This is a genomic window from Vibrio sp. Isolate30, assembly GCF_022397975.1.
Classification (GTDB): Bacteria; Pseudomonadota; Gammaproteobacteria; order Enterobacterales; family Vibrionaceae; genus Vibrio; species Vibrio fortis.
Map to the genome: position 1 here is coordinate 1,614,387 of NZ_JAKEUS010000001.1, position 57,671 is coordinate 1,672,057.

Below are 57,671 nucleotides of genomic sequence, written 5' to 3' on the forward strand. Positions count from 1 at the left end.
GATAGCTGTATGATCGGCCGGTTCGGGGGGGATGAGTTCATTGTCATTGCTCACACCTGTCGAAATCAAAACATCCCTCTGCTTTGCTCTCGTATCATCAACGCACTCAATAAGAGCTTTCACATTGCTGGAATCGGTTCACTATCGGTTGGATGCAGTATCGGGACTGCACACTTCCCTGACAACGCAATGGATCAAGAATCACTACTAAAACAAGCTGGAATGGCCATGCACATGGCGAAGGCCAATGGCAGGAATCGATATCAAACCTTTACCCCAGATCTTGCTAAAGCCCTGCATCGAAAGGTCAACATTCGACATCGACTTGCCGGAGCAATAGAGAACGACGATTTAAGGTTGCATTACCAACCCATCATTCATAGTGATACCAATAAGATCAAAGGATTTGAGGCGTTACTCCGTTGGAAAGATGATGAGCTTGGTGAAATCGCTCCACGAGAGTTCATCAGCCTAGCTGAAGAGACTGGTCAAATCGTAACGCTTGGGCGCTGGGTATTAAATGCGGCCCTTAAGCAACTGGCTAAATGGCACAAAAAATACGGTCCTGATCTGACGTTGAGTATCAACATCTCAGGCAAACAGATCCATTCAGCGTTTTCAGATCAGCTGTCCGCAATGCTCAAGTTCTATCAACTACCTGCAAACAAAGTAGCACTAGAGATCACTGAATCTTCGATGATATTCAAACATGGGGAGGTAGAACAGGTGCTTTACGACATAGCGGCGCTAGGGGTTGAGTTACATCTTGATGATTTTGGCACTGGTTACTCCTCGTTATCCATGTTGCATGATCTGCCTATCAGCACAGTAAAACTAGACAAGAGCTTCGTACACGGTTCGCATCAGGGCAGTAAAGCGATAGTAAAAGCGACACACGCTATCTGTGAAAAGTTGGAACTCAAAGTCGTGGCCGAAGGTGTCGAGACAGAGAGTCAAAAACAGTTTCTCATTAATTGTGGTTATCAATACTTCCAGGGCTTCCTATTTGGCAAGCCAATTCACCCAGATGAGGTCGAAGAGTATTTTTTAACTCCGACTTATCACTGATTATTTAGTTAATAATATCAATGAGTTAACAAAGCCAGCTGCTTACACAAGCTTACATTGTACAAATCCAGAATCACCTTCATTAAGCTTATGTTTTTATTGAGTTTTATGAAAAATCCGTGACATAAAGGTCTTCGCCTGTTGAATAGACGCCTGTTTTGTCTACGCCGCTTGGTTTAACCTCGGCGTTTAAAGGGCTTTAGTTCACCAAAGCCAGTCCAGTTGTAACCTATAACAGAGATACTATGTACAAAAAATCCGGCTTCACTGTCCTAGAACTTATTGTCTGTTTGGTCATCATCTCCGTCATCGCAACAACGGCTATGGTGAAGTTTATGCAGATTCAAGCGGATGCGCGTGCTAATAAAATTCACGACATCGCTGCTAACCTACGTAACGGCATTGATGTTATCTACGCGAAGTCGGTTATCGCGGGTGTAGAAAAAGAGTGTAACTACACAATCAAAACGGAGATAGAATCCTATTTTGTTTGTCACGGTTACCCTATCGCTTATATGGACTCTCTACGAAGATTAATGAACATCGACGCTAGCGAATTAAAAGTGATAAATAAAGATAACTTCCCGGGAAAACCTACGGAGGAAAGACGAGCTGCCATTACTTTCCATATGTACGAACACACTTATGAACCTCAAGGTAATTACTGCCAAGTGCTCTATCAACCAGAGGAAGAACCTCAAGTCGTTGTTTTAGATAGCGCATGTTAAAAACAGATTGGTGAGCAATTAATTAATGGTGATACGGACTGACAGTACATATGAATTTATTCTCCTATCATCTTCACACCCAAAAATTGCTCACGTCCCGCTCAAAAGTAAGCCTAAGACAAAGCATGGTTATTAATATAAACACATCGTTTTATACTGATAACCTCTACCTGTAATATAATCAAATTGTAGTTAATTTATAACCGATCACCTCTCCCAATAGGCGAATTGATAATATTGTCTCATATCTTCTTTTAGTTAAAATGCATGTGGCTCTTATGATATTTATGGCTACTTAATGAATGATTGCGTTACGTTGTTTTCAACTAATTTATTTATTGTACAGCCCAGTAACCTCGCTGCCCACAATTAGCCTATATAATACACCAAACCAATAAATAGCAAAAATATTAGCAAAGACTAATTTAGGTAAAACTAACTGGGACAAAACTACCCACATTTTGTCAATCTCAAATGGATAAATACCAAAACAAATGGATTTATCCCCTTTCTAACTTGTAAAACTTCTTGATTGATTTATAAATTCCACTTTTGAATGAACATCTCGAGAATCCCTCATTACCGCCCAAATTCTGCGATTAATATCAAAGTATTCAGACAAATAGTGACTTTTACTCGACACTATTGACAGAGAAGGACGGGCTAAATGAGCAGGAATAATTGATTATTAACATAATAATTATAACAACTATCATTTAGGAGTTAAGCTATGCACTGTTCTCTGAATATATATAGCGAAAAGGAAATACTGCAATTAATTTACAATGAAGAAAAAATATATATCAAAAAGAACAACGGCAAGATCTCTGAAGAAACACTGAATAGTAAGGAGAGCTTTGTAATTAAATACTTAATTGATAACTCATCGATATCAAATCCTAAATCCGCTAGAGATGTTGAAGATTCATTTAAATCACACTTCAATGAAGAGTTCAGCCTTTACGCTCTTAAAAACACCATCGCATCGGTTAGGAAGAAATACCGACGTTTATTAAAAAATGCGAATATCGAGTCTAAGAGTGAATTCATTTCTAATCTTTATAAAGTAGGTTATTTCATTGACTTAGAAAGAGCAACAGCCAATCAAGAAAATTCAAGATTGGACATTAACCAATTCAAACCAAATTACACGACTGTATTGGCATTAATGGCACGCACCTATTATAAGGAATGGTTCAAAAGCGCCATCATTGTGCTCTCGGCTTCTTCATTAATCTTGTTCGTTATCTACTTTTTCCAAATCCTTTATACGACCAAGATTGCCGACCAATTCAGTGAAAACACTAAGATTGTCACCGAAGAACTCAAAAGCTTCGGCTGCAACAACGATGATGCTGTCTATGCGTTAAGGCACTCTCTCAACCTAGATTCAGCCGTAATGACAACACCTGAAGGTTCTTGTTATATCTCGACAACGCGCTCTAAGGCTGTTAATCCAGATAACATCAGTGAGTTTTATGACAGCTTAGATTTTACCTACTCAGGGTTTTCTTTCCCAAGTGAAGACATCTTTCTTACGGTGCGTATTCCAAAACGCTCAATTGAAGCTCGATACAAAAACTCATTAATGCCTTTATTTGTAGATTCGGTATCCATTCAAAAACATGGCAACATCATCCTGCATAATAATGAAAACCATCCACCACTTTACGATCACTCACTGGCGACCGGCGCGACCATTAGCTTTTACAGCCACAACATCGCTCCGATCTGGCTAGCGCTGACTCTGCTGCTTACGATTTTACTCTACCATCGATGCCTTTGGGGAGGGATGGTGTACATGATGCGTTGGAGGAGAATCTCATTCGAGGAAGAGCCAATCATTAATACAGAAGACAACAGTGTCCTCTATTACGAATTGCTCTCTAGGGTACGTTCTGTTGGCGTTTTAGATTTCATCAACGCAATGCGACGTTCAAACCTATTGACCTTCCATACAATTTTAATGATTGAGGCCGTGCGAGTGGCTAAGAGCAATAACAGCCATGACAAGTACGGAGTGAACATATGCCCCAGTACGTTAGTAGGCGCTAACTTTGAAAAACTTAAACCTCACTTAGCCGCGATGGAAGCCAATGAGTTTGTTGCCGAAATCACTGAGTATTCGAACATAGGTTACGGTGGTGAAGTTATCGATAACATCAAAGCGATAAAGAAGCTGGGCATCACCATTGCACTAGACGACTTTGGTACCGGGAATAATAATATCGAAATCATTAGCGCGATCTCGCCGACTTATCTCAAGCTGGATCGCTGTTTCGTGAAAGACATTGAGTCTGGTGAATATCACCAAGGCGTGTTACTCAACATCTCAGAGATTGGTCGCCTTTCCAATATGACGATGATCTACGAAGGCGTCGAGACACGCAGGCAACAATACATTCTGTGTCAACTCGGCTATAACTTGCATCAAGGCTACCTGTATAGCCGCCCTCAGCGTGCAACTGAATAGTTGCTAGGCTCACAGCATCATCAGTTAGACACTTAACGACACTCAGACAACGTCGCTATAGTTGGACAACAAAGCTACAGTTAAACAACAAAGCTACGCGTGTTCGTTATCGCCGCGAACACGCTCCTTTGAGTCGGGAAAATACGATGCGATCAAGCCTTCCATCGATAACGGTTTGTCAAAATAGTAACCTTGCAATAAATCGCACTCGTACTGTTGAAGTTTGGTCATCTGCTCGTTGGTTTCAACCCCCTCAGCAACGACCTTCATCTGGCAAGCAGCGCCGATATCGATGATGGCTCGAACTAGTGTTGCACTGTGTTGACTGGTGTTCAATTTGCCAATGAAGGAACGGTCTATTTTAATCTCACTGACCGGTAAAGAGTTAAGGTAGTTCAAAGAAGAAAACCCTGTCCCGAAATCATCCAACGAGATTCCGAAACCCAATTCTCTAAGTTGTTTAAGTACAGGTTCAACAACATGCAGGTCTTTAATCAAGATATTCTCTGTGATTTCAAGAGTCACACGACTGGCGCAAAGCCCCGTAGAAGCCACTACATGCTTAACACGCTCGGCAAAGCCACTATCAAGTACCTGTTTGGGGGAAACGTTAACAGAAACGCCAATCGCCTCACCTCCATTTGGCATAAGCCTCAGTGTGTCCTCGCACGCCTGCTTAAGCACATACTCACCCAGTTCTTGAATCACGCCAAGACGCTCCGCAGCAGGAATGAAATCCAAGGGTGATACAAAACCCAGTTCCTTATTATTCCAGCGGCATAGAGCTTCGATGCCCTTCACTTTTTGCGTCTTAGAATCAACTTGAGGTTGATACACTAAGCTGATCTCTCTGTGGTCTAACGCCAGTTTAAGCTGCTCTTCCACTCGGAAATCATAGATGACCTGTTTATTGATCACCTCATCATAAAATACCGACTCACCTTTTTTACTGTCTTTTGCCTTGTAAAGCACAATATCAGCTTTGGTCAGTAGGTTATTAACTTCAGTGCCGTCATATGGGTACATAGCAACGCCCGCGGAGCACTGAGTCTTAATAGAAACACCATGCAAGTTGAAGGCTTTCTTAAATACACTCTGTATCTGTTTCACTTTGGCTTCAGCTTGCCCTAACTCATCCAATTCAGGAAAGCAAAAAACAAATTCATCGCCACCAAAGCGAGATACAATGTCAGACTCACTCAGACACTGTTCAAAACGCTGACTGATTTGCTTAAGTAGTTCGTCACCATAACTATGCCCATATTGGTCATTAATGCGTTTGAAGTCATCCAAATCGACAAACACCACGGCCACTAACTTACCTTGAAGTTTAGACTTTGCGATTGCTCGACTCACTTGATGTTCGAGTTCAGAACGATTTGGTAATGAAGTCAAAGCATCATGCCTTGCCATATGCTGCAAACGGCGCCTACTGTTTTTCAAGCGATTGAAATCATCTGAAATTCGTTGTTCCATTTGCGTAAAACGCAGTGAGATTTTGCGGCTAACCAATGCACTCAAGAAAATACAAACTAGCGTAGCCAATACACTGAAAACAAGAACCAAGCCAAACTCATTTCTTGATTCACTCAGCAACTCTTCCTTACGTTTCTCTATCGATGTTTGAATTTTATTGAGATAGATACCTGTCCCAATGATCCAGTCCCAGCCATCAACTCGCTTAACAAAGCTGGTTTTTGGTCCGAGTACACCGTCACTATCTTCGGTGATGTAATCGACAAAGCCACCAGATTGAGACTGGTTCAATACTTGAGTTTTAAAGTCCTCTCCAACGTCCAGAAAAGCGTTTTGATCTTGGCCCGTCAATATTTGATTCTGACGAAGCAAAGTGTCTCCATTTTCTTCAAAAACGAATAAATAGCCGTTTTCGCCAACGGTAACGTTAGCCAGAATATTTAAGATACGCTGATAGCTGGTTTCTTTGACCTCATCTAAGTACACCCCAGTACCAAAAAACCACCCGTAAGGCTCAAATCGGCGGATGTGAGTCAATTTGTCAAATTCTTGGTCACCATATCCAGGTCTCTTAAACTTGTAGCGCATGAAAGCGCTTGTCGTCTCTTGCATTAACGCCACTTGTTCGGCAATCACGAAATGCCCTTCACTATTGCTGACATTTATTTGATTGACGCTTTCAAACTCAGGCACTAGAGGGTGAACCAACGTAGTTCCTTGCATATCATAAACGTAGATATAGCTCTGCTTATTCGCAAAGCTCATGCGCCGTATCTCATTGAGAATCATGGCTTTCAGCTCAGGATTAGAAAGGTGTTGATTCGATGAATAGATGTTCTGAGCGACGGTATAGACTCGATCAATACGCTTTTTGAGCACTTTTTTTGATTCGGCCTCTACCACATGCTGCGCTTGCTCTATTTGTTGCGAAACTTGCAATACCTGAGCTTCGATAAGTCGCTTTTGTGCTGCGATATAATCTATCCGTACTAAATCAACCAATGCTCGCACTTTGTGATCAACACCCGTCATCATGATCAGGTTAAGTATGATCGCAGAAGAAATGATGATCACGATTGGCAGATACTTGGTAAACCAAACCAACTTTTTATCATTGATATGCAACATTCAAAAACTTACAGAAATAATTAGTACGAGATACCATATGTTCTCATTATTTTTACTGAACATCCATCCCTAAAAATAAAAATTCAACATCATTTATAAAAAACAGTTGATTATTTTGACAACAGGTTTAGTGTTATACATATGTATATCACCATGCAGAATAGCGTATGTCAGATTGGAAAGATGACCAACCTATCTTTCGGCAACTCGCCGGCAAAATCGTAGAGCAAATAATGCAAGGGGTCTGGAAAGATCAACAAGCATTGCCGTCAGTAAGAACCATTGCGGCTGACCTGAAAATCAATCATCTCACCGTCATGAAAAGTTATCAGCTATTGGTCGACGATGGATTGGTTGAGAAAAAACGCGGACAAGGAATGTTTGTAGCTATAGGTGCAGAAGCGCAATTAAAACAACGTGCTTATAGCGATTTTGTTGCCAACAAAATACCTGATATTGCAAACACATTAAAAAATATAGACATGAGTATTGATGATCTCGTCTCTTTGTTAGAACAACACACAAAGGAAAAGTCATGAAGACATTGCTTTCCGCTAAGAACGTCACCAAACGCTATCCCAATAGTCAGGGCATAGAAGGTATCAGTTTTGAACTCAAATCCGGACAAGTCTTAGGGCTGTTAGGTCATAACGGTGCCGGAAAATCGACTTTGATAAAATCACTACTCGGCGGACACCGTTACCAAGGTGAGATTGAGATCAATGGTTGCCACCCTATCGAACAGCATGCAGAGCTCATGCAGCACCTCTCTTACATCTCCGATGTGAATGTGCTTCCCGAATGGATGAGCGTCAAACAACTGCTTAAATACACGGCCGGTGTTCACCCTAGCTTCGACCGTTCACGCGCTGAGCTTATGTTAAGCAATACTGATATTAAGCTCACGTCAAAGATCAAACAGCTTTCCAAAGGGATGAAAGTACAGCTTCATCTTTCAATCATTATTGCTACCGATACTAAAGTGTTGATCCTTGATGAGCCTACACTCGGGCTTGATCTTATCTATCGAGACACTTTCTATCGTCATCTATTAGAGTGGTTCCACGATGGTGATCGTGCCTTGATTATCGCAAGTCACGAAGTCTCTGAGATCGAGCATCTACTTACGGATGTATTGATCATTAAACAAGGCAAACCGGTTCTATACAAAAGCATGGAGCAGATTGAAAACGACTACTTCATTCTTGATGCGGCGAACGAATACAGCTCCACCATCGCGGCAATGAACCCGCTCAGCTCCCAGCCCAGTCTCGGTAGCACGAAATGGCTTCTGGATAGCCAATACAAAACTCAAACAGAAGAGTTAGGTAAAACATTCAACGTTGGGCTATCAGACCTTTTCCTTGCAACACAGAAGGAGGCTATTTAATGCATCCTAGCGTTTACATGATCGAGAAAGAGCTCATTGAACATAAGCTGATTACTCGACTCCCCCTATTTGTAGCTTTGTGCTGCCTAGTATTGTTTGTCGGTTTAATGTTCAATACACAGTCTCAACATGACATCTTCTTTCAGATGCAAGTTCAAGGCGACATTAGTGACATCCACCAAGCATTTGCTCGCGACCTAAATGCGTTGCTCTTCGCTATCGCTGGTTCGTTGTCACTGCTATTGACGACATTCTATTTCCCGAAAACACTCAGGAAAGAGCGCCAAGAAGGCAGTGCGATGTTTTGGCGCAGTATGCCAGTATCAAACCATTTAACTCACGCGGTAAAACTCAGCGTAGGTTTGATCATTACGCCATTGCTCTTTGCCTTAGTAGTTCTATTTGCTGATGCACTACTATGGCTGATGCAAGCATTCAGCGATAAACAACTGGCGCTTTTAGTTGAGCAACAATCGCTATTGTATGTGATGACGAATTGGTTAGCGTTTTTCTTTAGAATGCTGCTGGTATCTCTGGTTTTACTGCCTTTGGTAATGATGGCTTTAGCAATTTCTCAAGTCGTTAATTCACCAATCTTGGTGATGTTTGTCGGAGGTTACGCTATAAAGTGGTTATCACTGGCACTATTCGGCAGCGATTGGATCAGCCAATTCTTGGCTCTCATTGTCTCTCTACCCGTTTCTGTGTTGTTTGGACCTAACCCGTTTAATGCAATTACGGAGGCTCCAGTACTCTCATTAGCAATCTATGTCGCCATTGGGGTACTCGCCTACTTTACCAGTATTAGATTAAACCGTACCGAAGATGTGACGTGGAGAAATCTCTTCCAGCGTTAAATCATATCTAAGTTAGCCACCTCACTTACAGCCTCTGATATTCAGGGGCTTTTGTTATTCCGCTGTCCGACAGACGATATTACAGGTAAAGATCTTTAGGTTAGTCAGTATGGGATGAAGGTTAGTACAGAAGAAAGTTACTAAGAAAGTGTGTTGCTGAATGAAATAATCGTAAAGGGAAATAATCGAGCTGGCAGTGTTGAATCTGTTACGAGATTTACCAGCTCTGGGTTGGTTATGTGCTTAGGTCACGAGTCACCTATCTGCGCACAAGGGGGGAAATGCCTATATGGCTAATTTAAGCTGTATTTAACAAGCTTATTTTTTTGAAGCTTCTTTCGCTGTGTCTTTCCAGTATTGAATACGAACGCGATGAAGCTGTGCTCTTCTCATTTTTTTCATAAGGGTTATATCCTTTCCGTTTGACTGCTCTTCATGAGCTTTTTTATTTGCCAACTATTCGAATCTAACTGTGTTTTATGGCCAGATCAACGATACACATCACAAAATAAAAAGAGTGTGCAGTACCTGTTGCATCAAAACATGACATTGTTATCAACTATAGCTCACTTCATTCCTTTGAGCTAAGTTTCATATCTAACACTAAATTGGCTGAGTGACAAATATATTTCAAACTCAATACGATTTAATGAAACCAGAATTGACCTTGATCTCTTTTCCACCCCAAATTCGCAAACCAAGTCGCATAACTTGGCTATATCATTGCTCTACAAAGAATTTATGGGCTTAATCAAGTGTTGGAGTCTATTTAAGCCGCCTAAGCAACTTTGCGCTTAGCCTAGGATCTGTCGATGAAAAAACCCTTACTGTTAGCACTCATGGTTGGTTTTATCCTGTTTGTCTTCTTCGGCCAACAAGTTGGTTGGTTCAAATCCGGCAATTCAGAATCCTTTCCTAAATTTCCAGAGACCCCAAGTTACAACGTCACCAACAACTTCGATGGTGACTGGGTTGGTAGACGAATTAACACGACCAACAACAACTTGTGTGAACGGACAACAATCACAGGTCGTATCGAGAATGGTAAAGCAACACTGCGCCTCACCTATAACGGCACGTCACTCAAAGGCTGGGTTGCCGAAGACACTCACATACTCACTTTGTATGCCAACCATAGACAGTGGGACTATCGCTTTTCAGGAACAGTTTCGGCTGATAAGGTAACAGGCGATTGGTACCTCACAAACGGCCCTTGTCGAGGTCATTGGTATTTGGAACGCGTAACAGAGGAAAGCTAAGTTAATAATGTCTAAAATTATTTTAACCGGACACATTGAAGTTCCAACAAGTGACCTTGATGCCGTCCTCGAAGCACTACCAACCCACATGACACTTACTCGCCAAGAACAGGGCTGCCTGCTATTTGAGGTCACGCAAGACCCAAATAATCCATGCAGATTCAGTGTTTATGAAGAGTTTGTCGATCAGCAAGCTTTTGACACGCACCAAAGCCGCGTCAAAAGTTCAGATTGGGGAAAGATCACTCACAGGGTTAAGCGCCACTACCAAATCATAGGCAATAGCTAATCTTAAAAGGATTAAAGTCGGTAACTTAGCGAGACTTAAGCTAACTTAACACGGTAAAGTGGATTGGGCGCTTTATTAACAAAGTACGCCCAAATATGATCATAAACAGCATGCTGGTTAGGGAACGGAGCGAGCTGTTTTGCTTCTTCCAACGTGCACCAACGATATTCCGTATGTTCTTCATTTAGCTGTATATTTTGATTTGGTGGACACACTACAGCGAAGACAGGAATTAACTCGATCACGTTAACGTTGGGCTCATAGAACTGCTCTAGGAACTGAGCGTTATACAAAGCTTGCACGTCAATTTCTGTCTCTTCTTTGAATTCTCGTACAATCGCTTGCCACCCCTTTTCACCGCGCTCAATAGAGCCCGCCACATGACACCAAAAGCCCCCCTTAACGCGCTTCATCAAGAGCATTTTCATCTGGCCATCGATTTCAGATAGAGCCACACCGGAAACAATCGAAGTATTTAGTGGAATCATAAGCTTACCTGTTCATATAAAACGCAGCAGCATATCACGTTGGCTCGAACTTGTTACCACTTAAACAGTCAATGCAGCAAAAAGATCCGTGTTCTCATTGAACAAGTTTGAGGCGCCTATCGATAAGGGGTAGAATCGGCCGCCTAACATCGAACTCCCTGCGATTTCACCCATTAGGTAAAAAGACACGCTATGCACTCATCGACTTCTTCGCAAGCTTCAGAATTTCTACACACTCCTGAAAACTGCTTTACCCGATTCAACCAATCGATTGAGTCATACACTCTGCCAGAACGCTTTACGTTTCCTTTTTACTACGAGCCCCACCCTCTTTGTGAACTCGCCTCTGCGCAGCTTCAAGAACACCTTGAGACTCAAACTGATTGGCAACACGACTTCGGCCTAGAATCGGATGAAGGACGAGGCAAAATGTTTGGCGTGCTTATCGTTCGTAACCCACAAGGCGAGATTGGTTACTTTTCAGCATTCTCTGGCAAGATTGCTGACCAAAACCTGTTGCCACACTTTGTGCCGCCCGTGTTTGATATGTTAAACAGCGACAGCTTCTTTCATCAAGATACTGCTGACATGATGGCAGTAAATGCAAAATACAAAGCATTGAAATCAGATGAAACCTATTTAGCACTGTGTGAACAAATGGCGCAAAATAAGGCACAAGCAGAGCATGAGAACGAGGCACAACGCCAGTTAGTCATCGAAGGTCGCAAGGTTCGTAAACAACAGCGTGAGCAAGGCAAATTAGAGCTCGATGAAACCGCTTTTGAACAACTAAGTGTGGAACTTGGTAAAGCCAGCGTTGCAGACAAAAACCAACAGAAGCACCTTAAGCTTACTTGGGATACTCGTCTGGCTGAATTACAATCTAAAATCGATGTCTATACTGAGCAGCTGGAGCAGCTAAAGGAACAACGCGCATCTATCTCTCATCAGTTACAGCATAAACTTTTCGCTCAGTACGCGTTTCTAAATGCTGAAGGTAAAACGGAAGACTTAAACCATATCTTCGCGCCATTAACTAACCCAGTACCACCAGCAGGCTCAGGAGAATGTGCTGCCCCTAAAATGCTGCAATACGCCTATCTGCATGGCTATACACCATTAGCGATGGCCGAGTTTTGGTGGGGGCGTTCACCAAAATCAGAAGTTCGTAAACACAAGAAATACTACGCATCTTGCCAGAGCAAATGTGTTCCAATCCTTGGTCACATGATGAAAGGGCTTGAAGTCGACCCAAACCCGTTGCTAGAGAATCCGGCTGAGGGCAAAGAGCTCGATATCCTGTTCCAAGATGAACATATTGTTGTGGTGCATAAGCCAGCAGGGTTTCTGTCGGTTCCAGGCAAAACCATTAAAGATTCGGCTTACACACGCGTTGAGGAGCAGTTTCCTGACGTCGAAGGGCCGTTCGTGATTCACCGCTTGGATATGGCCACCTCAGGTATACTGGTTTTCGCACTCACTCGTAGAGCCAATAAAAGCCTACAAAAACAGTTCATTACTCGTGAAGTAGAAAAACGCTACGTCGCCTTAATTGAAGGTAACTTAGAGCAAGTTCAAGGCTATATTCACCTACCTCTTCGCGGTGACCTTTACGACCGTCCACGTCAAATCGTCTGTTACGAACATGGCAAACCTGCAGAAACTAAGTGGGAAGTGATTGAACGCCGAGATGGCAAAACCAAAGTCTATCTCCACCCGAAAACAGGGCGAACTCATCAATTAAGAGTACACTGCTCTCATGAAGAGGGATTGAATATGCCGATCGTTGGCGATGTCCTCTACGGCCACAAAGCTGACCGACTACATCTTCATGCCGAGAAGTTATGCCTAAGCCATCCGATTACTCATGAGTGGATGACATTCCAGTTCGAGGCAGAATTCTAACGAGTTCTTACCAACTGAACCTGAACAATTAGGAGTCACAACGTCTGTGGCTCCACTTTTCGCAGTGCTATCCATCCGCTCTCCTTGTTTCATCTACCTCTTTTGGATATATCTCTGTGCTTGTTGCACTAAATCAAGATTGATCTCTTGATGAGGAGTAGTATGCCCACCTTCTTCTCCCCTTGAGGCCTTTGATATGTCATCAGCTGCTTTGAATTTACAACCCAATACACAAACGTCCCGTTTAGCTACCACCCAAGCACCAGCAAACTTAAAGCCAATCACGACCAAAAAACCGGACCTCAATTCAGCGATGTTGAATCTCATCGAAGAAGTGAAAAACGAACTCCCTCTGTACGAGTCTGAGACGTTTATCTGTGGGCCTAAAGGAAACTGTTCAGGTTGTTCTAAGAAGTTGCTTGAAATGGTCGACACAGAATTGATGTACTGGGAGCACAGCATTTCAATCGGACAAGGGCCAAACTTCGAAGAGCTGCGTCGTTTTGGCAAGCTATGCAGTAGCGTAAGACGTGGCTTGGAAAGAAACGGCTTGGTAGAAAAGCGTCCTAGAAGCAGATAACCAACACCAAGTGGATAAATTTGTACTAAAACACGATTTAGGGCGTCCTCGATCGTGTTTTAGGTCTCGCCATTACTCGCTTTAACGCACATTAACTCCAGTTACATCAATTGGAGTTAAAACAATGAAATGGACACATTTACTGTTCGCCCCCTTTCTTTTCTTTTGCCATTCCGCGATCGCGTCTGGTGTTGGATTCTCTCAAATCACTTTAACAGATGATCCTGCTCGTCCACTGAACACTGCTATTTGGTACCCCACACAAGATGCTTCGGACTCAAGCTTAATTGGTGATAACCCCGCCTTTGTAGGGACACAAGTTATCAAAGGTGGCCAAATTCAATCTGGCCATTTTCCAGTGGTGCTGATATCACACGGCTACCGAGGTAACTGGCGAAACCAAAACTGGTTAGCCACAGAACTTGCTCAGCGTGGCTATATCGTTGCCTCCGCTAACCATCCCGGAACAACCTCATTCGACCAATCTCCACAACAAGCGGCCAAATGGTGGGAACGACCTCGGGACATATCACGTACTCTCGATTATTTGATAACCAATTCGCAATGGAAAGAGTCTGTGAATAACGATAATGTCACCGCAATTGGGCACTCTCTAGGTGGTTGGACTGTGATGCAACTGGCTGGCGCGAGATTGAATAGGCCAACCTTTGAAGCTAGTTGTTTGACATATCCAAATCCACGAACCTGCGGACTTGCTAAAGAATTGGGGCTATCCAGTGTTCAAGGTCATGAACCAAGCAATAAAGACCTCTCTGATCCGCGAATTCATCGAGTGGTCAGCCTCGACTTAGGACTTGCTCGTAGCTTCTCAGCCCGGAGTTTGAGTGACATCGCAGTGCCAACCTTAATACTGGCAGCGGGCGTTGATATTGGGGATCTGCCTCAGGTATTAGAATCTGGCTACATTGCCGAGCATATGCCTATAAATTCAAGACGCTACAAGGTCTATGAAAGCGCGACACATTTTAGCTTTATTCAAGTCTGTAAACCTGGGGCAGAAGTGATGCTTGAGGATGAAGTACCGGGTGATGGCATTATTTGTAAGGACGGTAAAGGCACATCACGCCACACACTGCATCAACAGATAGTGAGTGACATTGTGGACTTTCTAAACCGATAAGCAAAAGCAACCCAGTTCAATCTGACATTTGTGGCGAACTTCGAAATTCACTCGGTGTTTGCCCAGTTATTCTTGAAAACTCGCGATTAAAATTGGACTTGGTTTGAAAGCCTGAACTCAAAAAGATGTCTGTTATCGCTTTATCACTTTGCTGAAGAAGAGTCTTAGCGTGCTCTATTCGATAGGCATTAATCACTTTCGAAATATTCTGGTTGTGAGTTTGATTAACCGCTGACGATATCTTGCGAGCAGGGATACCTAACCTTCGTGCCAGCCGATCGAGTGACAAATCGGGATCCTTGAATATTTGCTGCTCTGTCATTAACGCATCGAACTTAGCAATAATCTGCACGGTTTCTTTAGTTTTGTCCTCATCCGAACCACTCGCTAATCTAGCTTGCGTATCTGCTTCTTCAGACAAGCTGTCAGACATTGAAGGTCGAACATCAAGTGGATTGTGCTCTGTCGCAGATGGTGTACTCATACTGACAACCATCACCGCGGCTACAATTGCAGGAATAAGCACAAGATAGCTAATCGATAGTATCAGGTTAGTATGTTGCGCACTCGACAACAGGATATCGTAAGAGAGTACGCCATCAACCAAAGCGGAAAACAGAAGAAGCCCACCAGCAACTCGTTCCGCAACCGCCACTTTCGATACGTCGGATAATCGGACTTGTTCTGGCACGCTGAACGATGATTTCAGCAACAAGCTTCCGTAGCTGAGATATAACGAGATCAGTAATATATCAACAGTTCCAGCCCAAATATGCTGATATAACAATGAGCACACCAAAACAGCGATAGGGCCCAACCAATGCAAGTATGTATTAGGTTTACTTCGATGAGCCCCCGCAAAGCAGAGCCAAGCCGCCACTGGTATGCTCGCGCCAAAGATTGGCTGCAGAAAACGAAACAGCGCAATATCGACCGTCCATCGTAGTCCCACCATAATCATCATCAACGCACATAGGGTGATAAACCAAAATGGTTTTTTACTGGTTTGTGGATAGCGACATCTAAGCGACACAGCTGTCATGAATAATAGCAGCGCAGCGATAAATGGTAAGGGAATGGCGAGCATCAAAGTTCCATGTTAATAACTAATTACTCAACTTAGGGCGCTGAATACATAGCGTTGACAACTTGCGTTTATGGTAATCCATTCACCACATGTAATAAAGGCTCCATCAAGGAGCCTTCGTTCACAGCGAATTGTTACTTAGCTTAAACTACTACTATTAGCTTCAGAAGCTTGACGAGCTGGGTGCTTGATAAATACAGCAATCACAGCCACGATAGCCAATGCAAAACAGTAGTATGAGTTAGATACGATCTCTAGCGGTGATAGGTTAAACACCGAACCTAATAACAACACCTGAGCGCCGTACGGCAACACACCCTGAATCACACAAGAGAAGATATCTAATAAACTTGCCGATCGGCGCGGTGAAACATCGTTCTCTTCCGCTAACTGGCGAGCAACGCTGCCTGAGACAATAATCGCAACTGTGTTATTTGCCGTGCACATGTTCACCATAGACACCAAACCAGCTATACCTAGCTCACTTGCACGACCGTTCGCTTGTTTAGAGTGCTTAGAGCCAAAAGCACGAATCACACTACTCACGAGATTAGTTAGGTAGGCAAGACCACCCTGGCGACGCATTAGCTCACTCAGACCACCAATCAACATCGACAACAAGAAAATCTCTTGCATGTTGCCAAAGCCCGAATAGATATCCTGTCCGTAGTCCGTCAGGCTATAGCTATCGACCCCCACTAAGCTCACACAGCCAGCTAGAAGAATACCGATGGTCAGTACCACGAACACATTCATACCAGAGACAGCGAACACCAAAATCGCCATGTAAGGCATCACTTTAAGCCACTCGATTTCACCCGTGTCCGGCACCTGTGTTGCGGTACTGTTCATAGCGAAAATAACGATAGCAATTAGTGCAGCAGGAAGAGCAATACGAATGTTTTCCTTGAACTTATCGCGCATCTCACAGCCTTGAGAGCGTGTCGCTGCAATCGTGGTATCTGAAATGATCGACAAGTTGTCACCAAACATTGCTCCACTTAGCACCACGCCGGCCGTCAACGGAAGGCTCATTCCAGAAGAGTCGGCAATACCAAGAGCAACTGGCGCAACCGCCGCAATCGTACCCATTGACGTGCCCATCGCGGTTGCGATGAATGCTGAGATCAAAAAGATCCCCGGTAGAATCATGCTTGTTGGAATGGAAGACAAGCCAAGGTTTACTGTCGCGTCTACTCCACCCGATGCTTTAGCCACAGCTGCAAATGCGCCAGCTAAAAGATAGATCATGCACATCGCCACGATGTCTGGATGCCCGACACCACGCATAAAATGCTCAATGGCTCGGTTGATTTTCTCTTTACTGATCAGCAAGGCAACCATAATCGCTGGTAAGGTCGCGATAGGCGCAGGCAGCTGATAAAACGCAAAATCAACGCCTTGATAAGAGAGATAACTCCCCACTCCGATAAACAGAGCAAGAAAGATAATGAGCGGGATCAGCGCAACCGCACTCGGAGCGATTTGCGCATTTGAGTGTTTAGAATTAGACATGGAACAAACTACTATAGAACAGGAGGGCAGCAGACTAATCCCACCTTTGAGACTTGTCAACGTCTAGACGTCTAAATGTCCAATATTAAGTAGATTTACGCTATAGCTGGGGCTCAACGATAACAAATTGTTTACTACCTGCAATCGGAGCATACCAGTCGCTGCCATTTACATGAAAGGTCGTACCATCAATGGTCACAGTTGTCGTACCGGAAGGTAACTTCTCGACCAAGCTCCCGACATCCAACATTGAGCTTGAAGATTCAGCTGTGGTCGTTGTTGTCGCTATGGACGTCGACGATGAAGTCACCGGTGGGTTTTCGATATAAATATATTGGTCACCACTGCGTTTGTAATAAACATTATCAATCACCGCATAGCTGATGCCAGCCAACACAATATAACTGGTGTGCTTTGGCATTTTGTAGTGATAGTAGCTGCGATATTTCGGCACTTTTTTGACTGGTCGATAAACAGGTTTAACCACCACAATTTTCTTCGAGGGCTTATAGACAGAGTGAGGTTTCGCGCTTGCAGACAGCGGAGAAATAAGACCGGCAACAACCAAGGCGAAGGTTGCACTTCTTACGGCTTGAGCTTTAAACATAATGATCACCAAGAACTAAATAATCTGTTCATTTTATCAATCCGAATATCAGCCTACGTAAATCAAACGTAAAGCTGCGTAAAGAGACGCGCTTAATTGCACTCAATACACAAAAGCCACCGACTGAACACAATCGATGGCTTAAATATTCAATGAGGTTATGCCGCAGCTTTCCAGCCACACTCGACCCTAAGTGTGGTTATAGCTTCCACCACGCTTTGGTTTCAACCGCTCCTGCCAGTTGCAAACGCTCGCCAATGATCGGTGTGGTGATCTCTACGCCGCGCTCTTTACTGATAGTCGATGCCTGCTCAAGAGGGTCTTGCCAATCATGCATTGATAAATCAAAGGTGCTGTTGTGAATCGGCATCATCACCTTACCTTTTAGATCGATGTGAGCCTGAACACTCTGCTCTGGGAACATATGGATATCTGCCCACAGTGAGTTATAAGCACCGGTTTCAATCATAGTAAGATCGAATGGACCAAATCGTTCACCGATCTCTTTAAAGCCGTTAAAGTAACCAGAATCACCACTAAAAAATACTTTCTTATCGCGACCTTCAATCACCCAGCTGCCCCATAAGGTTTGGTCACGATCGAGCAAACCACGGCCAGAGAAGTGTTGAGTAGGAGTGAACGTAAAATTGATACCAGCTGCAGTGACAGACTCCCACCAATTCAGCTCAACGATTTTCTCCTTGTTGACACCCCATTTCTCTAGCATTGCACCGACACGCAGTGGTACTAGGAAGGTTTCCACTTTTTGTGCCAGTGCCGTCACAGCGGCTTTATCTAAATGGTCGTAATGGTCGTGACTGATAACAACAACATCAACCTCAGGCAGTTGCTCGATTGACATTGGAGTTGGGTGGAAACGCTTTGGTCCCATCCACTGCACAGGAGACGCACGATCACTGAAAACAGGATCCATCATCACCAATTTTCCATCCAGCTTCATCGCAATACTGGAGTGACCTAAGCGATACACAACGTCTTCTTGCTCTTCAACCAGTTGCTCTTTGGTCATCGGCATCAAAGGCAACGCAGTTTTAGGAACCGGTTCCTTGCGTTCAACGGTGACATAAGCTTTAAGGATAGAGAAGATATCTGACATACCTGATTTGTATTCAAGCTCGCTGTTTGCAAACTTCTTAGGCAAGTTATCAAGCTTCTCGCTCGAATTTGAATATGCGGTTACAGTCGCTGCCACGGCAAGTACTCCTACAATCGGTAATAGATATTTTTTCATTCAACTCTCAGTTTCTTTTCGTTCTGGATCGCTGACCCAAAAGTAAACTACACCGATGAGTTTACATTCAAAACATCAAAAGTAAACCAGTGAGTGTAATTTTATTGATGCCATTTTCATCTCAATTTGAATACTCTTTTAAAATCAGATAATTATGAGTAGAACTTAGATCACCTGTTTGGTTCACGGCTAAAGTGGAACTGTATAAATATCGCTCAACCCTCACTTCCAAGAACAAATTATTGACCCAAAGGTCAGAATTTAATTAACATTTATTTTACAAACAATTTGCCGAGAGTTTTTGGAAAGGAGTCTAAATTGAATCTCACTATACGAATGAAAGCGATCTTAGCGACGATCATCGCTGCGCTTTTTATAATAAGCCTAATGGGTATTTACTCTTTTCAATCGAGTCGATCGATTTTGATCGACAGAACTTTTGATAGAGAACTTCCTGCATTATTAGGTGAGGTAAGCAACGAAATCAGCCTCAAATTAGAGGCGCCAATTCTTGCGTCCAAAATGATGACCTTATCCCCACTCATCAACTCCTCATCAGTATCGACAAGTGATCTAAGTCGCTACCTTACGACCATCAAAAACGAGTTCAATGCCATCAGCGCTTACTTTGTGTCGCTCGAAACGGGTGAGTACCACACTCACAATGGTGTGTTAAAGACGGTTTCTCAGAGTGACAATAAAGATCAGTGGTTCTATCAATTTATCCAATCAAACCAGCCATTTGAACTTTCTCTCGATATAGACGGTGCAACCAACACCCCTACTCTATTTGTTAATTATGCGGTGATGAAGGAAGGCAAGCGGGTTGGAGTGGCAGGTATTGGGCTAACGCTAGAGAGTATTACTCAATTAATCAGCAACTACAGTGTTGGCAACGGAGGAATTGTTTATCTGGTTGATCAGCAAGGTGTCATAAAGGTTCACCCGACGCCAGCTTTAGTAGGGACATCGCTTGAAGAGTTAGGTGTCAATGCGACGCAATTACTGGCCCAAACCAACACAGTCGTTACTGAAAGCACCATCGATAATAAAGCACAAATATTGGGTTCGAGAACAATGCAGGGAACTGGGTGGACGCTAATTACTCAGCTCCCTAAAGCCGATGTTTTAGAAGAGCTCAATGGGTTCAGCCAAACCATCATTGTCATGGCATTGCTGATTGCGGTTGTCTATACCCCTATCGCAGCTTGGGCAACCAATAAACTCTTGCTTCCTTTCGTCGAGGTTGCAGAGCTTCTTCAGCAAATAGGCAAAGGGGGTGGCGATCTGACACGCCGTTTAGACGACTCACGTCATGATGAAATAGGCCAAATAGCCAATGGCTACAATCAGTTTGTTGAGTATTTAAGTCACCTACTGACAGATGTATCCAATACAGGCAAACAGATATCAGAATCGATTCAAAGCGTTGACCACATGGCTCAATCGATGGAACAAGATCTGAAACAACAGACCAGTCAAATAGAGCAAGTCGCAACCGCTATTCACGAAATGGGGGCAAGCTCGGATGAGATCGCACAAAATGCCAATGTTGCAGCCGACAGTGCCACGAACGCATCTAACGCGATCAACATCGGCCAAGACTCCGTGTCTGTTACTTCCGAAAGCATTGAGCACATGAACCAACAGCTGAGCAATACCACTTCAATCATTAACCAACTCGCTGACGATGCCAACTCCATCGACACTGTTCTAGATGTCATCAATGGTGTATCGGAACAGACTAACCTACTCGCTCTGAATGCTGCGATCGAGGCAGCGCGAGCGGGAGAACAGGGGCGAGGCTTTGCAGTAGTTGCCGATGAAGTCAGAACGCTCGCTTCACGCAGCCAAGCTTCTACCGAAGAGATACGAGGCATTATCGACCAGCTCCAACAGCGTACTCAACAAGCCGTAGAAGCGATTGAATCCAGTACCCATCTTGGTACGCAGTGTCAAAGTGAGGCTTCTAAGTCAGAGCGACAGCTGTCGAGTATTTCTATGAGTGTGGATGAGATGAATGCGATGAATGTCCAGATAGCTTCGGCAACGGGTGAGCAATCGAATGTAATCAACGAAATATCCCCTCATATTTCAGGTATCTCAGAGATTGCTCGCGAGAACGATCTTATGGTGGAAAAGACCGCGCTAGAGTGCACCCGATTACGAGCTAAAGCGACGCACCTTACAAGTTTGGTCTCCCAATTTAAGTGCTAGCTAATCTACCGACCACACATCCTTAAACTCTGGCCATCCCCAATTGGTGATGGCTACATTCTTGAGGATCCCCTGGAACCTTACCGTTTGAAGGTGATGAAATAGCGGGAGCAAGCGGTAGTCACTGACTAGGCTGGTCGCAATCGGCTCTAAGCGCTCAAGATAATCTTCAAGCTCGACCGATGCTTTGTGTTGATCGAGCTGCGACTTAAGCCAGTCACTGCTCTGTTGCCCGAGAGCTGAATGCAACACAGGATCGTTCATCAACCAAGAGAAAAGAGAGGATGGTGCATTGTCGTCTAGATTTAGGTTACACAAGATCAAATCTTCGCTAAGTTGATTGGTCTGTGAACGCTGGGTCAACTCACGAAAGCTGTAAGTATTCACCTCGACCTCAACGCCTTGAAACCTTAGCAGATCAGCAATACTCACCGCACATCGATACAGAGCATAGTAGTCATAAACTGCGATGGTTAGCTTACGCGGTAACGCACAAGGTAAGCTTGGCATGCGATACACTGGGCTCCAGCGAGGCAATATATTCTTGGCGTGTTGTAAGCCAAACATACCTCGGTTCACCTCTAACTGCTCATGTACTAAGTTAGGTTGAAAGCAATCGGCTAGAAACTGCCTCTGCTCAACACTGAGATTTTGTTGTCCTGCATTGCAGTTAAACAGCACAAACAAGCAACCATCTTCAACGCGGCTGTACTGTTCATCTGTCTCATTCGCCATCACATCACGACCTAACTGGTGAAAACAGGATGCGTCTTCCTCTGGAGCTACCTGAATTTCACTTTGATCAAAGTTAGTGACTTTGGCGAGCTCTTCTTCAAACTGCCAAATCGTCACTTCATCCGTGAGCGAGCGAGTACTGAAGAAGTGCTCAAATGCCTTGAGCTTAATTCGCTCGGCATCATGCTCTGCAATCATAAACGGCCCACTGCCAACAATATTTGGGGCAATCAGACCTTGTAGTTGTGCTGCGGGTTGAATCGAATACTTCACCCCCGCTAACAAGCCTGCAAACCCCGTATCTGCTTTAGCGAGTTTGAAGCAAAGACGAAGCGGCTGATCGCTATAAACCTGTTCGACGTGCTCTAGTTCTGATTGATAAAAGGAGTGCGACTTTAGTTGTTCAAACAACAACACCAGCTGTTCACCATCGATAAGCTGGCCGTTATGAAAGGTCAATCCAGGTCGAAGATAGAAGGTCCAAGTTTGCGTCTCACCATTGTAGTCCCAGTGATGGGCAAGCTCAGGCTTAAGCACGCCCTCACTGCTACAACTTACCAAGCAGCTGAAAACTTGTCTTAATAGGAAGCGTTCACTACTGCGGTGAATATGGTGAGGGAACAGTGCTTCAAACCGACGCTTATAAGTCAGTTGAACGTGCAATAACCCTTGTCTCAAGGTTACCCCCGAGGTTTCCTGCAGCAGAGAACCAAACACAGTGCGATCATCATCAAGCACAGCCAAGGCTTTTTCGTATTTACCCTGTGCAATTAACTTACTTGCGATATGTCGGTTTAATCCTTGCACGTCATAACGCAGCGTCAGATTAGAACGCTGATTCCGACCAGCTTTGGGCTCCCACACCACCCATTGGGCTTGATGCATACGTCCAAGCAAAGTTCGAGCATGCCTAACACTGGTAAACATCAAATCCGCTAATTCAGCCAAGGTGACGGCATGCGGGACATTAGCATCAAATGATGTCAGCCTTGCGTAATAACGCATCATATTTACATCAGACAAAATCAGAACCTTTCTTTAATTCGGCTTCCTAATAAGCGCAATTATAGAGCTTCTAAACAAGAAATCTTCCATTTATTACAAAAACAGGAAAGGTAATGAAATAAACCATCTGTTTATCCCTTCCTTATTATCGTCAAAAATACCCCCATAAAAGAAACAATCGTTAAAGAACACTCAACCAACTAAACAGAGACAATGACCAATGAGAAAACACTATCTATCTCAATTTCTACGCACCAAAAGCGAGCTTGAAAAAGAAGCGCTTCGTGCACTTTTAGAGCTATGTTGATCCACTAACCAGTACACTTTTTCTCGCCAAGCTACGCGAGTCGAACACCACTTAAACTGCTCCTACCCCCAATCTGAGTTTGGTTTCGACTCGCATTTATCTCAGAAAAAGCACCCTCACCCCTTATGTACCAATAACTCAAACCCTTCATAAATTTCTGTTGTCGACTCGACAAATTTAATTCGTTTTCTTAGTTGTTCGAAAAGCCTTAAGGTTCGCCCCGAAGCAAACAAGGAGCCTCTGGAAATAGACCGAGGACCTAAAAACAACTTACTAATTTGCACATACCAATCAGGTATTTACTAAGGAAACGCCATGCGTATCGCAATTCTTTCTCGCAACGAAAATCTATACTCTACCGCTCGTCTAAAGCAGGCTGGAGAAGCTCGTGGTCACCAGGTCGATGTTATCGACACGTTGCACTGTGACATAGATATCGCGAGTAACAATCCGAAGATTCGCTACATGGGTGAAGAACTGCCTCAATACGATGCAGTGATCCCACGTATTGGCGCTTCCATTACCTTCTACGGTACTGCGGTTGTACGTCAATTCGAGATGATGGGTACTTTCTGTATCAATGAATCGGTTGCGATCAGCCGCTCTCGCGACAAGCTACGTTCACTGCAGCTTTTGTCTCGTAAAGGTGTTGGTCTACCAAAAACTGGCTTTGCTAGCCGTCCTGACAAGATCCAAGATCTGATCAAGAACGTGGGTGGCGCGCCTTTGGTTATCAAACTACTTGAAGGTACTCAAGGTATCGGTGTGGTATTGGCTGAAACCAACAAAGCAGCAGAAAGCGTAATTGAAGCATTCATGGGCCTAAAAGCGAACATCTTGGTTCAAGAGTTCATTGAAGAAGCAAAAGGTGCAGATATCCGTTGCTTTGTAGTAGGTAACAAAGTGATTGCAGCAATGAAACGCCAAGCTGGCGAAGGTGAGTTCCGCTCTAACCTACACCGTGGCGGTACAGCTCAACTAGTTAAGTTGACTAAAGAAGAACGCGCTACAGCAATCAACGCAGCAAAAATCATGGGCTTGAACCTATGTGGCGTCGATATCCTACAATCTAAGAATGGCCCTGTTGTAATGGAAGTAAACTCTTCTCCAGGCCTTGAAGGTATCGAAAAAGCGACAGGTAAAGATGTGGCTGACATGATTTTCGAATTCATCGAAAAGAATGCAAAACCAAATGCAAACCGTACTCGCGGTAAAGGCTGATATTAGAAAAGATTAAAACGGTTAAAATAACCATGTAAGCCGTTAACTGATGATTGGAACAATTATGAACAACAAAATGATCATAGGGAACACTGAAGCACTTTGCTTACCTGAGTTAGGGATAACAGGATTACATACACGTGTAGACACAGGGGCAAAAACCTCATCTCTACACGTGGATAACCTTCTTTGCTTTAAAGAAGATGGTGAACGTTACGTGGAGTTTGACTTACACCCTGACGTATACCACCTAGAAGAAACGGTACGTTGCACCGCGAAACTAAAAGCGAGCAAGAAAATCAAATCGTCTAATGGTGAAGTAGAAACTCGCTGTGTGATTGAGACGCTGTTGCGTATCGGTGGTGAGCAGTGGCTTATCGATTTAACGCTGAGCAACCGTCAAGATATGACATACATGATGTTGCTTGGTCGCCAAGGCATGAGCAATAAAGTAATTGTCGACCCAAGTGAGTCTTTCTTGCTCAACTAATAGCGTTGCTCCACGACGCTATTTCTAGGGTAAAACTGAATAATACAGTTAACGATACACTCACACGCTATTTTGCCGAATACGCACCGTTGAGTGAATCAAGAGCACCACCCTTTGCAGAGGCCAGTCTTTAAGACTGGCTTTTGTCGTTTTTGCCTTTGCGCTTGTCACTAAAACCGAAACGCCAAATCGATTTCAGTAAACTCCTAAATTTGATTTTGGTGACTCTCCAATGCGTGACAGGTCTACGTGGAGCGCTAACAAGCAGGTGCTCAAACGCAGGTTGATCGAACGCCACCTGACCTCCGTGTGCCACCAGCAAAGTATCCAATTGAAGGTCGTAGATTCGCTCTACAGAGTGACGATATTGGTTGGGGTGAAAAATAGGAAATGGCGGGATCAACTTCTGTTTTACTTCGACCATGAGATCGGCCACATACGCTAAACGTTCAGATGGGCAATAAACAGACAGGTCTCGATCGGTATGGCCGGGAGTTTCCAATACTACCCAATCATCAAAGCCCGGTATGGTTTCACCGTCCGACAACTTATAATCTGGCTTTAACTTACGCGAATACCAAAGATTGGCTTTTGGCCGACCTAATCGGTTAGCCATCCAGCGCGCTAACGCCAAATCAGTCAGGTGCATCAGCATTCCATCCCAACGTGCATACCAATCGAACTCTCTGTCAGCCGACACCAACTTACACCCCGTTAAGTCTCGCAACTTATGTGCAGCCCCTGCATGGTCTGGGTGCATGTGCGTCACTACAACAGTATGTAAGTGATGAAACTTTCGCCCTAAATCTTGTTCAATAAAGGTTTTCAAATGTGGGATATCTGCTCGGCATGCGCCATCAAGCAATAACAAACGGTCAGGGTACTCCACCAAATACATGTCTTGGATATACCCTTTAATTGTGTGCAGTTGCAAAACGACTCCTTGTTCAATGCTAACTGGTCAGACCTATACAATAGCAAAGTCGCTCTCAAATGTGATCATTTTGTTAAATTAGTCAGCAAGAACACCCAGAATCAACAATAAACGAGATCTCAAAACAACTGCATATTAGGTATCTGCAATCAATGTTTGGTATTAACTCGCCGGTTCTGTTAGTGAATCAAGCAACACCTTGATATGAAGTGCTGCCTCGTCAAAATCATAGTTTGAAATAGCATTTTCCAGTTTTTCTAACACGCTCGACAACTCCGAGTGGTTAAAGGCAGCAACTAATGCTTCACATGTTTCGACAGCCGCAAAGTCGTACTCTTCGATTTGAGCCACTAACTGCTCCATCAATGGTTGGATCTGCTCCACATCCATAGCAGTCGCCACAGAGTCTGATTCACCTCGCAATGACAGATAATCACTAATCGTTAGCAAAGCTTGTTGCGCAGCCTGATTAAGGCTTTCAAACAACCCATGGTATTGCTCTTTATCATCGGCACGCAGTACATCTTCAAGTGCCCGACTGGCTTGGTAAACGCCATCACAACCAATATTGCCAGCAACGCCCTTCACAGTATGAGTCGTTAACAAGGCCTGCTTGTGATCACCTTGCTCAAGCGCGTTTTCAATCACGGACAGTGACTCCGGTAAGGTACTCGACACATTCGATAGCGCCTTGTCATAGGACGCTATACGTCCACCAAATCGAGCCACCGCTCCCATAACATCAAAACCTTGAAGCTCAGGAAGTCGAGTGTCATCTGGCATAAGAGATTCTGTTTCAGTGATGCTTAGATTGTGTGATACCCACTCATTCAGCACTTTAAACAGTCGCTCTGGGTCAATCGGTTTTGCCACGTGATCATTCATACCAGCTTCAACACACGCTTCTTTGTCGCTGGCTAATGCGTTAGCCGTCATGGCTATGATAGGTAGCTCTGTAAACCCAAGCTGTTGTCGAATCAACTGAGTCGCTTCAAATCCGTCCATGACTGGCATCTGAATATCCATGAGCACTGCATCGTACTGATGTTTAGACACTAAAGACACGGCTTGCTGGCCATCGGAGGCAACAGTCACTTCACACTGGGCCAGCTCTAATAGCTCAACGGCCACTTGTTGATTAACTTCATTATCTTCAACCAACAGAATATGCGCCCCTTTAATGCCCTGCTCTAACGCGATATCGCTGAGCGGCTGATGAGTCAGCATCGTGTTCGCTGCTATGCTCTCGTTATCGAATGATTGAGAGATAGCATCAAATAGAGAGGAAGAAGAGATAGGTTTCACCAAAAAGCCATCAACACCTTTCTGCATTGCTTGGTCTCGTACTTCATCGCCTCCATACGCCGTTACCATCACCACTTTTGGCGACACTTTAAGTGACAACTTGCGCACAGATTCCAAGGTGTCCAAGCCATTCATGTGTGGCATTTTGTAATCCATAAGAATCAGATCATATGGCTGATTCATAGAATCGGCTTCTGTAAGCTTTAATAAGGCTTGCATCCCCGAGTCGACAGCATCGGATTCTAAGCCCATCGATTGAGTCATGTTAGTTAAAATGTCTCTCGACTCGGCCGAATCATCAACCACTAAGGTTCGTAATCCTTGATAGTCGCTAGAGAGCTTGGGCTGCTTCATTGAAGCGTTGTGGTCGATATCCAGAGTGAGATCGAAAAAGAAAGTACTGCCAACACCGTGCTCGCTATCGCAACCAATCTCACCATCCATCAGCTCGACTAAGTTTTTAGAGATAGTCAGGCCAAGCCCAGTACCTCCAAACTGTCGCGTTGTTGAGCTATCCGCTTGAGTAAACGCCGAAAACAGTCGAGACATTTGTTCAGTAGTCATGCCAATCCCCGAGTCTTGAACGCTAAATCGAAGGTCTACACTGCTTTGCGACTGAGCGATTTTCTCGACCTTAACCACAACCTCACCTTCATGAGTAAACTTCACCGCGTTGTTGGTTAGATTCAGCAGCACCTGACCGATACGCAGTGGATCCCCGAGCAGCATAGTTGGAATGTCAGGATCAATAGCAATCAATAGCTCAAGGTTCTTCTCTTGGGATTTCACACTCACAATATTCGACAGGTTATCCATAACATTGGCGAGCGCAAAAGGAATCACTTCGAGATCCAACTTACCCGCTTCAATTTTGGAAAAGTCGAGAATGTCATTAATAACACCAAGCAGTGAGTTCGATGCAGTCAGGATCTTGTTGAGATAATCACTCTGTTTACGGTCTAGATCCGTTTGTAAAGCTAGGTAGCTCATACCAATGATCGCATTCATCGGAGTGCGGATTTCGTGGCTCATATTGGCAAGGAAATCACTCTTTGATCGCGTCGCTTCTTCGGCGACTGTTTTCGCTAGCTCAAGATCATTTTGAATCGATTTTAGTTCCGTCACGTCAGTCGAAAAGCCGAACATACCAATCATGGTGCCATCTTCTTCTAACAGCGGAATTTTCTTGGTTAAGAAGTGATGTTCGACTCCGTGTCTGTCTATCAAGCTATCTTCATACTCTTGAGATACGCCGCTTAATAACACTTGTTTATCGACTTGCTTAATGGCATCAGCACGTTCCGCATCAAAGATATCACTGTCTCGATTATCCAGAATATCACTCGTATCCAACCCCGTGATCGACTCAAAGTGCTTATTCACCAATTGATAGCGCCCATCCATATCTTTCAAATAGATAGAGGTACCCGTCGCGTTATCGATGATGCTCGTTAGGCGAAGTGTGCGCTCACGTACGCTGCGTTCCAACTGCTCGTTAGACTCAAGTAAAATTGCTTGTGTCCGACGCCCCAACCACAAAGAAAGCCCTGTTAAACCAACGGTCAAAAACACGGTAAAAGCGAGCAGTGAAACGATCAGGTTTCGCGTCGAAATGTAGCCCTTTAATGCCTCTTGCTCATCTATCTCAGTAACAAAACCAAACTGCTCACCCTCTCTCCATACCCAACTTCCGAGCACAGGCACGCCACGATAATCTAGGTAGCCAATACCACTGCTGCCTTTAGTATCACGGAGTGCGCCAAGGAAAGCTTTGGTGTAGTTGTCGTCATCGGCAAAGAGGCGAGGTTTAGTGCCATTTGTCACGATCTTTTGCTCTGGCGTCACCATTTGCAGATTTAGGATCGCATTGGCATTGTTATTAAGAACACCTTGTGCTCGCAATGCTGGTTCAAAACGACTGGTTGTTAGGAAGTAACCCTCTTCATCGAACGCATAAGACTCACCACTCTGCCCTACTCGTCCGGAAGAGAATATCTGACTAAACTCATGCGTAGGATCGTAACGTAGCGTCATAGCTGCAATCACTTCACCCGTTTGATTGGTGATAGGGGCTGCGATAAACATGGTCGCATCGCGATTCTGCGGCTGATCTTGATGCGCTGAACGAATGTCTGAATCAATCGGTGTGATCAGCACGGTCTCGCCTAGAAACACTCTGTCTAGCAGTTCTGGTCGTTGTTGCTGAATCACATTAATCTCACCGAGATTACTGTCTCTCATTGATCCAATGTTGATACGCTCAGGTGAGATGATAAAGAAACCTCGGTCACCATGCAGCGCTTGTTGCGAAGCAAAAAATACACGCAAATCAATCAACACAGTCGAGAACTTAATCGCCTGTTTACTCGGTTCAACCTTCAGAAGTTCTGCCACCATCGGAAGTAATGCGGGATCACGTGAGAGTGAGTCAATGTGGGCGGTTTTACCGTCTAACCAAATGTCGATACTGGTGTTGAGTGCTTCACTAATGCCCGATAGCGAGATTTGAATGTTATGTCGCGTCTGCTGTTCTACTTTGCCAATCACGAGATATGCCGCCAGTGACACCAAACTCAGCACCAAAGCAATCACTCCACTCGCCACCAGCATCATTTTGTTGGTGTACAGATTATGAATTGCTCGATTCGACAGGTATTTGTTCAAAAGAATGGGGATGAGTAATAAAGCAGCGAGGACTAAAACCGCACCAACGCTCACCTTGATGATGAGGTCTGAATTTATCGTGTTCTCCGAGAACATCTCATTCTGTTTTACTCGTCCCTCATTCGGAGTCAATTCACGAGTTTGGTATTGGCTGAGGATTGCGCTTATCTGCTCGACGCTAAGATGACTTTGGGCTTTGTTGAGTGCCGATATCACTCCTTTATCAAGGTGTTGACTGAAGGCCATTAAATAATGAATGGGTGTGCTAGTAACAATCGGTATCTCTAAGTTGAGCCACTGATTAGATGAAAGCAGATGCTCCAGCTGCATACCATCTGCAAGTAAACCCGCAAGATCGCCGTTAGCGACCTGATTGAGCCCATTTTCAGGGTCATTAACCGTGGCAAAAAACAGCTCTGGATAGGTACGATTGAGCGTTTCAATATACTGATTCGAGCCCACTACCCCTATAACACTGTCTTGATTGAGATCGCTGAGGGAGGTGATGCGCTTGTCTTGAGTTTGCGTTGCTAATGCATAGTATGAACTGATTATCGGCTTACGAATCGCATACCCCGATTGCTCAACAAAGAAATCACGTTCACCGATGAGCACATCGACTTGCGAACTTGATGAGGTTCGCGCGTTTTCTTGACGATGAAGAGAGTGATTCTGAAATGTGATGCCGACCTTACTGCCTATCGCATTTAGGAGCGCCTCATTCAAGTCGAAGCTATCTTCACTTGAAAGCTGCCCACCAATGGACTTAACGCTCAACGTCGAATCAGCCAGTACCGACTTAATCTCATCCGGTGTCAAGGCTACACTCTGCTGCGCTTCAGTCGCCAAAATACGTTTTCGCAGCTCGTTCACATCTGCCATGTCAATATGCTGCATCGCCTTAACCAAAATCGAGTGCAACAACTGACGATCTTTAGGTACGCCGATATTCATGTTATCGAGCTCAGGATTACCAATGTTGAGCTCGTTTTTGATCTCAAGGTCGTAAAGTGCATTCTCATTGATCACTTGTCTTGCAATCACAATCCGTGACAGTACAGCGTCAACTTCACCAAATTGAAGCGCCTTGAATGCTTGAGTTGAGTCTTCCCGAGGTGACAGGATTAGCTCTTCATCACGTAGAACCTCTTCGAGAAAGGATCCTTGGACAAAAGAGACTCGCTTTCCTCTCAAGCTTTCAAAAGTAGTCAAATCCGAGGTTTGCTTAGTCACAATCACATTAGGGTTGCGCGCGTAAGGCGGCGTGTACAAGAAATGGTGTTCTACTCGCTCCGGAGTTTTAATCAAGTCTAAGATTAGATCTGCATTACCGCGTAACGCTAAGTCATACACTTGGTTCCAAGGACCTGAAACAAACTCGACCTCAACGCCAATAAGTTGGGCAAGCAACTTAGCGTATTCAACAGAGAAACCTTGCGATGTTTGATTCGCAACGTAACTAAACGGCTTCCAATCTTGGTCATGCGCGACTCGAAGGGTTGGATTCTTCTCAAGCCACTCTCTTTCCTCAACAGTCAGTCCGAGATCATGCTCAGAATCGCTCAAATCCTCATGCAACCATTTAGATTGAATTGACTGCTTCTCTTTGTTGCTCATCGCGTGCAGTGTTTTCTGGATAATGGAATGCAACACCGGCAAGTCACTGTTTACTGCCATGGCGCCATCTTTGGTCGAGGTGCGCCCTGCAATACGTAAACTGCCGATGCCTCTTTGTAGCAGTTCATACGAGGCAACGGGATAGTAGTGAATCATCGCATCAGCGTGCCCAAACAATAAGCGGTCAATTGCCTCACGCGAGCTCTCTGCTACCAGTACCTCTATCTCTGGATAATCTTGTTTTATCTCCCTTTCAGATGACCATTCCGAAACCACAACGACTTTTTTACCGACGAGGTCATCGAGGCTCTTTACGCCTTTGGTATCATTACGAACCAGAATCACACTGGGATAGTCTAAATAGCTCTCTGTAAACAGCATTGGCTGTTCATCTCGCCCGTACGAAGAGATCAACGGCAACAGATCGACTTTCCCCTGTTCCATCAAATCGACCGATTGCTGCCATGAATCAGTCTTTACTCTCTCAAAGACTAAACCTGTTTTCGTCGCAATATGGTCAAGCATATCGGACACAATTCCCACGTACTCGCCTTGCTCATTGATAAACTCAACCGGAGCAAAATCAGGATCGCCAGCAAAGGTTACAACTTGATTTTTAGATAACCAGTCACGCTCTTCAACACTATATAAATGACTCTGCGACGCGGATAAATCATTGTCTAGCTGTGCAGATACTGATGCGGAACACACCATAAAAGAGAAAGGAACAAAAAATAGAGAGAGCAGCACGATCATCCATGATCGAGTGATATTGAACATAAACAGTATCCTTGTTTACCAGGGTTTCAGCGTTTTCTTGTCCTTGAAAACTCTTCCAGATTAACAACTTTGAATACGATACTCTATTAAATAGTTTTTATAAAACAATCAACTAAAAGGAAATGCGATCCCATTAACTTATAGAGAATCTAAATAGTCCAAGTATTCTATATATTATTGTGAAGCGACTGCGTCTTAATCGATCTTTTTATTGCACTCCGTGCGCAACTGGCATAATTTGAGATTAATCGATAAGGAACATCGACCGCTTTAAAGTTTCAACTGGATGCTGAAGACCTCAATTATGAACAATGTATTGCTTAATCCCACCACGGCAGAACCCACGTATGAGTTAAAACGCGTGCTCATCGTCGACGATTTTGACTCCATGACACAAACCATGGCGACGATCTTAGAATCACTCAAATTTCGTAGAATTCATCGCGCCAAAGATGGTCGGGAAGCGCTTGTTAAATTAAAAACCTACAGTATCGACTTGATTCTCTCAGACTGGAACATGCCCAAAATGAATGGGCTTGAGTTGCTAAAGACGATTCGCCGTGACGAAGAGTTTGCACACATCCCGTTTGTGATGATCACTGGCAACATTGATCAGGATGACGTCATGACCTCGATTAAGCACGGGGTCACGGATTACCTTGTTAAGCCCTTTTCACGCAGTATGTTGATTGAGCGTGTCCATAAAGCCTTTAAAGCCCCCACACCTCAACTTATTGTTGATAAAGCGGGCTCTACTGAAATTACCCGTCGTATTGAAAACATCCCTAAACCTATGCCACAAAACATCCTTTTGGTGGATGATGAACCGAATAACTTAATGGTACTGGGTGAACTACTTAAAGGACATTACAAGATTCAGGCGTGTCGAACTGGGCAAAAAGCGATAGAGCTGTGCGACAAAGACACACCACCCGACCTGATACTGCTCGATATCATGATGCCGGAAATGTCTGGGCTAGACGTCTGTAAGGCACTGAAAAGCAATCCACTAACCGAGCACATCCCTATCATTTTTGTCTCTGCACTTTCTCAAACCGATGATGTCGTCAAGGGGTTAGAATTAGGTGCGGTTGACTACATTACCAAGCTCATTACTCCCGAGATTGTGCTTGCGCGTGTAAAGAATCACATGAAGCTAGTGCAGCAACGCATGGAGATGCAGATTCAGATTGAAACCATGGTTGAAAACACACGCCTACGCGATGAAATCGATCGTATGTTTCAGCATGATCTCTGCAACCCGTTGACAGCGATCATCACCAGTTTGCCCGCTCTCGAACAAAAAGCCCAAAATTGCGATGAAGAAATCGATGTGATTCGTGAGTCTTCTATGATGATCCAGAAAATGGTCAACAGCCAAGAAACGCTGATGAAGCTAGAAGAGGACAAATACAAGGTTCAACTTAAACTCATTGATGCCCACTCCTTAATCAAAAAGCTTTGCTACGGCATGCAAGCGAAATGTGAAAAGCGTAATATCTTCATTCATTACAATGTGCCGCCTTCACATAAATACATGGGCGACTCGCTACTGAGCTACACCATGTTTTCAAACCTAATTAACAATGCCGTTGAAGCTTCACCTCCAGGGAATAACGTTAAGGTATCAAGCCACCTTGATTCAGAAGAGAAAACCGTTCGCTTCACTATCCACAATATGGGAGAGATCCCACCTTATATTCATAAGACCTTCTTCGACAAATTTGTCACAGACGGCAAAGTAACCGGAACAGGCATTGGGACTTACTCTGCTCGTCTCGCTGCGGAGGCTCAGGGTGGCACCATTGATTTCACCACGTCTTATGAAGAAGGTACGACTCTTATTCTGACTTTTCCGATTGAGTTTAGTGATTGATAAAACTGATATTCTTTTACCATTAACTCCTGCATACAACGAACATCATCCCGACCTGCAGCTCGGCTTTCTCCCACTCTCGAGCTGCTTAACGATTTTCTATTTCCCGAGTTTTATCGTGACGACAAACAACCCGATTTGTTGCACCAAGTTATTCGGACTATATAAGTGCCCCTTATTTATATGTCCGAGTGCTTTACATGAACCAAATGATCGACGCGTTATCTACCCAAGGCTATTTTGTTTGGGATGACTTCCTCACTTACGATGAAGTTGTGGCGTTGAGGGACTGTATTCCAGACAACTGGAAAAAGGCTAGGATTGGCCGTAACGAAGAAGTAACGCGCGAGTCGAGTATTCGCAGCGACAAAATCCAATGGCTAAGCCGAAATATGGGGCAACCCGCTTCGCAGTTTTTGGACAAAATGGAACAAATCCGTTTAGCGGCAAACCAAGCTTTCTTCCTTGGCTTATTTGAGTATGAAGCGCACTTTGCAAAATATGAACAAGGCGATTTCTATCAAAAGCATCTTGATTGCTTTAAAGGTAATGAAAATAGACGCTTAACGACCGTCTTCTACATGAATGACGAATGGTCTGAGCAAGATGCGGGCGAGCTTGTCGTTTATGACTTAGACGATAACCACGTAGCAACGATCCCTCCAAAAGCAGGGCGCCTTTTTGTGTTTTTCTCGGAGCAATTCCCACACGAAGTGCTGCCAACAAATACTGAGCGTTTTAGTATCGCTGGCTGGTTCCGTATCAACGGTGTAAAAGATAACCAGCTCGATATTGCACGCTAATCATTAGCACTTATCTAAACCAAGCTCCTCAATCGAGGGGCTTTGCTATTTTGTATATCAAGATCCATATCCAATGAAGCTAAACACGCCCTATGCAAACTCAATTTGTGCATCAAGGTAACGACGCTCATTGGATTATCCTTTAGACTTAGTTTAAGCATGAATAACAGTGCGTTGAAATAAGGAAACTCTATGCCTCCTATGATTGTTGGTCATCGCGGTGTTGCAGGAACGCATCCTGAAAACACCAGAGCAAGTATTGAACAAGCAGCCAAACTTGGTCTGAAATGGATTGAAGTCGATATTCAACCGACATTAGATAATCAATTGGTGGTATGTCACGACCATACACTTGAACGCTGCAGTGACGGGGTAGGACGCGTTGACGAGCATACTTTGGCAGAGCTGAAACAATTTGATTTTGGAGCGTGGAAGTCATCCGAGTTCGAAGGTGAGAAAATTCTTACTCTCCCAGAACTCTTGGTATTGGTAGAGCAACTCAATTTAAGCGTTAATCTCGAAGTTAAAGTCGATACCCGCCACCAGCCAGCTCACGTTGTTGAGTTGCTCCACGACGAACTAATTCGCTGTTCGATGGATACCGATCGTATTCTCATTTCGAGCTTTAGCCATCGGGTGGTTGAGGAAGTCAAAAAGCATCTGCCACAATACCGAGTAGGCATGATCACTGAGCAATTAGATCAACAAGATAAAACAACACTAGAAAGCGTCAGCGCCTTCAGCTGTCACTTGAATTACGCCAACCTTACTCAAGCTGACATTGATTACCTCAAACAATCTGGCCGAGAGATCTGGTGCTACACCGTTAACCAAAGCGAAGACTTTAAGTATATCGACCAAGTTAAAGCTATTTTCACCGACTACCCAACTCGGTTCGTTTAACGACCACTAAAATAAAACAAGCGATCATTGAAAATAAAAGCAGGAAAACACTCCAATCATTACCACTCAATGATGATTGGAGTCCCCATTCTGACAAGATCAATAAACTCATCCATCTCTTGGTTGGTGATCGCGATACAACCATCTGTCCAGTCAAAGCTCTGAACATAACGAGCTGAGCGACGCTCACCATTTTTCAAACCGTGTATTTTGATGTCACCGCCAGGCTCAATGTCGTACTTTTCCGCCCATTTTCGATCGGAAGGAGCGGGATAGCTGATATGAACGGAGCGATAAAAATTCGAATCTTCAAGCACATAATCGAGATAATAACGACCTTCAGGGGTTCGATTATCCCCTTCAAAGCGTTTGTGCCCCTTAGGTTGCTTACCTAGCGCTATTCGATATTCTCGCACTAATGTATCCCCACTCATCAGATACATACGCCGTGAAGATTTGTCGACTTTCACCATAGTTACAGCAAGCTGAGAGAGTAGTGGTTTGGTACGCGTTGAAGGCTCAGCTGTTGCAGCGCTTTTCGCCCAGCTCAGCACAGGTAACGAGCAGGCGCAACATAGGAAGAGAGTAACGAAGCGGCTCATACATCCTCAAGCGGCATAGACATAATTCGGGATTGAGTCACCATACCCAGCGACTCATAAAAGCGTTGCGCGTCTTGGTTAAACTCCATCACCTCTAAACGTAATTCTGTCGCGCCTTTAGCTTGTGACCATTGATTGAAAGCACGCATCATCTTTTTACCAAGACCTTGCCCTTGCACATCATCCCCAACCACTATCGTATTCACTCTTGCCACTTTATGGCCTTGGATAAAACTCACACCTATATTCTGTGTGATTTTTCCAACTAAAAAAGCCACGATCTGATCCTTTTCTTCTGCCACCAAAAAATGCCCTTCCGGCTCCAGCATTAAACCTAGCCAATAGGCTTCGGAGCCGTTAGTCGATTTGTCGGGAGAGCTAAAAACGTTGGGGGCACCTTGATGATGCTGACGATTGATCTGATCAGAGAGCTTTAATATGAATTGAATATCAGCCGCTTTGGCTGTGCGTATACGCATAGTCACTACCTTGTTTATGATTAGTTTTACCTTAGCAAAATCCATCGCTCACTGCACAATTTCCAAGAGTCGAACTTAATCTAAATCGCCTAATTAATATTAGGATCTTCTTACAAGAAATTTGTTCCGCAATTAGCCCCCTTTTCATATATCGCGAATGCTACTATCCCTAAATACCAACAAGAAGGACGGGAAAACCGATATGATTACGTTTGCTGTGATTGGGACCAATTGGATCACTCAAAAATTTGTACAGGCTGCACATGAGATGAACGCTATGCAACTAACAGCCGTTTATTCTCGAAATCTAGAGAGTGCAGTTGCATTCGGAGATGAGTTTGGCGTAGAGAAGCACTATACCGATCTACATGAACTGGCTAATGATCAAACCATCGAAGCGGTTTACATCGCCTCACCGAACTCATTTCATTGTCAGCAAGCGATCACGCTAATGAAGCACAAAAAGCATGTGATTTGCGAAAAACCGATCGCCTCAAACATCGACGAGGCAACCAAGATGTTTGAAGTCGCGAAGGAGAACAATGTCGTTCTATTCGAGGCGTACAAATCTCAATACCTGCCTAACTTTCAAGCCATTAAACAGGCACTAAATAAGATAGGTAAAATCCACAAAGCACACATCAGCTATTGTCAGTACTCCTCTCGATACCAAAGATACTTAGATGGCGAAAACCCGAACACCTTCAATCCAACTTTCTCCAATGGATCCTTAATTGATATCGGCTTTTACTCAGTGGCTGCCGCTGTTGCTCTATTTGGTAAGCCTCAAAGCGTGCAAGCATCTGCCCACTTACTTGAGTCAGGCGTCGATGCTCATGGCAGCGCGATCTTCTCCTACCCAGAGTTTGACGTGACCTTAGCCCACTCAAAAGTCAGTGACTCTTACGCATACAGTGAGATTCAAGGAGAGCTAGGTTCTATTTTGATAGACCACATTGCTGAGTGCACAGATGTGAAGATTCAATATCGCAATGGTGAAGTAGAAGACCTAAACCAGCCACAGCATGACAACTCTATGTGTTATGAAGCGAATAGGTTTGCTCAGGTACTTAACGGAGATAAAGAAGCACAATCTGAAGCGCAACAGCGTGCGCTCATCGTTTCAGAGCTCATAACAGAAATGCGTCGTCAGGTTGGTGTGCACTACCCAGCCGATGAAATTTGAGCGCAATTTGCTAACCCTATGATTTGTATAAATGAGCTACTTATAGATAAGCTTTACTTGTCTTGACGACAAATTACCTGATTAGTTGATATCTGGATCATCTGATTAAATCCGCCTTCGAAAAGCAAAGTTAATTTTAATTTATTGAAGGTGTTTAAAATGTTTTCAATCGAAGATCGTGTTGTAGCAACAAAAGGTATTGAACTAGGTGAGATGGTAGTAACAGGCCTAAGCGCTGGCGGTTTCTACGTTCACGTTACAACGATCGAGGGTGGCTTTACGCTAACTTACCCTATGCAAGATCTTAAAAAAGCATAATTAGACGTTTTTAATTCGCGGTCGAGCACTTAAAAACATCAAAGAATTAGGGCCTTGGTTAATACACTCTTCTGCATTGGAGTGAATTATCAGGGCCTTATCTGTTTCTGCGACCCACTCCTCTCTCCCCAAAGCTGCGCGCTCTTTGCGAGTTGCGAAATTTCTATTACATTTCAATACAAGTACTTATGGTCTCATATAAGTTCTGATACATTAGCGTAATCTTATGCTTTGGTAGCTTATACATTTAAGGGGAAGCCATGAAGCTTTATATCTATGATCACTGTCCATTTTGCGCTCGTGTCGCTTTTGTCGCACGTTCTTTAGAGCTTACTGTGGAACTGGTGTCGGTCGACTACCACGACGCGCAGACCTTGATTGATCTCATTGGCAAAAAGATGGTTCCAGTGTTGGAGAAAGACGACGGTTCTATCATGGCAGAAAGCCTAGATATCATCAGTTACTTCATGGATCTCGCGAACAGCGATGAGCCTCGAGAACCAGCAAATCCTGTTACTCAATTCCAAACTAGAGCTTTCCCACTCACGCAACGCATTGGTCGCCCACGTTGGTGGAAACTTGATCTTCCTGAATACCGCACAGAAGAGAGCAAAGCGGCTTGGCGCGAGAGTAAGGAAACCGAAGAGTTCAACTTCGACAAACTGATTGAGCAGACACCTCAGTTTGTACAACTCATCAATCCACTTCTAAAAGATGCAGAGCTACTGCTTAATTTTGAAAAGGGCGAATCTACCCTACCGCTTATCGATCAAGCGGTTTACTTCTCAATGCTGCGCGGTTTCTACGTTGAATCAAGCATTGAATGGCCTCCCACACTCGATCGTTGGATGGAACGAAAAAGCAAAGAGCTCGGCGTTGGGCTTCTAGAATAAACCAAAAACCGAAGCATCAGGCTTCGGTTTTTATTTAGTGCGTTTAGGTTGCCGTCGATGTTCTAATCCTGACCAATCTTCTTCATGATAGACATCAACTCTTGATCCAGTTCTGCATGTGTTAGCTTCCCAGTCACCACGTCAAAATTATCGTAAAAGCTTGGTATCGATAGATGCCCTTGTACATCCGCGTCAAAATACGGCGCTGAAGCGACAGCCGAAGCCAAAACAGAACTTGCTCCACCCGCACCGGGTGAGGTCGCTAACATCACGACAGGCTTGCCCTGATATACCTTCATATTAATGCGAGATACCCAGTCAAAGATGTTCTTAAACGCAGCCGTGTAAGTCCCATTATATTCAGCAAACGAGAGCACGACAGCATCTGACCCCGTGATTTTATTGAAGAACTGATGCGCGAGTTCAGGAATACCTTGGTTCTTCTCACGCTGTTGGCTGTAAATCGGCATTTCAAAGTCGTTTAGGTCTAGAGTCTCTACCTCTGCGCCTGTGACTAGGCCAGCCGCATAAGTTGCCAGTTGTTTGTTGATGGATTCAGTGCTGTTGGTCGCGCCAATTGCTAGTATTTTCATTATTTAAGCCTCTGGTTTATCTAAAAATGGAATAAATGCTTGGTAAGAAACCTGAGGCTCTAGATCAAAATGTTGCTTGAGTGCCCGATAAAAATCCGACTCGCTTTCTAGCTCAAACTCTTGCTCCACAACGCCTTGGCGCACCTTTAACGTTCGGTTAAATAAGGTAGTGATACCATCATCAGTGGGTCTTACTACAACGCAGTTCTGCGTAAACAGAGAGCTCGGGTGTGTAGAGGTAAAATGGTTGCCATACTCAAGATCGTTCCACACCACATGATTCATATCCAAGCTATACAGGTTTTTCCACCTGTTCTCTTCAAACGTCTGCAGCATATTTCCAAACAGTGGATCTTTAATGAAACGAAACGTTTGAAGATCTGTCTTAATCTCTCGATCAAACACAAGTGGTAACGGTGCTCGCGGCGTATTAGTGCCAAAGCCGCCATCTACAATCCACTGTTGATCGCCAATGGTGACCAAGTTGATACGATGACCATGCCCTGTCGGTTGCTCACCAAAATGCACCCGCCCCAGCAGAGGGCGAATAGTAAAACCAAGGTATGAAAGAACATTAAACAACAAGCCGTTAAGTTCCTGGCAGTAACCCCCTCGCTTGTGCACAACTAATTTTTCAAATATTGCCTCTTGGGTAATATCAATCAACTCACCATTTAGAATGGCCAAATTCTCAAACGGTATCGCACGATGCTGATGATGGTGGATTAGTCTTAAAGTCGATTCATTGAGCTCAGGTTGATGAGTTAAACCAATGCGTTGGAAGTACTGTTCAATCATTTGTGGATTCATATCATGCCTTTATATTTGGTTGGAGAGACTCTCTCCTTATCGCTTGGTTGGCATCTTAAATCCTCAAGTTAACTTTAGGTAAAGCACTTTTTTCAATTATTTTTGGGGAGTCATGAAAGAGGAAGGAATAAATCAGCAAACAGATTTTTAAGCGAACTGTTATTGAACGAACAAACTGTAAGCTAGTAACACTCAATCCCCCATTCCATATTGATGTAATGCTCGCCCGCAGGAGCGCTGTAGTCTTGCAAATCGATGCGTGCGCTGACTGTTACTTCTGGATAATCACGCAAAACATCAGCCTGCAGCTCAACGCCTTGTTGCCAGAAATCAACATCTCCCTGATGACGAAAGGCACCATCCACCCGAAAGTGCACCTGAGACCGATCTGCTACTGGCTCAAAGCTACCGATGTCAAAATGAACCAATTTCAGTAGAACACGCCCACCCTTTCTGTTCGAAGTGAGCTTAAAACGCAGTGCTTGCCCTTCATAACGTTGTCCAAAATTCAGCTCACCAGCATTATCAATCACTGCAATGCCGCATTGTTCGTGGACATGCTTAGAGAACCTAAGACTCTGGTGTTGAGTTGATGCAGCCACTTGAAATGCACAGAGCATAGGAAGCAGGAGTAAAGTAACGACGTTTCTCAATTGACTATCACCCTCACAATAAAGTCTCTTACCGCTTCTTTAGTGGACAGCTCAGTGCTTTTAATTTGATCATTTTCTAGTGACATCAAATAGGTTGAGTTAATGGATATCTTTTTTCCATTGTATTTATAGTCGACGATGAGATCACAGGATATATATTCGTCATTGGCATGTTCCATCATTGTATTTGAGTAATCATAGCGGCTACTGATATTCATTAACTTCACTTGAGTCCAATTAATATATTCTGAGCTAGATATAGCATCGAATATACGATTTTCATGATATTCAGCTCCCCTTACACAGCTTTCATTCAAAATATCATTATCTTTATGTGCTTTATTATTTTGACTTAATGCATAAGGGGAAAGAAAAATCACTAGAAATAGAAATAACATTGTTTTCATCATACGACCTAAAAAACCCTCTCATGAGGGTTTTAGTTATTAATCACATTCAATGATCCAGTTGGTCACTAATTCATAGTCATCAGCATCTAGGTTACTCTCATCAACGGATACTCGAGCCGCTAGATTCACTAAATTGTTTGACCTGAGGTCGTCTCGAGTGAATTCTATCCCCTCCTCCCATTCCGGTGCAGTCATATCTGCAGACACGGAACTTTCAGCTCTAAAGTGGACATCATTTATGGTAACTTGATCTCCTAACTCTTCAGTCGTAATAGGCTCGACCTTAAACTCAATCTTGCCATTTTTCTCATTGTTAATGAGTTTGACCTGGGCCGTAGAGTCTAAATAGCTGTCACCAAAAGCAAGGTCAGCCGTGGCTGCCGTTACGTCGATACCACATTGCTTTTCTACCGTCGCAGAAAAGGTCACATCTCCGCTAGTGACTTCATCTTCATCGTTGGGTGGGTTTGCGTATGCTGTCGATACTGACAACACACCACAAGCAGTTAGCAGCAATAACTGTTTTCCTTTCTTCATCTCTTACTCCGAAAAGGTTGTATTCATTTGTTTCATCTTGAGAAGACGATACTTCTCAGCTTCGATTTGCAGCAGTTTAAGCTCGTGTTCTGCTTGAGCTAACTCTTCTTCTCTCTTCCTCTCTCTCAATTCAAATTCGTATAAGCGAGAGCAATCCACTCTCTCTTCACCACCAAATTGGAAGGTGATGGCGGCATAAATACCTGCTTCATCTTGGTTTTGGTGGTAGTAGTTACTTGGATCGCCACCATAGTAGTTATCACTGTCCTCATTGCCGGTAGCTCCGTACGTACCAAATTGAATGGTTTTACCGGTCGAAATCGCTTGCTCACATGACGCGCCTTCCGAGGTTCGAATACGGTCAGTTCCAGATGGATTGGAGACACTCGGAATCGGGTTAGCGTGTAACATAGCGGGAACAAATAGCGCCACAATCGATAATAATATTCGCCTCATCATCAATACCTTTCGAATTTAATATTGGTACACACTTCATAGCTATTTGGAGAGTCCGTTACCATTCGAGTACATATTTTTTTCTTGGTTTTCTGGCCAGCAGGTGTCTTAACATGAATATTTAATTCAATATCTTGGTTTGGGCCTAAACTCAGTTTATTCGGAAATGACTTGTTATCTATTCGGAGGTAATAGTCGGCTTTTTTGTTGTACTTATTTACTAACGTAAACTTAACTTCGGTTTTATCAGAATAAGCTTGAAACTGTTTGTTATCCCACACATGTAAATTCGCCATAGCAGGCAGACTCATCGTTAGTAGAGCAGATAAAATTAATATGGTGGTTTTCATCTAGTTATAATCTCAATCAAATTAGTTACAGCAAGACTATTTGAGATATTTAGCGATTTTTTACCATTTTGCGCCACCTTATCTATTTTGTTCGGTGAATAAGTTGTTATTTACGTAGCAATGACATTGCCTTGAACAACGCCTAACAAATAGCACTAGAACAAAAGAGTAGAAGCTTGGTTTCGCAGATAGGAGTGATTTCGAAAGAAGGCCAGTTTTAAGAGTGGATTAAGATATGAAAGAGGAAAGATCAACCTTGCTGCCTCAACAAGACAGCAAGATCGTCATGAAAACGAAAGATCAAAGAAGTCGGCGTCTCAGACCGGTTCGCTCTAAAATTCGCGTTGAGATCTCTTCGACCGAAAGTGAAGAGGTATTGATGTACGGAATCGCCTCTCGTCGGAAAAGCCCCTCTACCGTTTGCAACTCGTAGAGACACTGCGAGTCACTAGCGTATTCACTTCCAGCTAGACGGTTTTCACGAATCTCAGTCAAACGTTCTGCATCAATCGTTAAACCAAATAACTTATGACGATGGATCTCAAATTCAGGCAGGAGTCTCAGTCGCGCAATATCGTCATGGATAAATGGGTAGTTAGCGACGCGCAACCCGAACTGCATCGCCATGTAGAGACTAGTCGGTGTCTTTCCGCTACGAGATACACCAAGAAGAATAATATCAGCCTCTTCCAGCCCTCTTAACGTAATTCCGTCATCATGCGCGAGCGTGTATTCAATCGCTGCGATACGGTCGAAATACTTATCCGAATCTTTATCTACACTGCGTGAGCGCTGCAGTTTCGGTTTGGGAGCCATCTTGGTGTCATCTTGCACCTTCTGCACGATGCTTTCTAACACGTCATAACAGTGCGCTGGAGCTGCCAACAGCTTTTTCTTGATGTCGGGGATAACAATCGAAAAAAACACCAGAGGTTCGTAACCTGTCGTTTGGTAGGAAATCTCGATCTCTTTGAGCAAGTCACTCAATTTGTCTTCGCTTTCTACAAACGGAAAGGTTTTTTCATTAGCTTTGAAGGGAAATTGACCTAGAACAACGTGCCCTAAAGTCTCACATGTTATGGCCGTTCCATCAGAAACATAGAATACATCACGACTTTGAATATCAATTTGCATTTTTTATTTAATGTTTAAAATTATTTTGAGTAGGATGGACACCATAATATATATAACAAAAGCCTGCTGACTATTACGTTCCCCACAGGTTTGAAAAATTTTTAACATTTTTTTCAATTCTGACGTAATCGTTTGCCTTTAAATCCCTACAAAACTTGCTATGTTTCTGGAGAAATAAATGCAAAATAATACCCTATGGTTCAATGGCCTATCCATGGAAGATGTCGACAAGGTCGGCGGTAAGAACGCCTCACTTGGCGAGATGGTTTCTAACCTATCCAATGCTGGTGTTTCTGTACCAAATGGTTTTGCTACCACTTCTTATGCGTTTAATGAGTTCCTTGATTACAAAGGCCTTGATGAGCGTATTCACCAACTACTTGATGAACTTGATGTTGAAGACGTTGAAGCTCTGCGTAAGACAGGTGCAACGATTCGCCAATGGGTTCTTGAAGCCCCTTTCCCAGAATCCCTAGAGCAAGATATCCGCGACAACTACCGTGAACTGATCGAAGGCAATGACGAATTGTCTGTAGCAGTTCGTTCATCGGCAACGGCGGAAGACCTTCCTGATGCTTCGTTTGCAGGTCAACAAGAGACTTTCCTGAACGTAAAAGGCATCGATGCTGTTCTAGAAGCAACAAAGCACGTATACGCGTCTCTGTTCAACGACCGCGCGATCTCTTACCGTGTACACCAAGGCTTTGACCACCGTGGTATCTCGCTTTCTGCAGGTATCCAACGCATGGTTCGTTCAGACAAAGCATCTTCAGGTGTCATGTTCACGCTCGATACTGAATCTGGCTTCGATCAAGTGGTATTCATCACTTCATCTTGGGGTCTAGGCGAAATGGTCGTTCAAGGTGCAGTGAACCCAGATGAGTTCTACGTTCACAAGCCGATGCTTGAAGCAGGTCAGTACCCTATCGTTAAGAAAACGTTCGGCTCTAAGCTGATCAAGATGATCTACTCAACTAACCAAGAGATCGGTAAGCAAGTTGATATCATCGACACAGACACTCAAGAGCGTAACGAGTTCTCACTGAACGATGAAGAGATCAAAGAGCTAGCAAAACAAGCGATGATCATCGAGAAGCACTACCAACGTCCAATGGACATTGAGTGGGCGAAAGATGGCATCGACGGCAAGCTATACATTGTACAAGCACGCCCAGAGACCGTATGTTCTCAGAGCGAGCAAAACGTGATTGAACGTTACGAGCTAAGCAACAAAGCAGATGTAGCCGTTGAAGGTCGTGCAATCGGCCAACGCATCGGCTCTGGCCCTGTTCGTTTGGTTGATTCACTGGATCAAATGTCTTTGGTTCAAGAAGGTGACGTTCTAGTCACTGACATGACTGACCCAGATTGGGAACCAGTGATGAAGAAAGCGTCTGCGATTGTAACCAACCGTGGTGGTCGTACTTGTCACGCAGCGATCATCGCTCGTGAACTGGGTATCCCAGCAATTGTTGGTTGTGGCGACGCGACGAGCCGCCTAAAAGATGGCTCTACAGTGACAGTATCGTGTGCAGAAGGTGAAACAGGTTACGTTTATCAAGGCGAGCTAGATTTCGAAATCAAGCGTTCTGCCGTTGACGAACTACCACTGCTTCCAACCAAAGTGATGATGAACGTGGGCAACCCAGATCGTGCGTTCGACTTCGCTCAAATCCCTAACGAAGGTGTTGGTCTGGCTCGTCTTGAGTTCATCATCAACAAGATGATCGGTATTCACCCGAAAGCGCTACTTAACTTTGACGCACAGAGCGATGAGCTTAAAGCTGAAATCACTGAGCGCATCCGTGGCTACAAAGATCCTATCGATTTCTACGTAAGCAAGCTAACAGAGGGCATCGCAACTATCGCTTCTGCGTTCTGGCCTAAGCGTGTGATCGTACGTATGTCTGACTTTAAGTCTAACGAATACAGCAACCTAGTCGGTGGTAAAGAGTTTGAACCGCACGAAGAGAACCCAATGCTGGGCTTCCGTGGTGCTTCTCGTTACATCTCACCAGTATTTGAAGACTGCTTTGAGCTAGAAACTCAAGCGATCAAGCGCGTACGCAACGAAATGGCTCTTAAGAACGTTGAAATTATGATTCCTTTCGTTCGTACTCCAAGCGAAGCGGCATCGGTTATCGACCTACTGGCGAAATTCAACCTACGTCGTGGTGATCAAGGTCTGAAAGTGATCATGATGTGTGAGCTGCCATCTAACGCTGTATTGGCGGAAGAGTTCTTGAAGTACTTCGATGGTTTCTCTATTGGTTCTAACGACATGACTCAGCTAACACTTGGTCTTGACCGTGACTCTGGTGATGTTGCTCATCTATTTGACGAGCGTAACCCAGCAGTGAAAGCAATGCTGAAGATGGCGATTGATGCGGCAACTAAAGCAGGCAAGTACGTGGGTATCTGTGGCCAAGGCCCATCGGATCACGATGACCTAGCCGAGTGGCTAATGGAGCAAGGTATCAGCTCTGTATCTCTAAACCCAGATACGGTTATTGATACTTGGTTGAAGTTAGGCAATGTTGCTAACAAATAACCTTCTCTAATCAAGAGACGAATAAAGCCAGTCATTACGACTGGCTTTTTTGGCTTTAATACCCCAGAAGCTACATCAGCATGTTAATCGCAACACTGACTCAGTCATACCGCATATTGGTATCCGCCTGACATTACGCTATCCTTTAGCCAATCTACATTGAACGGTTAATCACCGTCCCCTCAATAATCTTAAGACGAATATGACTTCAACAACTACGACGCCCTCACCCTCTCTGAGCAGGCAACTCTTTACTATGACCTGGCCGATGCTATTCGGCGTACTATCACTAATGAGTTTTCAGCTTGTGGATAGTGCTTTTATCGGTCAGTTAGGCGTTCTACCTCTCGCTGCTCAAGGCTTTACGCTGCCGATTCAGATGATCATCATTGGCATTCAAGTCGGTTTGGGTATCGCAACTACGGCAGTGATCGCGCGAGCAATTGGTGCGAAACAGACTCGTTACGCGAAACAACTGGGTGGATTGGTTGTTGTTATGGGTGGCGTGGGTGTAGCGCTATTCTCGGTGATTATTTACCTAGTGCGCAGCCCTATTTTACAGTTGTTGGGCGCGCCTGAGTCCGTCTTTCCAATCATTGATTCTTACTGGATCTACTGGCTGGTCAGCTCTTGGACAGGCGCAATGCTGTACTTCTTCTACAGCGTCTGCCGTGCCAACGGCAATACCATGCTTCCAGGTACCATGATGATTGCCACCAGTTTGATTAACCTTGTGCTCGATCCAATCTTCATTTTCACTTTGGATTTAGGTATTAATGGTGCAGCGATCGCAACGATCATCGCATTTGGCGTAGGTATTCTGATTGTGGCACCTAAGGTTACCAAGAAACACTGGCTCACGTTCGATTGGCAAGACTTAAACATCAGTAAAAGTGTTCGCTCTATTGGCCATATCATGGGCCCAGCGATGATCAGCCAATTACTGCCACCTGTCTCTTCAATGTTAGCCACCAAACTACTGGCAAGTTACGGCACAGCAGCAGTTGCTGCTTGGGCGCTGGGCTCACGCTTCGAATTTTTCTCAATTGTTTCTGTTTTGGCTCTAACCATGTCGATGCCCCCAATGGTTGGTCGCATGCTCGGTGAAAAGAACCTGACGGACATTCGCAGTCTCATAAAGATTGCAGCCACCTTTATACTTGGTTTTCAGGTCATCATTGCACTCGTTACTTGGCTATTCTCGAGCGGGTTAGCGGGGTTAATGACCAGCGACAGTGATGTGACGACAATCCTCAACTACCACTTAATGATCGTTCCAATCAGCCTTGGTCCTCTTGGTATTTGTATGCTGACGGTGTCGGTATCGAACGCATTAGGTAAGTCGTATACCGCGCTGACGATTTCAGCACTGCGCTTGTTTGCTTTCTTCTTGCCATGTTTATGGATTGGCTCTCAAGTAGCGGGAATTGAAGGTCTGTTCTGGGGAGCAATGGTGGGTAACATACTGGCAGGTACTTGTGCTTGGATGATGTATCAACGCGCACTTAAACAAGTTGAGTTAAAACTCTCCCGTCAATAATGTTCATCGACAAGGATTTTAGGCTCTAACCTCTGAAAGTAAAAAAAGGCAGCCAATCTACATTTGCGCTGCCTAAACTTTAACTGCAATAAAAGGCAACAACTTAACTGGTGCCCCTAATCATGGAGTAGATGCTCTCTCTGATGTTAAAAAACAAAATAGCCCCACCCAAACCTACAAATACAAACAAACTTATATATGTGACTTCTTCCTTTGTCATCTCAGACATTAGTGAAGCCTCTTTCTGAACAACTTCTTCTTTAAACTCAGACCTAACATCACGGTCAATAAGACTAATAAAATCAATATCTAGCTGATCTTTCATGCTAAATCACAACTACAAGTTGTGAACCAACGCTTCTTGAAGTCTTTAATGAGAGCTGCACGACCTACGGACGAACCTGCCACAGGATAACAAAAGGCATCATCAACAATTGCGTTCAGAACATCAATATTGTGACTCGATGCTTCTTCTGTAATTCTGTCTTTGTTGATGTTCATCTGTCTCGCTTTCATCACAGCTTCAGCCGCGAATGAAATGGCCAAGCAATCACTCTTTTTTATCTTTCCAACAGTACTCATCATCAATGAAAACTTTTTAAAACTAATGTTAATCATTCTAAGAAAACACCCAGAAAAAATTATGGAAAACCAAAAGATTATATTATCTATTGTCAAATTAATTTAGAATTAATAAGCCCGAATTTAATCAGGCTTATTAAATTAATGAGGTGCAGTTATAAACTCGATAACTTAGCGTTTTCAGCCTTATAGTTAAATGAACGTTTATTTATTTCCACAACGGTGCCGTCATCATAATGCACTTTATCAAGTACGTTAATTGTTGCATCTACTTCAACAACACCAAATTTATCCGACCACAGATAATCCGCTAAAATTTCAATTTCTCCATTCGGCACTGAAAGAGTGTACTCAAGCTGGTTCTTCGACAGATCACTTGCTTCAAATTCGACTCCGTTAATACGGATGGTGCGTGTTTCTTCAGCAAAAGTAATATTTTCATCAAAGAAGCTAACATCAGTTAACAAGTCAAAGTTATAATCGCAGGCAACGGTATCTTCAAGTTGACATGAAATTTCTCCAAAACCACTTTGACCATTTGGTGTCATGATGCGAATTTCTGAAAAATCATCGATGTATGTATTACCGATAGAAGTAAATAAGCCTTCAATAGACCCGGTGTTGATATCTTGTAATAAGGTTATTGAGTCTGCAATACTGAGACTTATCGTATCGTTTTCCTTGTACTGAACTAACTCTAAATCGCCCATTGGCAAGTTTGAGCTAACGTCGTAATGCGTTGCGAATTGGTTCGCTTGTTCAAACTCTTCCAACTTTTTCCATTTGTCTAACAAGTCCGGTGATGGCTTACCGGTAGAAATGCCTTCGTCTTTGCCACCGATTTTTTCTTTTATCGTTTTTTGAGACTCTTGAATTTCAGGCGCATTCTTACCATCGAATCCACATGCAGACAATGCCAATGAGGTAAACAAAATCACCACTGATTTTTTAAAAATTATCACTTAACTTTCTCTTATTATTTCAACTGATCTCCGTCAGCCTAATCCTTGGTGATAACCCAAGGTTATTCCTTCAATATGAATAAAGAATATGAAATCAATTAAATAAAATTTGTATAAATCCTTTTTACAATGGATTGGCTCATCCAAAGTATAAGGTTTAAGTTTATTCAAATAAATATCCACTTTTTTAGTGTAACTTCTAAGAGAAATATTCGAACAGTTATTAAGTAATTCAATGTAAGCTGTACATGGATTGCTCATTTGTAAGGCCTTGTAAGGGCAGATATCAAATAAAATTGTAGACTAATTATTTAATTAGTTATAAAACCATAACTTAATCGTATGATGCTTACCCTAATAAACCAATAAAATTAAGTTTAAACAATTAATTTAACCAAAATAACCTTTTGTTAAATTCAACGAGTAATCAAAAAGGAATATAAACAAGTCAATAAAACTTACGTTAGACCCACATCAACAAAGCCTCCAGCAAGCTAGTATGTAGCTTCCCCCTGATCAAGTAGGTACCCAGAGACCAGACTAACTCCAATGAACATCAGAAAAGTACTCTAGTTAAGAATCATGTGAGTCCTCAATGGTCATCACACGAGTTCCATAGATCTCACGAATTGCCCACTCATTTTGTCGCGTTTTGAGCCTGAGTCGGATCTAAATTCGTGCAATATTTGATCTAACTTTAAAAGATTACAGTCAGCAAGTGATATATAATCTACTAGAAAATATAAAAATAAAATCAACAGCATCAAACGTCTAAGCTAGGTAAGTTAAGAATTCAATATGAATGCTATTCGTAAAGTTTATCAATACGCAGAGCCCAATCTGACCTTGGTCGGTTGGATGGGTTTTGTTGGCTTCCCAGTTTACTACATTGTCTGGGAACTACTGTTCCCGCAGCCCTATGAAAACCTGCCACTGCGTGTGTTCTGTTCGACATTGTTCTTTGGCATCATATACAGACATCGCTTCCCATTTCGCTGGAGAAAGTATCTCCCGGCTTACTATCAGGTCGTCACAACGTTCTGCTTACCCGGCTTCTTCTTTTACATGCTGTTGATGAACAGTTGGTCTAACGTGTGGGTGATGTCATTTATGGCTGCCATCTTCCTGCATATCTTGCTGGTTCACATCACGAGAGTCATGTTTGCCCAAACTTTCGCTGGGATAGGGTTAGCTAGCGTGTGTGCTTGGGTCGCTCAAGGGTTTCATCTCGATATCACCATGGACTGGACGCATGTTCCCATCTTTCTGTTTATCTACCTGTTCGGTAACTTGTTCTATGTCCGTAACCAAGTAGAACACGAAGCAAGAGTCTCACTGGCTAAATCATTTGGTGCTGGTATCGCCCATGAGATGCGTAACCCACTTAGCGGTTTACTCACCTCTATCGACATTATTCAGTCGGTACTCCCTAACCCTAAGCAAGAACCGAAAACCGAATACACCTTAAACCACGACGATGCAGTTCTATTGAAAAAAGTCAGTGACGATGCAATGAATATCATTCATACCGGTAACGAGACAATTGATCTGCTGTTAACGTCGATCGATGAAAATCGCATATCACGTTCAACATTTAAGAAGCACTCGGCACAAAGTATTGTTTCAGACGCCATCAATAGCTTTAGTTACAAACGCTCAACCGACAAAAACGTCATTTCGTTGGATGTGCAGGATGATTTTGAGTTTCTGGGCAGTGACACTCTGTTTAAATACGTGATGTATAACTTGTTTAAAAATGCGTTTCATCACCGCAGTTCAGAAGATTTTCATATCCATATCACCATGGGGAGTGACGGCACCACGAATAGTGTGACAGTCACAGATAATGGTGCAGGAATCTCAAGCGATGTTAGGCGCAATATCTTCCAAGACTTCTATACAACCGGCAAGTCAGGTAGCTATGGCCTTGGGCTCCCTTTCTGTAAAAAGGTCATGCAAGCTTTTGGTGGCGATGTTCAATGCCAGTCGGAACTTGGGGAGTGGTCTCAGTTCACGCTTTCATTTCCACGATATGGATCGAGCTCAGTAGTTGAGATTCAAAATGAGCTCACCAAGCTTAAGTCGGTGCTTATGATTTGTGAGCAGAGTATTCTCACAACAAAAATGGTCGAAATCAGTCGATTTATGAGCTTTGATTTAACGATCATTAATGTTGCAACAGCTCTGAATCGCAAAGAATATGAGTTTGAATTCGATGCAGTCTTTGTTGACGTTGAAGCTCTCTCTGAAAGCCCTGAACAATTAATGGCGTTGGAGTCATTACTGTCGTTCACAGAAGCGCAGATTGTCTACTTATATGAGCATTCATCCACTAAACAGATCACTTCGATGCTTGTAGGTTCAAAATGGATCGCGACTCAAGCTTGGCTTCTTAACACCAAATCAACCATAGAAGGGATATTCTTCGATAGTGACAGCACAGCTCAACCAGAAGCATTAGAACCACTAAAAACCACCAAGAAAGGGACAATTATGGTGGTTGATGACAATGAGTCTCTACGCCGATTCACCGCAATGCTAATTGCGAAACAAGGTTTTGAAGTCATTGAAAAAGAAGATGGTCAGCAAGCGTTAGATGCATTAGACAAAACCAATGTAGACCTAATCCTGATGGATATTGAAATGCCAGTCATGAATGGCGTTGAAGCTTCTCGCCGTATCCGGGAATCCAACAAAGCTTATTCATCAGTCCCTATCATTGCTCACACGGGCGACAGTTCCCCGGTTACGCTTGAGCAGATTGGTGAATCAGGTATGTCCGACTTTATTGTTAAGCCCGCGGACAAAAACCGTTTGTTCGATAAGATTGCCAACTGGGTTTAAACACTTAAATAAGAGCTCAGTATTTCTCTGAGCTCTGTTAGTGTATTTACGACTCCTCTATCTTCCGCCTACGCAAACTGTAGCTCCTTGTGATTGTATGCTTGCTTGCACACCGTCAACACATGATCAATGTCACTCATGCTCAAATCAGAATTCACAGAAAAACGGATGATGTTATTATTTCTCGCCGTTGCAGGCCGGCAAAATACCGCACCGAACACATCATTACTTTCCAAGAAGTCTCTTACTCGTTCGGTATTTCGCTCCCCCCCGCATTCCAATGCAATAATCTGAGACTCGCTACGAATATTGAACCCTATCTCAGACAGTCCATGTTTCAGTGCTGTAGTGCGCTCAAACAGCCGCTTTCGTTTCTCATCAGCACTTTTAATAACCTGCAGTGTCTTCTCTAAACGACTGACTTCCTCAGGCAATACTGTTGAGCTGAATATCGCAGGAAAGGCGACAAAAGGCAGTGAATCCGCCATCGATTTAGGACCAAGAATCGCACCAGCTCGATAGGCAAAGGCTTTAGCCAAACTTACAGTCATAAAATCAACTTGCTCAGTAAGCCCAAGTGCATGCACTAGACCTGCTCCTTGCTTCCCATGGGTCCCTAGTGAATGGGACTCATCGACAATTAATGCGCAGCCAAACTCTTGAGCCATTTCGTAGATGTCAGCGAGAGGAGCGACAGTACCAATCGTGCTATAAACCGAGTCGACCACAATCACACCGGCGCCATGGCGTTGAAGCTGTTTGCGCAGATGAATCATGTTGTTGTGTCGAAATGGACGAGCAACCGCATTTGCAGCACGTATGCCTTCCCAGAGCGACATGTGGGCATAGTGATCGATATAGACAGGCGTATTTGCAGCACATATCGTTTGCAATAAACCGACGTTCGCCGACCAACCTGATTGAGACAACAAACAACTCTCCATTCCGACTAGCTCGGCTAGTTGTTGCTCGAACTCGGGTTTAGAGTCTTTGTCTTGCAAAAAGATCGAAGACATCACGACGCTTTGACCATCGTTTTTAATTGCGTCTCGATGCGCTTGTTGGATATCTGGGTGGTTCGACAAAGCCAAGTAATCATTGCTTTGCATCACAACAGAATTAGGCCTCGGGCGCTGGCCCTGCACCAAGTGCTTTTGGTTCATGTTTGGTGCAATCAGATCTTGAATAAAGTCGTTAAGGCGTTCCTCAACAAAGGAAGGTAATGGTTTTGTTTTAGAATTATCACTCATAGTAAGTTCTCTTCGTAATACAGAAAAACGCCAGCGCTGACAGCTGTATATTGACGAAAAAAACAGACCTGTTAAGTGGTGAGTTGCATATTTTTGCAGCCACTTGCAAACTCGGAATTTAAGGATTTAGGGAGGTGGAACAATCATTAGGATTCGGGAGTACGCCTTTTGCTCAGATGCACCGAAAATCAAAGATTCACGATGTTTTTCAAACTTGGAAAATGACGATGCTCACGCTGCGGTGTAACAGCGTGAAGCACTAATACGAAATTTATATCTACAATCCAACCAGCTATTTATGCAATATCAATAGTGACTTTACCTGTAAGCTGACCGTTAGCTAAGCGCTCGAATGCTTCCTATATAACAACCACGGGTTCATACATATACATGCTCGGATTTTTTAAGGTGTTGTTGATAATGGACGTAGCCGCGCCCGAAACAGGAACAGGAATAAATATGTAGGGGGAAGAAGTTCTTTGGAGGCTAAGTGAATGCACCAAATACCTCGAAATGAAAAAAGCCCGCTGATTTCTCAGCGGGCTTTTCAATGGTGGTGGAGGGATAGGGATTTGAACCCTAGAACCGCTATTAACGGTTGCCGGTTTTCAAGACCGGTGCTTTCGACCACTCAGCCATCCCTCCAACAAATTCTCATCAACAGATTAGTACACTGTTGAGGTTGTTATTTGCTATGCAAACAACGAAATCGAAGCCTGGCGATGTCCTACTCTCACATGGGGAAGCCCCACACTACCATCGGCGCTATTGCGTTTCACTTCTGAGTTCGGCATGGAATCAGGTGGGTCCACAACGCTATGGTCGCCAAGCAAATTCTTAAAATCTGGAAAGCTGTTATTGCGCTATTGCGTTTCACTTCTGAGTTCGGCATGGAATCAGGTGGGTCCACAACGCTATGGTCGCCAAGCAAATTCTTAAAATCTGGAAAGCTGTTATTCTCTAAACTCATTCAAGTGCTTATATCTTTGAGTCCATCAAAACCCCTTGGGTGTTGTATGGTTAAGCCTCACGGGCAATTAGTACAGGTTAGCTCAACGCCTCACAGCGCTTACACACCCTGCCTATCAACGTTCTAGTCTTGAACAACCCTTTAGGACGCTTAAAGCGYCAGGGAAGACTCATCTCAGGGCTCGCTTCCCGCTTAGATGCTTTCAGCGGTTATCGATTCCGAACTTAGCTACCGGGCAATGCCATTGGCATGACAACCCGAACACCAGAGGTTCGTCCACTCCGGTCCTCTCGTACTARACCCAGCTCGCGTACCACTTTAAATGGCGAACAGCCATACCCTTGGGACCGACTTCAGCCCCAGGATGTGATGAGCCGACATCGAGGTGCCAAACACCGCCGTCGATATGAACTCTTGGGCGGTATCAGCCTGTTATCCCCGGAGTACCTTTTATCCGTTGAGCGATGGCCCTTCCATTCAGAACCACCGGATCACTATGACCTGCTTTCGCACCTGCTCGAATTGTCATTCTCGCAGTCAAGCGGGCTTATGCCATTGCACTAACCTCACGATGTCCAACCGTGATTAGCCCACCTTCGTGCTCCTCCGTTACTCTTTGGGAGGAGACCGCCCCAGTCAAACTACCCACCAGGCACTGTCCGNCTGCTCGAATTGTCATTCTCGCAGTCAAGCGGGCTTATGCCAGCACTAACCTCACGATGTCCAACCGTGATTAGCCCACCTTCGTGCTCCTCCGTTACTCTTTGGGAGGAGACCGCCCCAGTCAAACTACCCACCAGGCACTGTCCGTAATCCCGATTCAGGGACCAACGTTAGAACATCAACACTACAAGGGTGGTATTTCAAGGACGACTCCACCACATCTAGCGACGCGGTTTCAAAGTCTCCCACCTATCCTACACATGTAGGGTCAATGTTCAGTGCCAAGCTGTAGTAAAGGTTCACGGGGTCTTTCCGTCTAGCCGCGGGTACACTGCATCTTCACAGCGATTTCAATTTCACTGAGTCTCGGGTGGAGACAGGCTTCGATCAAGAGCTTCGACCGAAGTCTAACCCCATCAATTAACCTTCCGGCACCGGGCAGGCGTCACACCGTATACGTCATCTTACGATTTTGCACAGTGCTGTGTTTTTAATAAACAGTTGCAGCCACCTGGTATCTGCGACTCTCGTCAGCTCCATCCGCRAGGGACTTCACCGATAAGAGCGTACCTTCTCCCGAAGTTACGGTACCATTTTGCCTAGTTCCTTCACCCGAGTTCTCTCAAGCGCCTTGGTATTCTCTACCCGACCACCTGTGTCGGTTTGGGGTACGATTCCTTACAATCTGAAGCTTAGAGGCTTTTCCTGGAAGCATGGCATCAATGACTTCACCTACGGNTCTCCGTCCCCCCATCGCAATTGTAAGAAGTACGGGAATATTAACCCGTTTCCCATCGACTACGCCTTTCGGCCTCGCCTTAGGGGTCGACTTACCCTGCCCCGATTAACGTTGGACAGGAACCCTTGGTCTTCCGGCGAGGGAGTTTTTCACTCCCTTTATCGTTACTCATGTCAGCATTCGCACTTCTGATACCTCCAGCAGCCCTTACAGACCACCTTCAACGGCTTACAGAACGCTCCCCTACCCCGCAYACTAAAGTRTGCAGCCGCAGCTTCGGTGTATAGCTTAGCCCCGTTACATCTTCCGCGCAGGCCGACTCGACCAGTGAGCTATTACGCTTTCTTTAAATGATGGCTGCTTCTAAGCCAACATCCTGGCTGTCTGAGCCTTCCCACATCGTTTCCCACTTAGCTATACTTTGGGACCTTAGCTGGCGGTCTGGGTTGTTTCCCTCTCCACGACGGACGTTAGCACCCGCCGTGTGTCTCCCGGATAGTACTTACTGGTATTCGGAGTTTGCAAAGGGTTGGTAAGTCGGGATGACCCCCTAGCCTTAACAGTGCTCTACCCAGTAGTATTCGTCCGAGGCGCTACCTAAATAGCTTTCGGGGAGAACCAGCTATCTCCAGGTTTGATTGGCCTTTCACCCCTAGCCACAAGTCATCCGCTAATTTTTCAACATTAGTCGGTTCGGTCCTCCAGTTGATGTTACTCAACCTTCAACCTGCCCATGGCTAGATCACCTGGTTTCGGGTCTATATCCAGAGACTGAACGCCCAGTTAAGACTCGGTTTCCCTACGGCTCCCCTAAACGGTTAACCTTGCCACTGAATATAAGTCGCTGACCCATTATACAAAAGGTACGCAGTCACGGGACAATGCCCGCTCCTACTGCTTGTACGTACACGGTTTCAGGTTCTATTTCACTCCCCTCACAGGGGTTCTTTTCGCCTTTCCCTCACGGTACTGGTTCACTATCGGTCAGTCAGTAGTATTTAGCCTTGGAGGATGGTCCCCCCATATTCAGACAGGATATCACGTGTCCC

General features: G+C 44.1%; 44 protein-coding genes, 1 tRNA gene, 2 rRNA genes, 1 pseudogene and 1 other annotated feature (2 of these 49 cut by a window edge). Of the genes and pseudogenes, 23 read left to right on the forward strand and 25 right to left on the reverse strand.

The features are described 5' to 3' along the window. From L1D60_RS07020 to L1D60_RS07030, 3 genes are all read left to right on the forward strand, one after another. Window positions 1–1,068, forward strand: partial view of an EAL domain-containing protein gene (locus L1D60_RS07020; protein WP_239840371.1) — the 3' portion only. Its footprint begins 879 nt before the window's first position; 1,068 of the gene's 1,947 nt are visible here — the last part of the coding sequence; its start codon lies off the left edge, out of view; its stop codon occupies window positions 1,066–1,068. Window positions 1,069–1,313: 245 nt separating this feature from the next. After that, complete coding sequence (locus L1D60_RS07025; protein WP_239840372.1) at window positions 1,314–1,796, forward strand: type II secretion system protein; 483 nt, start codon at window positions 1,314–1,316, stop codon at window positions 1,794–1,796. Between the two features lie 730 nt (window positions 1,797–2,526). Further along, entirely contained in the window at window positions 2,527–4,269 is a 1,743-nt protein-coding gene (locus L1D60_RS07030) for an EAL domain-containing protein (protein WP_239840373.1), read from the forward strand. Between the two features lie 93 nt (window positions 4,270–4,362). Here L1D60_RS07030 and L1D60_RS07035 read toward each other — a convergent pair whose 3' ends face one another. After that, on the reverse strand, window positions 4,363–6,873 hold the full coding sequence (locus L1D60_RS07035; protein WP_239840374.1) for an EAL domain-containing protein: 2,511 nt from the start codon (window positions 6,871–6,873) through the stop codon (window positions 4,363–4,365). A 167-nt stretch (window positions 6,874–7,040) separates the two neighbouring features. Here L1D60_RS07035 and L1D60_RS07040 point away from each other — a divergent pair, with 167 nt between their 5' ends. From L1D60_RS07040 to L1D60_RS07060, 5 genes are all read left to right on the forward strand, one after another. Continuing rightward, window positions 7,041–7,412, forward strand: a complete 372-nt coding sequence (locus L1D60_RS07040; protein WP_239840375.1) for a GntR family transcriptional regulator — start codon at window positions 7,041–7,043, stop codon at window positions 7,410–7,412. Continuing rightward, window positions 7,409–8,263 carry an ABC transporter ATP-binding protein gene (locus L1D60_RS07045; RefSeq protein ID WP_239840376.1) on the forward strand — a complete coding sequence of 285 codons (855 nt, stop codon included), beginning with the start codon at window positions 7,409–7,411 and terminating at the stop codon, window positions 8,261–8,263. The genes L1D60_RS07040 and L1D60_RS07045 overlap by 4 nt, the downstream gene beginning before the upstream one ends. Then, entirely contained in the window at window positions 8,263–9,120 is an 858-nt protein-coding gene (locus L1D60_RS07050) for a hypothetical protein (RefSeq protein ID WP_239840377.1), read from the forward strand. The genes L1D60_RS07045 and L1D60_RS07050 overlap by 1 nt, the downstream gene beginning before the upstream one ends. Window positions 9,121–9,932: 812 nt before the next feature. Then, window positions 9,933–10,379, forward strand: coding sequence for a hypothetical protein (locus L1D60_RS07055; RefSeq protein ID WP_239840378.1), 447 nt, complete (start codon window positions 9,933–9,935; stop codon window positions 10,377–10,379). 7 nt (window positions 10,380–10,386) lie between these two features. After that, window positions 10,387–10,668 carry a putative quinol monooxygenase gene (locus tag L1D60_RS07060; RefSeq protein ID WP_239840379.1) on the forward strand — a complete coding sequence of 94 codons (282 nt, stop codon included), beginning with the start codon at window positions 10,387–10,389 and terminating at the stop codon, window positions 10,666–10,668. A 35-nt stretch (window positions 10,669–10,703) separates the two neighbouring features. On the opposite strand, the gene L1D60_RS07065 is transcribed toward L1D60_RS07060, so the two are convergent. Continuing rightward, window positions 10,704–11,156 (reverse strand): NUDIX domain-containing protein, encoded by a 453-nt coding sequence (locus L1D60_RS07065; protein ID WP_239840380.1) that lies wholly within the window; start codon window positions 11,154–11,156, stop codon window positions 10,704–10,706. Between the two features lie 192 nt (window positions 11,157–11,348). On the opposite strand from L1D60_RS07065, the gene L1D60_RS07070 reads away from it, so the two are divergent. From L1D60_RS07070 to L1D60_RS07080, 3 genes are all read left to right on the forward strand, one after another. After that, window positions 11,349–13,061, forward strand: a complete 1,713-nt coding sequence (locus tag L1D60_RS07070; protein ID WP_239840381.1) for an RluA family pseudouridine synthase — start codon at window positions 11,349–11,351, stop codon at window positions 13,059–13,061. Between the two features lie 196 nt (window positions 13,062–13,257). Further along, a complete protein-coding gene (locus L1D60_RS07075) occupies window positions 13,258–13,641 on the forward strand; it encodes a hypothetical protein (protein ID WP_239840382.1) in 384 nt (127 codons plus the stop codon). A 124-nt stretch (window positions 13,642–13,765) separates the two neighbouring features. After that, a complete protein-coding gene (locus tag L1D60_RS07080) occupies window positions 13,766–14,782 on the forward strand; it encodes an alpha/beta hydrolase (RefSeq protein WP_239840383.1) in 1,017 nt (338 codons plus the stop codon). A gap of 16 nt (window positions 14,783–14,798) precedes the next feature. On the opposite strand, the gene L1D60_RS07085 is transcribed toward L1D60_RS07080, so the two are convergent. The 4 genes from L1D60_RS07085 to L1D60_RS07100 form a co-directional block, all read right to left on the reverse strand. Further along, window positions 14,799–15,872 (reverse strand): AraC family transcriptional regulator, encoded by a 1,074-nt coding sequence (locus L1D60_RS07085; protein ID WP_239840384.1) that lies wholly within the window; start codon window positions 15,870–15,872, stop codon window positions 14,799–14,801. 135 nt (window positions 15,873–16,007) lie between these two features. Further along, on the reverse strand, window positions 16,008–17,384 hold the full coding sequence (locus L1D60_RS07090) for a Na+/H+ antiporter NhaC family protein (protein WP_239840385.1): 1,377 nt from the start codon (window positions 17,382–17,384) through the stop codon (window positions 16,008–16,010). A gap of 100 nt (window positions 17,385–17,484) precedes the next feature. Then, window positions 17,485–17,991, reverse strand: a complete 507-nt coding sequence (locus L1D60_RS07095) for a DUF6515 family protein (RefSeq protein WP_239840386.1) — start codon at window positions 17,989–17,991, stop codon at window positions 17,485–17,487. Between the two features lie 199 nt (window positions 17,992–18,190). Continuing rightward, entirely contained in the window at window positions 18,191–19,243 is a 1,053-nt protein-coding gene (locus L1D60_RS07100; RefSeq protein WP_239840387.1) for an MBL fold metallo-hydrolase, read from the reverse strand. Window positions 19,244–19,561: 318 nt separating this feature from the next. Here L1D60_RS07100 and L1D60_RS07105 point away from each other — a divergent pair, with 318 nt between their 5' ends. Next, window positions 19,562–21,460, forward strand: a complete 1,899-nt coding sequence (locus L1D60_RS07105; RefSeq protein ID WP_239840388.1) for a methyl-accepting chemotaxis protein — start codon at window positions 19,562–19,564, stop codon at window positions 21,458–21,460. On the opposite strand, the gene L1D60_RS07110 is transcribed toward L1D60_RS07105, so the two are convergent. Next, entirely contained in the window at window positions 21,461–23,218 is a 1,758-nt protein-coding gene (locus L1D60_RS07110; protein ID WP_239840389.1) for an SgrR family transcriptional regulator, read from the reverse strand. Between the two features lie 604 nt (window positions 23,219–23,822). On the opposite strand from L1D60_RS07110, the gene rimK reads away from it, so the two are divergent. Together rimK and L1D60_RS07120 are read left to right on the forward strand one after the other, a co-directional pair. After that, window positions 23,823–24,728 carry a 30S ribosomal protein S6--L-glutamate ligase gene (gene rimK / locus L1D60_RS07115; RefSeq protein ID WP_032550186.1) on the forward strand — a complete coding sequence of 302 codons (906 nt, stop codon included), beginning with the start codon at window positions 23,823–23,825 and terminating at the stop codon, window positions 24,726–24,728. Window positions 24,729–24,792: 64 nt separating this feature from the next. After that, the gene (locus L1D60_RS07120) at window positions 24,793–25,218 is read left to right on the forward strand and encodes a RimK/LysX family protein (protein WP_239840390.1); all 426 of its coding nucleotides are present in this window, start codon (window positions 24,793–24,795) and stop codon (window positions 25,216–25,218) included. A gap of 130 nt (window positions 25,219–25,348) precedes the next feature. On the opposite strand, the gene L1D60_RS07125 is transcribed toward L1D60_RS07120, so the two are convergent. Both L1D60_RS07125 and L1D60_RS07130 read right to left on the reverse strand, forming a co-directional pair. Next, a complete protein-coding gene (locus L1D60_RS07125) occupies window positions 25,349–26,152 on the reverse strand; it encodes an MBL fold metallo-hydrolase (protein WP_239840391.1) in 804 nt (267 codons plus the stop codon). A 162-nt stretch (window positions 26,153–26,314) separates the two neighbouring features. Next, the gene (locus tag L1D60_RS07130) at window positions 26,315–32,518 is read right to left on the reverse strand and encodes a transporter substrate-binding domain-containing protein (protein ID WP_239840392.1); all 6,204 of its coding nucleotides are present in this window, start codon (window positions 32,516–32,518) and stop codon (window positions 26,315–26,317) included. A 304-nt stretch (window positions 32,519–32,822) separates the two neighbouring features. Between L1D60_RS07130 and L1D60_RS07135 the strand changes: the two genes are divergently transcribed. From L1D60_RS07135 to L1D60_RS07145, 3 genes are all read left to right on the forward strand, one after another. Beyond that, the gene (locus L1D60_RS07135; protein WP_239840393.1) at window positions 32,823–34,394 is read left to right on the forward strand and encodes a response regulator; all 1,572 of its coding nucleotides are present in this window, start codon (window positions 32,823–32,825) and stop codon (window positions 34,392–34,394) included. Window positions 34,395–34,594: 200 nt separating this feature from the next. Further along, window positions 34,595–35,197, forward strand: a complete 603-nt coding sequence (locus tag L1D60_RS07140; protein ID WP_239840394.1) for a 2OG-Fe(II) oxygenase — start codon at window positions 34,595–34,597, stop codon at window positions 35,195–35,197. A 192-nt stretch (window positions 35,198–35,389) separates the two neighbouring features. Continuing rightward, window positions 35,390–36,100, forward strand: a complete 711-nt coding sequence (locus tag L1D60_RS07145) for a glycerophosphodiester phosphodiesterase family protein (RefSeq protein ID WP_239840395.1) — start codon at window positions 35,390–35,392, stop codon at window positions 36,098–36,100. A gap of 59 nt (window positions 36,101–36,159) precedes the next feature. Here L1D60_RS07145 and L1D60_RS07150 read toward each other — a convergent pair. Together L1D60_RS07150 and L1D60_RS07155 are read right to left on the reverse strand one after the other, a co-directional pair. Then, a pseudogene (locus L1D60_RS07150) lies at window positions 36,160–36,579 on the reverse strand (L,D-transpeptidase family protein); the annotation flags it as partial. 119 nt (window positions 36,580–36,698) lie between these two features. Next, a complete protein-coding gene (locus tag L1D60_RS07155) occupies window positions 36,699–37,181 on the reverse strand; it encodes a GNAT family N-acetyltransferase (RefSeq protein WP_239840396.1) in 483 nt (160 codons plus the stop codon). A gap of 202 nt (window positions 37,182–37,383) precedes the next feature. On the opposite strand from L1D60_RS07155, the gene L1D60_RS07160 reads away from it, so the two are divergent. The 3 genes from L1D60_RS07160 to grxB all read left to right on the forward strand — a co-directional run bounded on the left by L1D60_RS07160 (window position 37,384) and on the right by grxB (window position 39,578). Next, the gene (locus L1D60_RS07160) at window positions 37,384–38,367 is read left to right on the forward strand and encodes a Gfo/Idh/MocA family oxidoreductase (RefSeq protein ID WP_239840397.1); all 984 of its coding nucleotides are present in this window, start codon (window positions 37,384–37,386) and stop codon (window positions 38,365–38,367) included. Between the two features lie 159 nt (window positions 38,368–38,526). Beyond that, complete coding sequence (locus L1D60_RS07165) at window positions 38,527–38,685, forward strand: hypothetical protein (protein ID WP_239840398.1); 159 nt, start codon at window positions 38,527–38,529, stop codon at window positions 38,683–38,685. Between the two features lie 260 nt (window positions 38,686–38,945). Next, a complete protein-coding gene (gene grxB, locus L1D60_RS07170; protein WP_239840399.1) occupies window positions 38,946–39,578 on the forward strand; it encodes a glutaredoxin 2 in 633 nt (210 codons plus the stop codon). A gap of 62 nt (window positions 39,579–39,640) precedes the next feature. Here the strand turns inward: grxB and L1D60_RS07175 are convergent, their stop codons facing one another. From L1D60_RS07175 to L1D60_RS07205, 7 genes are all read right to left on the reverse strand, one after another. Next, on the reverse strand, window positions 39,641–40,171 hold the full coding sequence (locus L1D60_RS07175; protein WP_239840400.1) for an NAD(P)H-dependent oxidoreductase: 531 nt from the start codon (window positions 40,169–40,171) through the stop codon (window positions 39,641–39,643). Between the two features lie 3 nt (window positions 40,172–40,174). Continuing rightward, window positions 40,175–40,981 (reverse strand): arylamine N-acetyltransferase, encoded by an 807-nt coding sequence (locus L1D60_RS07180; protein ID WP_239840401.1) that lies wholly within the window; start codon window positions 40,979–40,981, stop codon window positions 40,175–40,177. A gap of 182 nt (window positions 40,982–41,163) precedes the next feature. Beyond that, window positions 41,164–41,634 (reverse strand): hypothetical protein, encoded by a 471-nt coding sequence (locus L1D60_RS07185; RefSeq protein ID WP_239840402.1) that lies wholly within the window; start codon window positions 41,632–41,634, stop codon window positions 41,164–41,166. Then, complete coding sequence (locus L1D60_RS07190; protein ID WP_239840403.1) at window positions 41,631–42,041, reverse strand: hypothetical protein; 411 nt, start codon at window positions 42,039–42,041, stop codon at window positions 41,631–41,633. The genes L1D60_RS07185 and L1D60_RS07190 overlap by 4 nt, the downstream gene beginning before the upstream one ends. A gap of 39 nt (window positions 42,042–42,080) precedes the next feature. After that, window positions 42,081–42,581: a hypothetical protein gene (locus L1D60_RS07195; RefSeq protein ID WP_239840404.1), complete on the reverse strand. Its 501-nt coding sequence runs from the start codon at window positions 42,579–42,581 to the stop codon at window positions 42,081–42,083. Window positions 42,582–42,584: 3 nt separating this feature from the next. Further along, window positions 42,585–43,037: a hypothetical protein gene (locus L1D60_RS07200; RefSeq protein ID WP_239840405.1), complete on the reverse strand. Its 453-nt coding sequence runs from the start codon at window positions 43,035–43,037 to the stop codon at window positions 42,585–42,587. Between the two features lie 650 nt (window positions 43,038–43,687). Continuing rightward, a complete protein-coding gene (locus L1D60_RS07205) occupies window positions 43,688–44,521 on the reverse strand; it encodes a pyruvate, water dikinase regulatory protein (RefSeq protein ID WP_239840406.1) in 834 nt (277 codons plus the stop codon). Window positions 44,522–44,699: 178 nt separating this feature from the next. On the opposite strand from L1D60_RS07205, the gene ppsA reads away from it, so the two are divergent. Together ppsA and L1D60_RS07215 are read left to right on the forward strand one after the other, a co-directional pair. Next, window positions 44,700–47,072: a phosphoenolpyruvate synthase gene (gene ppsA / locus L1D60_RS07210; protein ID WP_239840407.1), complete on the forward strand. Its 2,373-nt coding sequence runs from the start codon at window positions 44,700–44,702 to the stop codon at window positions 47,070–47,072. A gap of 202 nt (window positions 47,073–47,274) precedes the next feature. After that, window positions 47,275–48,612: an MATE family efflux transporter gene (locus tag L1D60_RS07215; RefSeq protein ID WP_239840408.1), complete on the forward strand. Its 1,338-nt coding sequence runs from the start codon at window positions 47,275–47,277 to the stop codon at window positions 48,610–48,612. 103 nt (window positions 48,613–48,715) lie between these two features. On the opposite strand, the gene L1D60_RS07220 is transcribed toward L1D60_RS07215, so the two are convergent. The 3 genes from L1D60_RS07220 to L1D60_RS07230 form a co-directional block, all read right to left on the reverse strand. Then, a complete protein-coding gene (locus tag L1D60_RS07220; protein ID WP_239840409.1) occupies window positions 48,716–48,937 on the reverse strand; it encodes a hypothetical protein in 222 nt (73 codons plus the stop codon). Next, window positions 48,934–49,158 carry a hypothetical protein gene (locus L1D60_RS07225; protein WP_239840410.1) on the reverse strand — a complete coding sequence of 75 codons (225 nt, stop codon included), beginning with the start codon at window positions 49,156–49,158 and terminating at the stop codon, window positions 48,934–48,936. The genes L1D60_RS07220 and L1D60_RS07225 overlap by 4 nt, the downstream gene beginning before the upstream one ends. Window positions 49,159–49,349: 191 nt before the next feature. After that, window positions 49,350–50,156: a hypothetical protein gene (locus tag L1D60_RS07230; protein ID WP_239840411.1), complete on the reverse strand. Its 807-nt coding sequence runs from the start codon at window positions 50,154–50,156 to the stop codon at window positions 49,350–49,352. Between the two features lie 798 nt (window positions 50,157–50,954). Here L1D60_RS07230 and L1D60_RS07235 point away from each other — a divergent pair. Continuing rightward, complete coding sequence (locus L1D60_RS07235) at window positions 50,955–53,000, forward strand: hybrid sensor histidine kinase/response regulator (protein WP_239840412.1); 2,046 nt, start codon at window positions 50,955–50,957, stop codon at window positions 52,998–53,000. A 68-nt stretch (window positions 53,001–53,068) separates the two neighbouring features. Here L1D60_RS07235 and cqsA read toward each other — a convergent pair whose 3' ends face one another. The 4 genes from cqsA to L1D60_RS07255 form a co-directional block, all read right to left on the reverse strand. After that, complete coding sequence (cqsA, locus tag L1D60_RS07240) at window positions 53,069–54,301, reverse strand: alpha-hydroxyketone-type quorum-sensing autoinducer synthase (RefSeq protein ID WP_345772861.1); 1,233 nt, start codon at window positions 54,299–54,301, stop codon at window positions 53,069–53,071. Window positions 54,302–54,804: 503 nt separating this feature from the next. Next, window positions 54,805–54,895 (reverse strand) — tRNA-Ser (locus tag L1D60_RS07245). A gap of 69 nt (window positions 54,896–54,964) precedes the next feature. Beyond that, window positions 54,965–55,080: ribosomal RNA gene (rrf, locus tag L1D60_RS07250) — 5S ribosomal RNA — on the reverse strand. Between the two features lie 12 nt (window positions 55,081–55,092). Then, window positions 55,093–55,178, reverse strand: a sequence feature (5S ribosomal RNA rRNA prediction is too short). Window positions 55,179–55,266: 88 nt separating this feature from the next. Beyond that, window positions 55,267–57,671, reverse strand: a 23S ribosomal RNA gene (locus tag L1D60_RS07255); it runs 367 nt beyond the window's last position.

Excerpts from the sequence above, each read along its gene's own strand:
- L1D60_RS07155 (WP_239840396.1), bottom strand. The coding sequence starts at position 37,181 with ATGCGTATACGCACAGCCAAAGCGGCTGATATTCAATTCATATTAAAG.
- L1D60_RS07140 (WP_239840394.1), top strand. The coding sequence starts at position 34,595 with ATGAACCAAATGATCGACGCGTTATCTACCCAAGGCTATTTTGTTTGG.
- L1D60_RS07165 (WP_239840398.1), top strand. The coding sequence starts at position 38,527 with ATGTTTTCAATCGAAGATCGTGTTGTAGCAACAAAAGGTATTGAACTA.
- L1D60_RS07100 (WP_239840387.1), bottom strand. The coding sequence starts at position 19,243 with ATGAAAAAATATCTATTACCGATTGTAGGAGTACTTGCCGTGGCAGCG.
- L1D60_RS07205 (WP_239840406.1), bottom strand. The coding sequence starts at position 44,521 with ATGCAAATTGATATTCAAAGTCGTGATGTATTCTATGTTTCTGATGGA.
- rimK (WP_032550186.1), top strand. The coding sequence starts at position 23,823 with ATGCGTATCGCAATTCTTTCTCGCAACGAAAATCTATACTCTACCGCT.
- L1D60_RS07095 (WP_239840386.1), bottom strand. The coding sequence starts at position 17,991 with ATGTTTAAAGCTCAAGCCGTAAGAAGTGCAACCTTCGCCTTGGTTGTT.
- L1D60_RS07090 (WP_239840385.1), bottom strand. The coding sequence starts at position 17,384 with ATGTCTAATTCTAAACACTCAAATGCGCAAATCGCTCCGAGTGCGGTT.
- ppsA (WP_239840407.1), top strand. The coding sequence starts at position 44,700 with ATGCAAAATAATACCCTATGGTTCAATGGCCTATCCATGGAAGATGTC.
- L1D60_RS07235 (WP_239840412.1), top strand. The coding sequence starts at position 50,955 with ATGAATGCTATTCGTAAAGTTTATCAATACGCAGAGCCCAATCTGACC.
- L1D60_RS07145 (WP_239840395.1), top strand. The coding sequence starts at position 35,390 with ATGCCTCCTATGATTGTTGGTCATCGCGGTGTTGCAGGAACGCATCCT.
- L1D60_RS07055 (WP_239840378.1), top strand. The coding sequence starts at position 9,933 with ATGAAAAAACCCTTACTGTTAGCACTCATGGTTGGTTTTATCCTGTTT.
- L1D60_RS07175 (WP_239840400.1), bottom strand. The coding sequence starts at position 40,171 with ATGAAAATACTAGCAATTGGCGCGACCAACAGCACTGAATCCATCAAC.
- L1D60_RS07200 (WP_239840405.1), bottom strand. The coding sequence starts at position 43,037 with ATGAGGCGAATATTATTATCGATTGTGGCGCTATTTGTTCCCGCTATG.
- L1D60_RS07190 (WP_239840403.1), bottom strand. The coding sequence starts at position 42,041 with ATGAAAACAATGTTATTTCTATTTCTAGTGATTTTTCTTTCCCCTTAT.
- L1D60_RS07215 (WP_239840408.1), top strand. The coding sequence starts at position 47,275 with ATGACTTCAACAACTACGACGCCCTCACCCTCTCTGAGCAGGCAACTC.
- L1D60_RS07050 (WP_239840377.1), top strand. The coding sequence starts at position 8,263 with ATGCATCCTAGCGTTTACATGATCGAGAAAGAGCTCATTGAACATAAG.
- L1D60_RS07135 (WP_239840393.1), top strand. The coding sequence starts at position 32,823 with ATGAACAATGTATTGCTTAATCCCACCACGGCAGAACCCACGTATGAG.
- grxB (WP_239840399.1), top strand. The coding sequence starts at position 38,946 with ATGAAGCTTTATATCTATGATCACTGTCCATTTTGCGCTCGTGTCGCT.
- L1D60_RS07080 (WP_239840383.1), top strand. The coding sequence starts at position 13,766 with ATGAAATGGACACATTTACTGTTCGCCCCCTTTCTTTTCTTTTGCCAT.
- L1D60_RS07065 (WP_239840380.1), bottom strand. The coding sequence starts at position 11,156 with ATGATTCCACTAAATACTTCGATTGTTTCCGGTGTGGCTCTATCTGAA.
- L1D60_RS07120 (WP_239840390.1), top strand. The coding sequence starts at position 24,793 with ATGAACAACAAAATGATCATAGGGAACACTGAAGCACTTTGCTTACCT.
- L1D60_RS07220 (WP_239840409.1), bottom strand. The coding sequence starts at position 48,937 with ATGAAAGATCAGCTAGATATTGATTTTATTAGTCTTATTGACCGTGAT.
- L1D60_RS07035 (WP_239840374.1), bottom strand. The coding sequence starts at position 6,873 with ATGTTGCATATCAATGATAAAAAGTTGGTTTGGTTTACCAAGTATCTG.
- L1D60_RS07195 (WP_239840404.1), bottom strand. The coding sequence starts at position 42,581 with ATGAAGAAAGGAAAACAGTTATTGCTGCTAACTGCTTGTGGTGTGTTG.
- L1D60_RS07130 (WP_239840392.1), bottom strand. The coding sequence starts at position 32,518 with ATGTTCAATATCACTCGATCATGGATGATCGTGCTGCTCTCTCTATTT.
- L1D60_RS07180 (WP_239840401.1), bottom strand. The coding sequence starts at position 40,981 with ATGAATCCACAAATGATTGAACAGTACTTCCAACGCATTGGTTTAACT.
- L1D60_RS07070 (WP_239840381.1), top strand. The coding sequence starts at position 11,349 with ATGCACTCATCGACTTCTTCGCAAGCTTCAGAATTTCTACACACTCCT.
- L1D60_RS07025 (WP_239840372.1), top strand. The coding sequence starts at position 1,314 with ATGTACAAAAAATCCGGCTTCACTGTCCTAGAACTTATTGTCTGTTTG.
- L1D60_RS07030 (WP_239840373.1), top strand. The coding sequence starts at position 2,527 with ATGCACTGTTCTCTGAATATATATAGCGAAAAGGAAATACTGCAATTA.
- L1D60_RS07040 (WP_239840375.1), top strand. The coding sequence starts at position 7,041 with ATGTCAGATTGGAAAGATGACCAACCTATCTTTCGGCAACTCGCCGGC.
- L1D60_RS07060 (WP_239840379.1), top strand. The coding sequence starts at position 10,387 with ATGTCTAAAATTATTTTAACCGGACACATTGAAGTTCCAACAAGTGAC.
- L1D60_RS07075 (WP_239840382.1), top strand. The coding sequence starts at position 13,258 with ATGTCATCAGCTGCTTTGAATTTACAACCCAATACACAAACGTCCCGT.
- L1D60_RS07045 (WP_239840376.1), top strand. The coding sequence starts at position 7,409 with ATGAAGACATTGCTTTCCGCTAAGAACGTCACCAAACGCTATCCCAAT.
- L1D60_RS07160 (WP_239840397.1), top strand. The coding sequence starts at position 37,384 with ATGATTACGTTTGCTGTGATTGGGACCAATTGGATCACTCAAAAATTT.